Source organism: Niallia sp. FSL W8-0951 (assembly GCF_038006525.1).
GTDB classification, from domain to species: Bacteria; Bacillota; Bacilli; order Bacillales; family Cytobacillaceae; genus Niallia; species Niallia circulans.
In genome coordinates this window covers 2534418-2592088 of sequence record NZ_JBBOVK010000001.1, presented here as the reverse complement: position 1 = coordinate 2592088, position 57671 = coordinate 2534418, and the positions used below count along the sequence as shown (strand labels likewise).

Below are 57671 nucleotides of genomic sequence, written 5' to 3'. Positions count from 1 at the left end.
GAAGACTCCATCTTTTCAGAGCAGGAGTTAAACGAGTTTGCATTGCCTAAAAATTTAATTTCTAATATTGATAGTATTCATCTGTTTCAAACACATATGGATAAAATACCTAAATATGAGATAATAAAAAGTTACAGCTTTCATAATCACAAGCAATAGAAACATGTAATATAGGGGGGAAAAGCTTGGCGCAGTTAATCAAATTACAAGATTACGTTTCGCGATATGAGCAGAACATCGTCTTGTATCCATCACGTTTCGTTCGTTTAAAAAAGCAACAGTGGACAGGGCTAAAGAGAGCTTTTGATACAAAAGACAGAAGTCTCTTTTACATAGAGAACCCAATAGAAGACAACTGGTTAATGGAAAAACCGACTTTGCTGGAAAGAGTAAAGAAAACTATCTTAAATCGCAATAAGTTGGAAGAAACAGAAGTGGCAAAAATAAATGATAGCCAAAAAAAGGAAGAAGATGAAGAAGAACTAGACTTCGATTACGATGCCAAAAAATATAAACATCCACAATCAATCGATGAGTTAAAACAGCAATTTCTAAATCAATTATTTGAATTTCAGCTAAAATGGGCCAGTTCTACGCTCACAGAAATGTCAGAAGTAAAAAAAACACTTTATTATGATGATTTATTAAAATATTTCTTGCAAAGATTCCCAGATACATTTTTGGTTCTCTATCAACCGCTGTTCCAATTGAAGAATGCTCCGGTTGAATTGGACACCATTATAGTTACACCAACAGAAGTTTGGTGTATACATGTTCTAGAAGCGGAGAACTCAGCAGTATTTGTTGGTTCGAATGATAAATTTTGGCTTAAAAAAAAGGGGGATAAGGAGAAAAAGATTCTTAGTCCTGTCATATCTATAAACAGAACAGAGAAAATTGTAAAGGGTATTCTAGAAAAGTATGACATCACTTTACCTGTACAAAAAGTAATTCTTACTCGAAATGGCTATGTTGATTTTCCAGCACCACCATATGATTTGAAAATTATCGAAAAAAGAAACTATGAAGATTGGTTTTATAAAATGAGAAATAACCATTCGCCAATTAAAGCAATTCAATTAAAAGCAGCAGAAAGTCTTTTACATTATGGTTTGACGAATTCAAAAAGAAGGTATGAATGGGATACAGAGGAATCATAAGCAATAATGGGGAAGTTGAGAATAGATGGATTTTCATGAGAAAAGGGAGTTGAGGGATTTGTTATCGATAAGAAGGAGTTTCTTTGCCTATTTAGATGAAATGTCATTAATAACTGTTCTACTTCCCTATTCGTATTTTCATGGGGAATCAACATCATTTATATTAAGAGGGGATAAACAAGCTACTAATCTTGTGATTGAATCCAAAGAAAAAATGCAGCATTTCGTCAAGTACAAATGCCGTGCGCATGATAAGATACAAATCGGACAAAAATATGAAGTTGAAGATGGAAATAAAGGTGTGACAGATTTACAGATAGGTGCGGTTATCAGAACACCTTTATTTGATAAGCAATTTTATTATGATGGACCACTAGGTGTTCATTATGCTTCCGATCAGAGCACTTTCTATCTGTGGGCTCCCACTGCCCAACAAGTGAAATTAGTGCTGCAATCCCCAGATTCATCTAGTAAGGAAAGACGAATCGTAGAGATGGAAAGACAAGAAAAAGGCGTTTGGAAAACAACCTATTTAGCAGATTTGGAAGGTTATTATTACAGCTATCTAGTCCTTATTAACTTGGAATGGAAAGAAGCGATTGATCCATATGCTGTCGCTGTTTCTGTAAATGGGGAAACAGGAGTAATCGTTGACTTAAATAAAACCAAAAGGCAGAAACCAGTCTTGCCGCCGTTAGAACAGAGTGTAGATAGTATCATCTACGAAGCGCATATTCGCGATTTAACGATACATCCTGACAGTGGAATTCAGCAAAAGGGCAAATATGTTGGAGTGGCAGAATTAAATACGCGTACGCCCCGAAACAATCTGTCAGGACTAACCTATATTAAAAACTTAGGTGTTACCCATATAGAGTTTCTCCCAGTACATGACTTTGAAGAAATTGATGAGTTAGAGGTACTAAAAAAATATAATTGGGGCTATAACCCTTCCCATTATAATGTTCCAGAGGGCAGTTACTCAACAAACCCAATGGATCCTTATGTAAGAATTAATGAATTGAAAGAAATGATTCATGCTGTACAGGAACAAGGCATTCGTGTCATTTTGGATGTTGTGTATAATCATGTCTATAAAAAGGAAGATTCCTCTTTTGAAAAAATCGTTCCAGGTTATTACTTCCGCTATGATAAGCATGGTATGCCAGCAAATGGAACTGGAGTAGGGAATGACATTGCTTCTGAACGATCGATGGTAAGGAGATTCATTGTGGATTCCGTTCGTTTTTGGATAGAAGAGTATCAAATAGATGGATTACGGTTCGATTTGATGGGGATACTTGATTGCCAAACTATGAATGAAGTCCGGTCAATTTGTGATAATATTGATAAGAGCATCATAATTATTGGAGAAGGCTGGGATCTTGCAACTCCTATCAACCATGATGAGAAAGCCATTATTGCTAATCAACAGTCGCTGCCTGGTATTGGCCAGTTTAATGATCAATTTAGAGATAAAATAAAGGGGAGCACCTTTGATCAATATGATCGAGGGTACGCGCTTGGAAATAAGCAATATAAAGGAGAAATTGCTGAATTATTAGCTGGAAGCGTTGGAATCTATAAAGAGGGTGGCATGTTTCTTGAACCAGGGCAATCTGTAAACTATGTGGAATCACATGATAATCATACATTATGGGATAAAATTGATATTTGTTTTCCAGAGGCATCAGATGAAGAGAAAAGGAGAAAACATCGACTGGCAACTTCTCTCGTTCTTATAAGTCAGGGAATCCCTTTCTTGCATTCAGGACAGGAATTTTTCCGCACAAAATTTGGTGTGGAAAATAGTTATCAATCGCCTGATGAGATTAATCAGTTAGATTGGAATAGAAAAGACCAATTCTTAATGAATGTTGACTATATAAAAGGATTAATTTCCCTAAGAAAAAATAATCGTGCTTTTCGCTTACGATCTGTGCAGGAAATCCAAAAACATGTAACCATAAATCAGCAAGCAAATAACATTATCCAGTATTGTTTAGATGATTTGCAGCAACTTGGAGAATGGGAAACTATCATCGTATTGATAAATGGTAATGATTCTGCCGAGGAAGGCTTTTGTCCGGAAGATGAATGGAAGATACTTGTGGAAGACGGAATCGTATATGAAGACGACTATCCAACAATACATGGAGATAGCCTAATAGTTAACCCAAGCAGTGTAACGATACTTGCCAAATAGTATGCTATTTGGCAAGTGAGATTATCTATTGCTTGAATAGTGGGAATTTAACAAGAGATGTTCTTAATAGGAGAATCCGATATTTTTTTAATAGAAATATTTATTTTAACTGGAGATTCACTTGACTAAAAAATGAAATAAGAGATAATATTTAAATGAGAAACTTTCAATTAAAAATAAGTATTTAAGTAAAATTTAATATAAAATGATTGGAAATATTGGATACATAGTATAATTGTATGGATACTATGTCCTTTTTCTTTTTTATCTCATTAAATTTTAGGCACATATGTGCTAGTTAAAGATTGATAGCTGTACGATGAGTATAATTTACTATAATTGATGAATAGCTAATAACCATTTTTGTTTGTTCTTCCTACAAATTTAGGACAAAAAAGACTCAAACAGGAATTTCTCATCTTTTTTTTGGAGCATAATATATAGTAGGTGAACAATTTTGGAACATTTATTAGGGCAAGATTGGGAAATAACTCCTGCAGGTGGAGAAACAGGCGAAGCCTTTTTTGCACAAAATAATGGACAGAAGCTTTTTTTAAAACGAAATTCGTCTCCATTTTTAGCTGTGCTGTCAGCAGAAGGAATTGTCCCAAAACTTGTTTGGACAAAAAGATTTGAAAACGGAGATGTTTTTACTGCCCAGCAATGGCTGATTGGTAGAGAATTTGGTCATTCGGATATGACGGATGAAAGAGTAACCATGTTACTCAAAAAAATTCATACCTCTAAGCCTTTATTAGAGATGCTCAAAAGACTAGGTAAAACATCTTTTCATCCTGAAATGATTTTGTCAGTCATAAAAGCAGAAATAGACGATGAATTAAAAGATAACGAAGATATCACTCGTTATATCCAATTTTTAGAGGAGAATCTTCCATTTATCAAAACAACAGAGCATGTCGTTTGTCATTGTGATGTAAATCATAACAACTGGCTGCTTTCTGAAGACAACCAGTTGTATTTAATTGACTGGGATGGTGCAATGATTGCAGATCCAGCAATTGATTTAGGCATGTTACTTTATTGGTATATTCCAAAAGAAGATTGGAAAAATTGGTTACATACTTACGGGTATGAACTAACCGATCATTTATCCTTAAGAATGAAATGGTATGTTATTGCTCAAACGATTAATTCCATACGTTGGTATAAGAAAAAAGGCCGATATAGCGAAATGCAAAAATGGATGCAATTTTTACATGACATTGATTAATCGGCCATTTACCTTTTTAAGATAAATTGTTAATTCCATCTACCCATTGCGATAATTGGTCTTGGTGTGAATGAATATGATTGTCTAAATTGGAGGCATTGACACCTTGCTTGCTGTAAAGATGTACTTCCTCTAAAATCGGAAGGATATTTTGATCAATTTGATCATTGGTTCTTAAAGAAGTAATCAATCTCTCGATCTGCTCGCATTCCGCTACAGATCCACAGCAGTCTGTTTGTTGATTACTAAGAATATCGGCTAATAATGCTAATTGATGCTCGTGGTTTATAGGCATACTTAGAACACCCTTTCTATAGGTTCTAGTATGAAAAGAGTAAAATCATTCTTTTCAAATACCAGTTAAGGAATTCACTTATAGGTTGTGAATTCTTTTTTTCTTTATTCAAATGTTCCTAATGTAAATTTATCCTTCAAAAATAATCAATTGCCAAGAAAAGAGTATTGCATCGATGTATAATGCATGATATTGTTTGAAACGATAGTTATTAATAAGGAGTGTCCACATGCGATTAAGACATAAACCATGGGCGAAAGATAAATTAAGCGCATATCCGCAATATGTTATCCAAACCCCGGAAGATTGGAAAGGTAAATGGGATCAGGCATTTAGTCAAAAAGGGCCGATCCATATTGAGATTGGAACTGGAAAAGGTAGATTTATCACAGAAATGGCAAAAGCAAATCCTTCCATTAATTATATCGGCGTAGAACTTCAGGAAAGTGTCATAGTTTCTGCGTTAGATCGATTAATTGAAGCAGAAGTACCAAACTTGAAGTTAATGAATATAAATGCAGAAAAGCTTAAGGATTATTTTGAAAAAGGAGAAATTGCCCGAGTTTATTTGAATTTTTCAGATCCTTGGCCAAAAACAAGACACGAAAAACGGAGACTAACGTATAAAACGTTCTTGGATTCTTATCAATCAGTCCTAATTGATAAAGGAGAAGTGCATTTTAAAACAGATAACCAAGGGCTGTTTGAATACTCTCTTAAGAGTTTTTCTGAATATGGAATGCTTTTAAAATATGTAAGCCTTGATTTGCATAACAGCGATTATGAGGGCAATATCATGACTGAATATGAAGAGAAATTTTCCAATAGAGGCAATAGAATTTATCGTTGTGAAGTGCAATTTAAATAAGGGGAAAAGAGGTTGGAGAGTAAGCTTTCCAGCCGAGATATACCCAACCAATGATGCGGAATTCCAAAAACATTTCGTATCGTTGGTTGGGTTTTATATTTGTTAAAAGCCATTTATTATCGCTAAAATAAAAGTTAAGATAATTGATTAACATCAAGAATTCTGCCTGTCTCACTATCTGAAATGAATTCATATACTTCTTGGGTATCACCATTCAAGCGCGTGATACCACCTCTATAAACAGTAAGGGAAGATTCGCGCGTATGAAGTATTTCTTTCTCCATATTTATCCAAGATCCATTAATCGGTCCCTTTTCTTTAAAAGCTGTTTTAGCTAAAGATAAGACCTGGTCACCCGAAAGACTACTATTTTTAGCAATGACTTCTTTTACGATATAGCTTGCGGCTAGTCCTGCCACAACACCGCCTATGATATGTTTCCAATTCATAATAGAACTCCTTATTTTTTGTGTCGTATTTTCTTGTATTAGGCTAAGTACTTCAAACTACAAAAAAGTAGATATTGTTATTATAACTAATTTATATCATAGAAGAAATGATTAGCCGACTTCTTCCTGAAAACTGGTTCTAAGTTTTAAATTGGATAATTTCTAATTGGGTAGAGGAAAGTAGTGGTATGCAGTTAGATATTTCGGTACAATAAATATATTATTAAAATACATAGTTATTAAAGGGGTTTAACTAGAATGGAACAACAAACATTAGATATGTTCCGAACATTAACGGAACTTCCGGGAGTAGCTGGAAATGAACATCAAGTTCGAAAATTTATGAAAGAACAATTAAGTCTTTATACAAATGAAATCGTGCAAGATAACCTTGGCAGTATCTTTGGGGTAAAAAGAGGAACGGAAAATGGACCAACAGTTATGGTTGCCGGACATATGGATGAGGTTGGTTTTATGGTTACAGCAATCACGGATAACGGAATGATTCGTTTTCAGCCTATCGGTGGCTGGTGGAGTCAAGTCCTTTTAGCACAAAGAGTACAGATTATAACTAATAAAGGACCTGTTATTGGGGTAATCGGTTCGATTCCTCCACATCTATTGGACGAAGCCTTAAGAAGTAAACCAATGGATATAAAAAATATGCTGATCGATATCGGAGCGGATGATAAGGAAGATGCATTGAAAATTGGGATTAAGCCTGGTCAAATGATTGTGCCAATTTGTCCATTTACGCCAATGGCTAATGAAAAGAAAATTATGGCAAAAGCATGGGATAATCGTTATGGTTGTGGTTTAGCGATTGAATTGTTAAAGAATCTTCAAGAAGAGGAGATTCCAAATATCTTATATTCTGGGGCTACTGTGCAAGAGGAAGTAGGTCTTAGAGGAGCTAGAACTGCAGCTAATATGATTAAGCCAGATGTATTTTATGCTTTAGACGCAAGTCCTGCAAATGATGCATCAGGTGATAAAAACCAATTTGGTCAGCTTGGAAAAGGAGCATTGTTACGCATTTATGATGCAACGATGGTTATGCATAAAGGGATGAGAGAATTTATTTTAGATACAGCGGAATCTAATAATATTGCCTATCAGTACTTTATTTCACCAGGCGGAACGGATGCGGGACAGGTTCATATTTCAAATAATGGTGTACCTAGTGCTGTTATTGGCATATGCTCACGTTATATTCATACAAGTGCTTCTATTATCCACATCGATGATTATGCGGCTGCAAAAGAACTGTTAACTAAATTAGTAAAAACGACGGATCATACAACCATTGAAACACTACGTGCAAATCAATAAAAAACAAAACTATTTTATAGATAATTCATCTTAAAAAATTTAATTAAAGGTATCTCCAATACGATTGGTATATGTGAGATACCTTTTTTATAAACTGTTTGGTCATTATATTAGGAGTGAAGCAAAGTGAAAGTTTGTATTGGCACCAATAATAAAGCAAAAGTAAAAGCAGTAAAAAACTGTTTAGAAAAAGATATGACTATAGAGTTTGCTACATTTAATGTGAGCTCTGGGGTAAGCGAACAGCCATTTTCAGATGAGGAAACGATCAAAGGAGCCATTAACCGAGCGAAGGCTGCATTGCAGGAAGGAGCCGGCGAGATAGGGATTGGCTTAGAAGGAGGCGTCCACCGAACAAATGGTATTCTCTTTTTAACTAATTGGGGAGCGCTTGTTGGGAGGGATGGAACCACCTATATAGCTAGTGGAGCAAGAATTCCACTACCAAAGGAAATTGAAACAAAACTAGTTGCAGGAAGAGAACTAGGTCCGGTTATGGATGAATATGCCCAAAAGGAAAATGTTCGCTCAACAGAAGGTGCTATAGGAATATTCACAAACGGCAGAATTAATAGGACTGCTATGTTTGAACATGTTGTTGAATTGCTTCTAGGTCAACTGGAATATCAAGGAAAATAAGAGCTAGAGGAACTTTGGAAATTAGCTGAATTTAAATAGAAAAAGCTTTCCTATTAAGTGATAAAAATGTAGCAATAGGAAAGCATATTAGTAGTGAGGAACCTATAATTCTGATACTATTTATGAAAGGGTACATATTATGAAGGGGGCATTTACATTGAAACATTTACAATCAGCAGACGAATTTGCAGAGCTTAAAAATAGTCCAGAGAAACATATATTTCTTTTTTCAGCAGAATGGTGTGGAGACTGTCGATTTATCGAACCATTTATGTCAGAAGTAGAAGCGAAATTTGATCAATATACATTTATACATGTTGATCGCGATAAATTTATTGATACTTGTATAGAACTAGATGTATTTGGTATTCCAAGCTTTATCGCTTTTGAGGGCGGGAAAGAACTTGGCAGATTTGTAAGCAAGGATCGAAAAACACAGGAAGAAATTGAAAAGTTCATTGAATCTTTATAGGGAAAACAATAGGCGATAGAATGATTTATCCTATTCTCAACACAAGTAAGGATAGTCAAGGCTTATTTAGTCAGTAGAGAATTTTTTTCTTTATTTTGCTGTAATATGTAAAAATAAACGTTTATCTTATAGAAGGTTGTCTCCTATATAAAATGTAGCTTGGAAAGGGACGTAGTTCCCTGCTATATTTTAAGTGGAGATAACCTTTTTCCATTGATTACAAGAAAAACTGCCTATTAAAAAGATGATTATCGATTCATTTAGAGTATAATAAATAGGAAGAAATTGAAGAGGACGGAAGTGAAACAAGAATGAAAATGACAAGTAAAAAAATGAAGGATATGCTCATGCAGCGAATAAGTAACGAGGATCGAACTTTTACATTTGATAGTAAAAAAGATCAAGTACGTATAGAAAGTAAAGCAACGGGAAAGGGAGTTACCGTTTCCTTGCCTGAAATAATTGCAAAATGGGAAACAAAAAAAGAAAAAGCAGTCGATGAGATTGTTTATTATATTGAACATGGCTTAGGAGCAATTGAAAAAGATGAAGAAATAGAAGGAAAAGAGAAAAAAATATTTCCTGTGATTCGTTCTACTTCTTTTCCTCAACAATCAAATGAGGAAATTCCCTTTATAACAGAAGAGCATACGGCAGAAACCAGAGTATATTATGCTTTGGATATGGGGAATACCTATCGTCTTATTGATGAGAGATTGATGGAAAAAGAAAATTGGTCTTCCGCTTCGATTAAGGAAATGGCTCTTTTTAATGTAAGATCTTTATCCACAAATGTAAAAGCAGATAGTGTTGCTGGTAATGTTTTTTATTTTATAAACAGCAATGATGGCTATGATGCAAGTCGAATATTAAATGATGCCTTTTTAAAGGATATGTATGATCAGTGTGAAGGCACAATGACGGTAGCTGTTCCTCATCAAGATGTACTTATTATAGGTGATATTCGGAATGAAACAGGATACGATATCCTCGCTCAAATGACGATGAGTTTCTTTGCGAGCGGAAGAGTTCCAATTACAGCACTATCTTTCCTGTATGAGGGTGGCGAATTAGAGCCTATATTTATTTTAGGTAAAAATAAAAAAAGAGGAAAAGAATAGGGACAATGTAATCAAATCGATTTATAATTTACTTTTGAATGACATCTAATTGAAATATTTTTATACTAAAATAACAATTATGTAGATTGAAAAGCTAGAATGTTTCTATAAGTTCCCTGTTTTAACCTGAAAAAAAGAGAGACTTAATGAAAGAGGCAATTAGGATATACAAACTTTCAAAAAGTGTCTCTTTTTTAATTGCTATATATAAATGTATCTAGTTATAGAACCAGAGTTGTTGGAGCGTTGGCAATTTAAAAAAACAAAGAGGGAATTTATCTTTGTTTAACCTTCTGCTAAAGAGGGAAAGGGAGAGTTGTTAAAAAATAGTGCTCGAAATTCTGAACATAACTGTTAAAATAGTAATGAGATTGGAAAGAAAGAGTGATTACGTGTGAATTGGTTCAAAAAAGTATTTAAACAGTTTGCTAGTGAAGAAGAGGAGCTGAACCAAGTTGAAGAATCGGTTGAAGCAGAACAGCAACCGAAAATGGAGTCTACGGCATGGAAGAAAGAGATAGATTCAAAGATTATTTATCAATATCCGAAAGGGAACTTTCGCTTTCCACTAATTCCTGATGAAGAGATAGATGATAAGAAAGAGATGGATAGAAGGAAAAGAAGGGAACCTAGGCAAGCCTTCCAAGAGAATAGACGTGAAAACGATCAACCATTTAAACGACCATATGCAGAACAGACGAAAAGCGATCAGAAGGAAGAAAAAGTATCGAATACATATAGTACTAATCGTCCTTTCAAACCTACAGAAGTTGTTTCTCCGATATATGGATATAACCGTCCAGAAAGGAAAGCGATAAGGACTACGGAATCACGACCAATAATAGAAAAAAAAGTTGAAATTTCGAAAGAAGCGAGGATTAACCAGAAAGAACAGAACAAAACAAGAGGCAATGAAGAACTACTAACATTTGTTGGAATGAATGATGAGGTGGTTGAATCACAAGAAGTTCGACAGAATGTGGAGATAGCTGAATCACAAAAAGCAGAGAGGAATGTAGAAGCAGCAGAACCGCAAGAAGAGGAAAGAAATGTAGAATCATCTGAACTACAAGAAGCGGAAAAGAATGTGGAAGTAGCAGAACTTCAAGAAGCGGAACGTAACATAGAGTCAGCAGAAACGCAAGAAGCTGGACAACAACATGGCGAAATTCATGTGGAGACAGTTGAACTGCATAAAGCTGAGACAGCTGTTGCGCAAGAAACGGTAACAGTGGACAGGATAATGGAGCAAGATACATCTTTTTCTATAAAAGCTGAGGAATATTTCGCTGAAGAAATAACTTCTAGAGCTGATAGTGCATTAGAGATAGAGAATGTTGCTTCTCTAAGCGTTTTTGCCAGGGAAGCAGAAAAGGAAGTAAATGAGCAGGTAGAAAGTTTAATAGAAGACCAAGAACTTGATAATAATCAATCATTGTTAAAGTTTGAAGAAGCGGAAGTAGTAGAAGAAGTTTATCAGGAAAATGATGAAGAATTAGTAGTAGAAAAAAAGGAAGAAGCCTCCCAGGCGAAAATAGAGGAGAAGAAGACAATTTCTCGTAAAGGTCCTTTACCTTTTAATGTGTTGATGCTGAATAAAGACAGAAAACGATTGGCAAATCAACAAGTCGAGAAAAAAATATGTGAGGAGCCAAAGCCACAGTCGCAGGCAGAAGTAGTAGTTCCCTCTATGATAGAAAAAGAAGATGAGGAACAAAATGACTTACCTTATTACGTTTTTCCCGAAGAAAATTTATTGAATCCACCCATTTTGCAAATAGAAAAGGATGGTTGGATTGAAGAGCAGACTATGCTCTTAAACGATACATTTACCAATTTCAATGTTCATGCAAAGGTGGTAAATGTTACACAAGGACCTTCTGTAACACGTTATGAGGTACAACCAGAACCAGGAGTTAAGGTTAGCAAAATTACCAATCTTTCTGATGACTTAAAATTAAGTTTGGCTGCAAAAGATATCAGAATTGAGGCGCCAATTCCTGGAAAGCATACAGTAGGAATTGAAGTCCCAAACCAAAAAAGTCGACCTGTACTTATAAGAGAGATTTTGGAAAGTGAAGAATTTAAAAGTTCAGCCTCTCCCTTAACGGTAGCAATGGGATTGGATATTTCAGGAAAACCAATCGTTACAGATTTACGCAAAATGCCACATGGATTAATAGCTGGAGCGACTGGATCTGGAAAAAGTGTGTGTATTAATACAATGCTTGTGAGCTTACTATACAAAGCAAAACCAGAGGAATTGAAGCTCTTATTAGTAGATCCTAAAATGGTTGAATTAGCTCCATATAATTATGTTCCCCATTTAGCAAGTCCTGTTATTACAGATGTAAAGACGGCAACTGCTGCACTAAAATGGGCTGTCGAAGAGATGGAAAGAAGATATGAGCTATTAGCACATGCTGGTGTTAGAGATATTACAAAATATAATCAATTAGCAGAAGAGCATAAAAGGTATAGTGAGAAATTGCCATATTTAGTGATCGTAATTGATGAGTTAGCAGATTTAATGATGATGGCACCTGCGGATGTAGAAGAAGCGATTAGTAGAATAGCTCAAAAGGCAAGGGCGTGCGGGATTCACCTATTAATTGCTACACAAAGACCATCAGTTGATGTTATTACAGGATTAATTAAGGCAAATGTTCCAACACGAATTGCGTTTTCTGTTTCCTCTCAAATTGATTCACGTACCGTCATCGATATTAGTGGTGCCGAGAAGCTTTTGGGTAAAGGGGATATGCTATTTTTAGAAAATGGAACATCAAAGCCCGTTCGATTGCAAGGTACATTTGTATCAGATGAAGAAATTGATCAGGTAGTGGCACATGTTAGGAAAGAAAGAAAACCAGAATATTTATTTGAACAAGAAGACCTGTTAAAAAAAGTTCAAATGTCTGAAGAAGAAGATGAATTATTTTACGAAGCTTGTGAATTTATTATTGAACAGGGTGGAGCGTCTACATCTAGTCTGCAAAGGAAATTCAAAATAGGATATAATCGAGCAGCGAGATTAATTGATATGATGGAAAAGCAGGGATTTATATCAGAAGCTAGAGGAACAAAGCCTAGAGACGTATTAATAACAGAAAGTGAATTGCTGTTATTACAGGAAAACGAATAATCGGAGAAAGGATTACTTCGTAAAATGCTTCCATAGATTGGAATTATATTGTTCCGTAGTTTTTCATCATGAAAGATGGTATAATGTATAAATGTGAAATAAAAAAAGGAAAAAAAAGTTAATGTATTGTAGAAACATGAATAATTAATGGAATGAGAAAAATAAAGTGAACAAAGTTGCATACATAAATGCAATGAGCAAATTGAATGAGGATATCATATACTGTTAAAAGATATGCGTAGTTGGAGGTTCTTTATATGACTATTTACCACTTCGTAGGTATAAAAGGGTCGGGTATGAGTGCGTTAGCACAAATTTTACATGATATGGGTTTTGAGGTACAAGGCTCTGATGTGGATAAAAGATTTTTCACTCAGATTGCTTTAGAACAAGCTGGAATAAAAATTCTTCCTTTTCAACGTGAAAATGTTCAACCAGGAATGAATGTTATTGTAGGAAATGCATTTCCGGATACACATGAGGAAGTAGAAGAAGCAGTAAAGCTGGGTCTTCCAGTGATTCGATACCATCGTTTCCTTGGAGATTTTATGAAGCAATTTACAAGTATAGCTGTAACTGGAGCACATGGAAAGACATCTACAACTGGTTTGCTTTCCCATGTAATGAAGGGGGCAAAGCCTACAGCATATTTAATTGGTGATGGTACGGGGAAAGGGGTAACTGGAGCAGAATATTTTGCTTTTGAAGCATGTGAATATCGCAGACATTTCTTATCCTATTTCCCTGATTATGCATTGATGACCAATATTGATTTTGATCATCCAGATTATTTTGCCAATGTGGAAGATGTTTTTTCTGCCTTTCAAGAGATGGCATGGCAAGTTAAAAAAGGAATTTTTGCTTGCGGGGATGACGAACATTTACAAAAGATTCAAGCAAAAGTGCCAGTTGTATTTTATGGTTTTGGAGATGAGAATGATTTCCAAGCGAGGAATGTGGAAAAAACAACTGAAGGTACAACTTTTGAAGTTTATGTACGTAATACGTATTACAACACCTTCTCCATTCCGACATTTGGGGACCATAATATCTTAAATGCTTTAGCTGTTATTACGCTTAGTCATTATGAGGAACTAGATGCAGAAATCGTTAAAGAACGCTTAATGACATTTGAAGGAGTAAAACGAAGATTTACAGAAAAGACAATTGGTACACAGGTTATTATCGATGATTATGCTCACCATCCGACCGAAATAAAAGCAACGGTGGAGGCTGCTCGTCAAAAGTATCCTGATAGAGAAATTGTTGCTGTATTCCAGCCACATACATTCTCTCGTACTCAAGCATTTCTTCAAGAATTTGCAGATAGCTTAAATTTAGCTGATTCTACTTATCTATGTGATATATTTGGTTCTGCACGTGAGAATCACGGAAAGCTAAGTATTACAGATTTAGCTGATAAGGTACCTGGAAGCAAAATTATTTCAGAAGAGACAGTTTCTTCTCTGAAAAAACATGATAATAGTGTAATCTTGTTTATGGGTGCAGGAGATATTCAAAAATATCAAAGTGCTTATGAAAAAACATTAGGGTAATAAAAAGGGATCAGAATTTACATTCAGATTCCTTCAGACTGTAGACAAACTCTTTTAAATTTGAGGTTTTGTCTATGGTCTTTTTTTGTGACTCCTTCTAATAGGGATGTTGACTTCCGCTACAGGGGTTCGCTATCCATGAGTGCCGAGCCGCTTTGTTGCATACGCTCGGACTTTCTCGTATCTCCCATAGGAGTCTCGCCCCTTCGGCTCCGATCAACCTGGTTTCATCATGTTAGTCTAGAATTTTAACTGCTCTTGGTTTTAAAATGTAGATAGATATTTTTTAGAGGTGAAATTATGCTTTCCAAACAGTTATTCAAAGAGACCAATTAGAAATGATTGCTTTAGATCAACTTGTTCCTGATGCAAAAGAAAAGCATGGCATACGATGGACACCTTTAAAGGGACATAAAAAATTATCTATGCAGACCTTGTTTACTTGTGGATCCGTGAACTTAAAGAAAATGGCCAACTGACTTGGATGAGTCTGGTAACAGCTTGAGAAGAGCATAAAGAATAGATCAAAACAAATCATAAATTGAAAAAGGAGATCAGAATGAAAATATTCTGATCTCCTTTTTCTAGTTTACTTTAAATTTTCTGGATTTAATACTTCTAATTCTGGAATAACAAATTTACCATCTTTTCTTATGAGTACATCATCAAAGTAGATTTCCCCACCACCATAATCAGGGCGTTGAATATTTACCATATCCCAGTGGATATTGGAATCATTGCCGTTATAAGCATCATCATAGGCTTGACCCGGTGTAAAGTGGAAACTTCCATCGATTTTTTCATCGAATAAGATATCTTGCATTGGATGTAGAATATACGGATTTACTCCAATAGCGAATTCGCCAATATAACGAGCACCTTCATCTGTATCTAAAATTTTATTTAATCTTTCGGAGTCATTAGATGTTGCTTCGACAATTTTTCCGTTTTCAAACTTCAGGCTGACATTTTCAAAAGTGAATCCTTGATAAGGCGAAGGTGTATTATAGGTTAGTACACCATTAATAGAATCACGTACAGGTGCAGTATAAACCTCGCCGTCAGGAATATTCATTTGACCAGAGCATTTGATTGCCGGAATATCTTTAATAGAGAAAGTTAGGTCAGTGCCAGGACCAGTTAAGCGAACTTTGTCCGTGCGATTCATTAATTCTACTAGATTATCCATTGCTTTATCCATTTTTCCATAATCTAGGTTACACACGTTGAAATAAAAATCTTCAAATGCATCGGTGCTCATTCTCGCAAGCTGGGCCATGGATGGGCTTGGATAACGAAGAACTACCCATTTTGTGTTTGGTACACGAATTTCTCTATGTACCTTTTTGCCAATGGTTGCACCTTCAATTTTCATTTGTTCTGCAGGAACGTCTGCAAGCTCATTAATGTTATCACCAGCTCGAAGCCCAATGTACGCGTCCATATTACTCATGACATTTGCTTCGAATTGGGCCATCATTTCATATTGTTCTGTTTGAGCGCCTAAAAGCAAGGAGCGATTAATATCATTATCTTTCAGTGAAACAAAAGGATAACCACCAGCTGCATATGCTTCACGCACAAGCGCTTTTACAAGTTCCTTTTGAAGTCCAAAGTTTTCAATAAGAACTTTTTCGCCTTTTTGTAAGCGAATGGAATAATTAATTAAATTTTTTGCTAGTTGATCAATTCGTGGATCCTTCATATGTACCTCCAAAATTTAAAAAAATGTGATAACTCTCTTATTGTACCCGAAAATATTTTTTCCTTAAATAAAAAAACTCAAAATAGAAAAATAGGGAGAAGAAATTACTTGCTTCGAATGTAGGTTTACTCTTGCTAAAGAATCATTTGTTTCTGAAAGTTTTTCCAATTATAATAAAACTAAGGTTTTAGCAAACGCGAATCTGGGAAAAGACCAATAAAGTGGAGGTGCGATAAATATGGTAAATCTTTTATACTTAAGTGTAGCTTTAATAGCTATTGCGTTTACGATTCTTGTCATTTATGTTGCGAGAACATTGAAGTCATTACATACTACACTGGATAGTGTTTCTAAAACACTTGTCGGGTTAGAAAGGCAACTGGATGGTGTCACAAGAGAAACAACTATTTTATTGCAAAAAACGAATGATTTAGCTGCAGATATTCAACAGAAATCTGAAAGTTTAAATTCTGTGGTTGATGCAGTAAAAGATGTTGGTACGAGTGTACAAGGGTTTAATCAATCGGTTCAAGCGATTACAAATAATGTGGAAAACACCCTTGTAAAAAATCAAGATAAAATAGCTCAAATTGTTCAATATAGCAAGGTGTTTATGAATATTAGAGATCAATGGAGAGCTAAGAAGGCTGAACAAAGCCGAACACGAGTAAGAAGTAATTAAAGGAGGATGTTACGATGAAGCGAGAACAAGAAATAATCCATGCAAATGAAAGCTCAAGTTCAAAGGATTTTCTATTAGGTGCTATAGTAGGTGGGGTTGTCGGTGCGGCAACTGCTTTATTTCTTGCACCAAAGCCTGGAAGAGAACTGCTTCATGATTTAAACGGACAAGCTGGCATGCTCAAGGAAAAAGGAATTGAGTTAACTGATACGGTAAAAGAAAAAGGATCAGAGTTTATTTCTATTGCTAAAGACAAAACAGGCAAAATTAGTAATACTGTTACTAAAACGTCTGCTGAAATTATGGATAAAGTAAAAAATACAAAAGGGCAAGAGAATATGTCAGCCCGTTTTGATGAGCTGAAAGAAGAAGCATCTGATTTAAGTTCAAGCTTAAAAAACGCTGAGTTTGATGAAATTCAGCAAAAGTTAGAAGAAACCAAACGTGCATTTGATGAAACAGAAAGTAAGTATAACCATTAATCATTATTTTGTATAAAAGTGAGATAAAGTATCCAGTCTATATACACATTGCTTTCTGCGTTCAATGAGAGCCAAGTCTTTTAGAACAATGCAAGAAGGAAACGGTATATAGACTGTTTTTTATATGTTTATGATAAATAAATAGATAAAGGATGATTTTTTAAGAATGGAAAAAATAGAAACTATCGAAAAGTTCGAAGAGTTAGTTCAGAATAAAGATGCTTTTTGGCTGGTTAAACATAGTGTAACATGTCCAATTAGTGCAAGTGCTTTCGATGAATATAAGCAATATGAAGGGAAAAATAATGCTGTTGATACTTATTATTTAACTGTGCAAGATGCAAGAGATGTATCTAATTATATTGCTGAAAAATATGAAGTAAGACATGAATCACCACAAGCATTGCTTTTTGTTCATAATAATATTGTTTGGCATGCATCTCACGGGCAGATTACCGCAGCTTCTTTACAACAAGTTAGTGAAGAAAATAAGTTATAAACATTCGATAAAAAAGGAATTCAGAAGGAGTATATTCTGAATTCCTTTTTTATGTAAAATATTAATTATTTATAGAAGAGCTTTTCGTTTTAGCTGGCCAAACAATCGATAATTTATCCCCTTTTTCTATAGGGGTTAAGAATGTAGCTTGTTCACCATTACGCAATAGTTGAAAAGTTCCTCCGCCGCTTTGTGGCATATTGATATCAACAAATGCAAATAAGTCCTGAAATAAAAAGCCTTCAAATGGTTTCTGTTCTATACGAATATCATCCCCGCTGAATAAAAGATCTTCCATTTGGAGGATTTGTCCTCTTCTTTGTATTTGTGCTAGCTGCTTTGTAAGTGTAATCTTTTTGTCATTAAAATAAACTGGAAGCACTTGATACATTAAAATTTGTTTTCTTTCGGCTAATTCTTGAACAGTTGGTGTTTTTCTTTTTTCCAGGATAACTTCATCTTTGTGACTAAGCAATTGGTTTAATCGGCAAGGAAGTCCATTTTTTACAATCTTCCCAGAGAAAGCAGGAAGGATCGTCTCTTTACCGTTAATCAACAGATGGAAAGGTCTTAACTCCTCCATTAAATTCGTTAAATGAAGCGACTCAAGAGCTTCTTGAATAGTAGTGTCTGCTCGGTATTCAATAATATCTTTGTCAGCAATCGGATGTTCAGCAGAAACAGGGTTCCCATTGCAAAGAATTTTGGTATGAAGCGTGTAGCTTTTATTATTGATCTTTATTTCTTTGTCAGGTTCCGCATCTAGTAAGTCCTTTATTTGAACTTTGGCTTGTTCTCCATCTTTCCCACGATAAACCGTTAATGTTTCGCCATCTTCTACTGTATCTTCTAAAGAGCATGGGACATCTTTTCTAAAAATAGTGGGTCCCTCACCATGACTTCCGGGTATGGTAATTTTTTGATTATTGAGTGTAACAATCATTGCATTACCTGGCTTTCCGTATAATTGGTTCATTCGAATGCCAGAGGCTAAAATACAATCCCCGACGGTCAATTTATTTACTTCAAATAGTCTTACTGGCTGCTCATTTATATAAACCGTTTTATATTGGACTGGTGATTTTTCAGCAGCGATAGCAATTCCAACAGGTGTAACAAGCTCCGGCCCTAAATGGAAATTTTCCTCAAAGGTAAGATGAGTAATTGCATCAATGCCTCTGATGGCAACCCGGTTAGAAGGCAGATTAAGCATTTCTGCCATTTTTTGTTGTAAAGCTGGCGTTTGGCTTCCGCCACCAACAAGCATTACAGCTTTAGGCGATTTATGATTGTTTAGTAAAAGAATCTCCCGGCAAATCGTATCTGCTAATTTATCTAAAGCAGGTTCAATTTCCTTAATTACTTCTTCCTTATGCAATTCCGTTGTAAAGCCAAGAATATCAGAAATAGAAATCTGATCTTTTTGAGATAATTCTCTTTTGGCTTGTTCGGCTAATGGAAAGTCTAATAAATATGCATCGCTGATTGCTTCTGTTATTTCATCTCCAGCGACAGGTACCATCCCGTAGGCAATAACGGTCCCCGTATCGGTTATGGCTATATCTGATGTTCCTGCTCCAATGTCTACTAAAGCTACATTTAATCTTCTCATAGATGGAGGAATTAGGACATTAATGGCAGCAATTGGCTCTAACGTCAATGCCTGCATTTCTAAATTTGCTCGATGCAAGGCAGCGATTAATGATTCAACAACTACTTTAGGCAAAAAAGTTGCGATAATTTCTACCTTCGCTATTGATCCTTGCTGATCAATTAAGCTACCCATAGCTTGATCATCTAAAGAGTATTGAAGTACGGAATAGCCCACACAATAATAAAATTGGCTTTTATCTCGCTCGTTTTTTTCTGCGACAGAGCTTTGTGCCTGCTGTACAGCTGTTAACTCCATATGTAAAATATCTTCTTTTGTAATGAGCGGCTTTCTTTCTATATTCATTTCATAAGAAGCCCGTTCTGTTTTTAAGGCTCTTCCAGCAGCCGCGACACTCACTTTTTCTAAAGGTCCATGTTTGATTTCTAACTGATCTTTTATTTCTTTGATAATTTTGGAAACAGCTAACACATCATGTATTTGACCATCTAACATAGCTCTTTCTGTATGTTCGATGGATAATAAATCAGCTACATGATAACTTTCCTCTTTTTTTTCCAAGATAATTCCGACAACTGATCGAGTACCAATATCTAATGCAAATAGTTTTTCATGTTTTTGCATAGAAAACACCTTCTTTTTATTTAAAGATTGTTTATAAAAAAATAAAATAGATTATAGGAAACAATTATCTAACTTCTTAACAAAAATTAACGCTTTAACACTTAAAAGCGTTTAAGCATTAAATAAAATTAGTGACAATGGGATAAATATGATTTATAATTAACCCAATTAAGAGAAATGTAACATATTTTTGCATTTGTATAAAGAATCTAAGCAAATAGTGTAAAGGAAATTACATGGATTTGTGCTTTTAATGAAGGGATGAGATGATTGTGAGTAATAAGGAATTAGAAGAATTACGTAATCGAGTGGATGAATTAAATTTAGAAATTTTAGAAAAAATTAATGAGCGGGCAAGCCTTGTGCAAAAAATAGCCCAAACAAAAGTTACCCACGGTGCACATCGATATGATCCTGTTCGCGAGAGAAAAATGCTCGATCATATTTTAAATAAAAATGATGGACCATTTGATAATGGGACAATTTCACATTTGTTTAAGCAAATTTTCAAAATGGGCTTACAATTACAACAAGAAGATGACAGTAAAGCGTTATTAGTATCTCGTAAGAAAAAAGCAGAGGATACTATTGTTGATATAAAAGGAACAAAAATTGGTGACGGTACACCTAAATTTGTGTTTGGGCCATGCTCAGTAGAATCATATGAACAAGTTGCTCAAGTGGCAGCGTCCGTACAAGCTAAAGGGTTAAAGCTTCTTCGTGGTGGCGCGTTTAAGCCAAGAACATCTCCATATGATTTCCAAGGACTTGGTGTAGAAGGCTTGAAAATCTTAAAAAGAGTGGCAGATGAATACGATTTAGCAGTAATTAGTGAAATTGTTAGTACGGAACACATTGAAACGGCGTTAGATTATATTGATGTTATTCAAATTGGTGCTCGTAATATGCAGAACTTTGAGCTGTTAAAAGCTGCAGGAAGTGTAAAAAAACCGATTCTATTAAAACGTGGTTTAGCGGCAACCATTGAAGAATTTATCAATGCCGCAGAATATATAATGTCACAAGGAAACGATCAGATTATCCTCTGTGAACGTGGTATTCGTACGTATGAACGGGCAACAAGAAACACATTGGATATTTCTGCTGTTCCAATTTTAAAACAAGAAACACATCTTCCTGTCTTTGTTGATGTAACACATTCAACTGGAAGAAAGGATTTATTATTACCTTGTGCGAAAGCAGCTTTAGCAATTGGGGCAGATGGAGTAATGGCAGAAGTTCATCCAGATCCTGCTGTCGCATTATCTGATTCAGCACAGCAAATGGATATTGAGCAATTCGATGAATTTTACCGTGCGTTACAAGCTACACCATATGTAAATGCATAAAAATATGATAAATGCCTCGTAAGTGTTTAGAAACACTTACGAGTTTTTTTATAGAAATACTTTTTTTAATAAGAATTTGATAGTATGACAAATTCATTTATATTTTTCATCATTTTATGGTAAACTGAATGGAAGAATGTTTAATAAAAAATTTTTTTTGCTAAAAAAGCGAAAAAAAGTCGTTTTTTTTGAAAAAAAATGAAAGCTTGTCATTGCGGGTTTTCCTGCTATATCGTATCATTAGTACATAATTAGACAAGATTAGCTAAATTGGGAATCTTTTATGATTAAGAAAGTAGCTTCTTGCCATAAAATAATAGAAAGAAATAGTTCGACTAAAAGGAGTGCAAAAATCACAATGAATATCACAATATATGATGTCGCAAGAGAAGCTAGTGTTTCTATGGCAACCGTTTCCCGTGTTGTTAATGGAAATCCAAACGTTAAGCCAACAACAAGAAAAAAGGTATTAGAAGTTATTGATCGATTAGGATATCGTCCAAATGCTGTAGCAAGAGGGCTAGCAAGTAAGAAAACCACTACAGTTGGAGTAATTATCCCTGATATCTCAAGCACATTCTTTGCGGAATTAGCAAGAGGAATTGAGGATATTGCTACAATGTATAAATATAATATTATTTTAAGTAACTCTGATCAAAATAAAGATAAAGAGCTGCACTTATTAAATACCATGTTAGGCAAACAAGTGGATGGTATTGTATTTATGGGTGGCAATATAACTGAGGAACATGTTACTGAATTTGAAAAGTCTCCTGTACCAATTGTGCTTGCGGCTAGTATCGAAGAAAGCAAAAAGATTTCTTCTGTTAACATTGATTATGCGCAAGCTACGTATGATGTAGTAACTAGCTTTGTTGAAAAGGGCCATAAGTCTATTGGAATTGTCCTTGGATCCTTAGAAGAACCAATCAACAAAAATGAGAAATTAGGCGGTTATAAAAAGGCATTAGAAGCAGCTGGAATCGAATTTAATGAGTCTTTAGTTGTTGAAGGAGATTATAGCTATGAATCTGGTATGGAAGCTTTCGATAAATTAATCGAAGGTGATAATAAACCAACGGCAATCTTTGTTGGCTCAGATGAAATGGCGCTAGGTGTCATTCATGGAGCAGAAGACAAAGGCTATAAAGTTCCTGAGGATTTTGAAATTGTTACCTCTGATAATACAAAATTAACATTAATGGTTCGCCCGCAACTAACAACTGTTGTACAACCATTGTATGATATCGGTGCTGTGGCTATGAGATTGCTTACTAAATATATGAATAAAGAAACAGTAGAAGATCATATTGTTACACTTCCACACCGTATAGAATCTCGAAAATCTACAAAATAAGTTCAGATACGGAAAAGACCAAAACTGGATTGTACATCCAGTTTTGGTCTTTTTTGTTGAAGAAAAAAAGGAAACGAGGAAAGTGGCTGGAATAAAATATTTAATGGATAAAGAATTTAGTGGCGAAACCAAGTCATTCTATTACAGACACTCGATGCGCCGGGGAACAAGCTTTAGCGTGTGGAGGCTAAAGCTTGTTCTGGCTTCCCGCAGGAACTAACGAAGCAAGGAGGCTTAGCGCTCATCTTATGGATAGCGAAATGTATTTTAGTCTGCGGGGTATTACCACAAACCTTCTTTCTTAAAATAAATAAAAACCTCAAACAATTATACAAATACTTTTTAGTGTGTACGTATAATTGTTTGAGGTTATATTTGATTGAAATACTTATGTTCTAACCTTATTGGAGTTAATTATTTTCTGTCTTTTTATCAGGCTTTTCTGTTTGTTCTTTATTGTTTTGCTGGTTATTTTCTGTTGGCTTGTCGTCTTTGGGTTTGTCATTATTTGGCTTGTTCGCTGTTTGCTCTTTAGTGCTCGTCTTTTTTTCTTGATTTTCCTGTTTAGATTGATCCTTTTGTTTTTCTTGATTTTCCTGTTTAGATTGATCCTTTTGTTTTTCTTGCGAATTGCCAATTACCACTTCATTTGATGCCTTTGATTCTTTACCAGCAATATCAACTGCTTTAACGATATATTTTCCATTACCACCTTTAAAGCTTAACGTATTTGCTGTTTTTAAACTCTTTACTTTTTTGCCATTTTTATAGACCCGGTAACCAATTACATCTTTTTCGCTATGCTTGCTCCATGTAATAGTGTCACCTTTAAGATTGATTTTTAGTGGACTAGGAGTCTTCCCATTCTCTTCAATTTTATTGCTTGGAATGATAAGATTTTTAAGCTTTTGATTGTTCTCGCTCAGAATACTTGGATCGCTGATACGAATACCAAATAGCTTTTCGATATAGTCTGGATTTAGCATTAATCCTGGTTCAGCGAATTCACTTGGAGTAGAATCTAAAGCCATGTATTTCTTATCACCGATTTTTACATATTTACCTGCAACTAAACTGTCGTCCCTCTTAGATGGAACCGTTCCTGACTTGAATAAATCAGTTGTCACTAATCCGGCTTTTGAGCACCCTTCAGAAGGCAGTAGTCCAGAAATAGAACATACAGATTGTCTTACGATTCCACCAGGCATCTTGAAGCTTTTGGACGGGGCTACAAGATCAGGTGCAACGTCATATGCAGCATTTAGTAAATCTGCCCACAAGTAGTTATTACGTTTACTGTATGATAAACCAGATGTTTCTAAAGATTTTGGTGTATCATAACCTGTCCAAACTCCAAAAGTTACATTTGGATTTGTCGCAACTAACCAAGAATCTGTAAAGTTTTGGGCTGTTCCGGTCTTACCTGCCCAGTCAGAATTAAATTTTAGGCGGCTGTTTACGGCAGCGGCTGTTCCGCGATTCATCACATCTCTCATCATGTCTAATGTTAAGTATGCGGTTTGTGGGCTAAATACATCGACAGGTTTTACATCATGCTGATAAATAACATTGCCATCTTTATCTTCAATCTTGTCAATCATATAAGCATCGATAAATTTCCCACTATTAGCAAAGGTAGAAAAGGCATTGGTATTTTCTTCAACAGTAATACCATCCTCCAGTCCGCCGATAGCAGTAGCCCTGTTTGAAGCGTCAGCAGGAGTTAATGACGAAACGCCCATTTTTTCTAAGAATTTAATTGGTTTCTGTGGCAATATATCAATATATGCTTTTACTGCTGGAACATTGTATGATTGCTGTAGTGCATATCTTGCTGTTACTAAACCATGAAATCGCGAGTCATAGTTGTTTGGCCAAATACTCCCTGGTTTACTAGGATTTAATCTTAATGGAACGTCTGGTAAAACACTTCCAGGCGATAATGTTCCCAGTTCAATTGCTGGACCATAAACTAAAAGTGGTTTCATGGTTGAACCATTTGGTCTGACACTGCGTGTGGCATGATTTGTTGCTTCTCGATTATAATCACGCCCTCCAACAAAGCTTATGATAGCCCCCGTTTTGTTTTCAATTAGAATGGCTCCAGTTTCTACAGGTTCCATAATAGTAACTTTTTCTTTTGTTTCTGGATCAATCACTTGTTGTTTTTTATCTGGTCCAAAAAGAGAGAAGTTTTTGACTGTCTTTTGTTGAATATCATAGATTTTCTTATTAATAGTACTATGAATTTTGTATCCATTTTGGTGGATTTGACGGTCAGCAAGTGTAGTATATTGTTCTGCTAATACATCGTCTTCTTGTAAGTCTTCTTTTGTATATCCATCTTCTTTTGCTAACAATTCGGCAATAATTTCTATGCTTCTTTGTTGGATTTCAATCATTACCGCCGGATAATCTTCAATTGGATTTTTTTGCGGTCCGATAAAATCCTTTGTTATGTCGTACTTCATGGCAGTATCATATTCTTGTTTAGAGATTTTCTTTTGGTCATACATTCGGTTTAAAACTGTTTTCATTCGATTTAAACCTGGTTCTAAATTCTTTTTTAATTTTCCTTCTTGTGTAAAAGGAGTGTAACCAAATGGACTTTGTGGAAGCCCTGCGATAAATGCAGCTTGAGGCAAAGTTAAATCCTTTGCATCTACACCAAATATACCATTTGCTGCAGACTGTACACCTGCAATGTTTCTGCCAGATGAATTTCTTCCTAAGGTTGAAACATTTAAGTAAGCTTCTAATATTTCATCCTTCTCAAAGAATTTCTCTAGCCTCAGTGCTAGGAGAATTTCTTTTGCTTTTCGTTCAAAAGAGACTTCGTTAGTTAAAATTTGATTCTTTATTAACTGTTGTGTTAACGTACTTCCACCAGATTGCGTAGAAGAGTTAGCTACTTCTTGAAATAATGCACGGAAGATTGCTTTTGGAACTACTCCGTTATGAGTGTAGAAATTTTCATCTTCAGTAGCGATAACAGCATCTTTTAAATAGGGAGAAACATCTTTAATTTTTACTTCCTCCCTCTCAAGGTCTGTAGGCACTTTTCCTAAATACTCATTGTTAGCAAAGAATAGCTCTGAAGTTTCTTCGTAATTATAAATATCTTTCTGCATAGTTGTGTAAGGACGGATTGGCTCATCCTTAACAAGTGATGCAAAGTATCCTGCACCAATTCCGAGCCCAAATGCACCCCCTACCACAGTAATGATGATAAAGAGCAAAGTCACATTCCATGTTACTTCATAAGTTAAACGGGCTCCTTTCAGTGTTCGTTTATTGGTGAAGAAGTTTTTAAAATGGTTTAAAGCATTTTTCCACTTCGGCCTTTCGTTCATGGTATCATTCCCCCTAAAATCACATACATTATAGCATAAAGGAGAGGGGAATATAGACAGAGTTCGATATTTTTCCTGTTTCTTCGAATAATTGTTTGACATTAACAGCTTTTATGTGATAAAAATAAACTAACTATATATTGATTCGTTATTGCTTTGAAGGGAAGAAGTAGTTCTTTTATCACTATAAACAGAGAGCCATTGGTCGGTGCAAAATGGCATAAATAAAAGAATGAATTACCTCCTGGAGCTTTCACTGGGAAAGTTATTTTAAATTAGTAGCAGTGAACGGCGTGGACCGTTATTCTAATGAAGTGGAGAATCTATTTTCTCAAGTTATGGGTGGTACCGCGCTGATTTGGCGTCCCTGCATATTAGATGCAGGGACTTTTTGTGTTATTTAATCAATAACGAAAAATAGGACAAGGATATTTTACTTTAAAATGGAGGAATATACATGAATTTACTAGAAGATCTTCAATGGAGAGGTATTACTTACCAACAGACAGATGAAGCAGGCTTGAAAGAACAATTAGAAAAAGAAATGACTAGTTTATACTGTGGAGTAGACCCTACTGCTGATAGCATGCATATTGGACATCTATTACCGTTTTTAACGTTAAGACGTTTTCAAAACGCAGGACATCGTCCTATTGTATTAGTAGGTGGCGCAACAGGTTTAATTGGGGATCCGAGTGGAAAAAGCGAAGAAAGAAAGCTGCAAACATTAGATGTTATTGGCTATAATGTGAAATGCTTGCAAGGACAATTGGAAAGAATCTTTGATTTTGAGGGAACAAATGCTGCAATTATGGTCAATAACTATGATTGGGCAGGGAAAATGGATATTGTTACATTCTTACGTGATTATGGAAAACACATTGGAATAAATTATATGTTAGCAAAAGATACCATTGCTAATCGTTTAGAAACAGGAATTTCCTTTACTGAATTCACGTATACAATTTTACAAGCATTAGACTTTTTACATTTATATGAACATCATGATTGTAAATTGCAAATTGGCGGAAGCGACCAATGGGGAAATATTACCACAGGATTAGAATTAATTAGAAAGAACATGTCAGAAGGGGCTAAGGCGTTTGGTTTAACCATTCCGCTTGTGACAAAGGCAGATGGTACAAAGTTTGGTAAAACGGAAAGTGGTGCTATTTGGTTAGATCCTGAAAAAACCACTCCTTATGAATTTTATCAATTTTGGATTAACACAGCAGATGCTGATGTGATTAAGTATCTAAAATTCTTTACTTTCCTTTCTAAAGAGGAAATTGAGGAATTAGAAAAATCTGTGCAAGAAGAGGCTCATCTCCGCAAAGCACAAAAAACATTAGCGGAAGAGATGACGAAATTAATTCATGGAGAAGCTGCACTAGAACAGGCACAAAAAATAACGGCAGCGCTTTTTAGTGGAGACATAAAAAATTTAACGGCAGAAGAAATCAAACAAGGCTTTAAAGATGTGCCAACATATGAACATACAGAAGGAGAAGCTCTGCTTGTTGATATACTAGTGGCTGCTGGTATTGTATCCTCAAAAAGACAAGCGCGCGAAGATATAACAAATGGTGCTGTCTATATTAATGGAGAGCGCAAACAGGAACTAGATTATGCACTTACAGAAGAAGATCGAATTGAAGGACAGTTTACCGTGATTCGACGAGGCAAGAAAAAATATTATTTAATTAAGTTTTAATGGCAACCATCCTAAAAGGTAACTTTTAGGATGGTTTTTTGGAAAAGAAATAATGGTGTTTAATGAAATGAGGAATTATTTTTCATTATCCTGCATTTTTAATGGCAACATTTTGTTACAATATATTGTCTAAAATGTGAAAAAGATATATTTTTTTCCATTTCTAATCTGTTTATCCAATAAATTGTTTTATACTTAAAATAAACAATTGTTGAAGGAGGGAGAAACGGGAAGATGTAATAGACTTACTTTTCCTGTGTAATCGATGAAACTAAACAGTGAAGTCTTAAATGTACCGTCTCCTTTTTTAGAGTATGTTGTAATGCGAATGTTTATGATGAAGTATTATGAAAAGGATCATTATTCCATCGCTTTTCAATACCCTTTAAGTCGTTTTGAGAGCAGCTATGTGATTCCGGAATTTCAAATGCTTTTTGATAAAGTGAAGTGGAAAAATAATGTTGTTACTTTAATTAATTTACGCCAGGATATATATGAACAAATCCTCATGCAAGTGAATCAATGTGATAGTCGGTCATCCTATATGGCGATAATAGATTATTTAAATCAACAAACAAAAGTAGAAGATCGAATGGACTGCTTTCCGACAATTCTAACAGGAGATCTTGTTTCCCCCGAATGGAGTGTGGATTTCCAAAAAGACGGTATAATAGAACTATTTAAGAATCAAGAGATATTAGGTGATAAAATAAGTCTTACTAGCAGGGAAGAAAAGAAGAAGGAAAAATGGGGATTTCAGCAAATAATAAACCAGGTTGTCCATGAATATTGGCTTGTATATCAACAAAAAAGAGAAAAGACTGTTATTCAAATTAGCCTGCCGAATATTAAATATTCAAGGGATATAGAAATGAGAATAAAAGATTTATTCTTTCCTTTTTTTCACCAAGTGCAAGTAGCGACATTTTTTTATGAAGAGGGATTATATATAAACAATATTTTAGTGAAAAGACCAAAATTGAAAGAGAAGACTAATTGGGGAGAACTACTTTTTCCTTTGGGAGGAAAAAACAATTGTGACTAGAAAAAGAAATATATCATAAAAAAAGCCCTGTTTCCAAAAGGAAAAAGGGACTTTTTTTAGCAATTCTATTAACGAGAATAGAACTCAACGATAAGAGCTTCGTTAATTTCAGCTGGTAATTCAGAACGTTCTGGTAAACGAGTGAATGTACCTTCTAATTTATCTGCATCAAAAGTTAAGAAATCAGGTACGAAGTTATTTACTTCTACTGCTTCTTTAACAACTTCAAGGTTGCGAGATTTTTCACGTAAAGTGATAGTTTGACCAGCCTTAACGCGGTATGATGGGATATCAAGACGTTTGCCATCTACTAAGATATGACCATGGTTAACTAATTGACGTGCTTGACGACGAGTACGAGCTAAACCTAAACGGTAAACAACGTTATCTAGGCGAGTTTCTAATAAGATCATGAAGTTTTCACCATGCTTACCAGCCATTTTACCTGCGATATCAAAAAGATTACGGAACTGACGTTCGTTCACACCATACATGTGACGAAGTTTTTGTTTTTCTTGTAATTGTAAACCGTATTCTGATAATTTTTTACGTTGGTTTGGACCGTGTTGTCCTGGAGCGTAAGGGCGTTTATCTAACTCCTTACCTGTTCCACTTAAAGAAATACCAAGACGACGAGAAAGTTTCCAGCTTGGACCTGTATAACGAGCCATAATTGACTCCTCCTTCATGTTTTTATTTGGTAAAATAAAAACAGATGTAACATTTCTTTTTGATTATTTTGTCTTCCTGTACCTTCGCCCTAGCAGCCAAGGGTTACCCAATACACCATCAAATTAATATTTGAGGAACAAAATAAGACAAAAAGTGTTTACATATGCTGCGCTATTTTACACAAAGAATATTATATGTTTTTTATAGGTGAAAAGTCAAGTAGTATTTGCTGATAGGTTACTATCAGGAAAAATTTTAGAATATCACTTATATTTTTTTCTACCTATTTATTGCCAATATGATATAATTAGTATAATTTAACTAGATTTATACATTTAGGTGATATTTCCCAGAAATCACTTGTTCATATACATATTTTCATGAAAAGCCTATTGTGTTGTAATGCTTTGAAGGCTTTTATGAGTAATATTCCTCCTGTTTGAATAGGTATATATTATAAGTAATTAGAACTGTTTTTGTTTTTAGCATTATTAGTTTACGTCCTCAAAGAAATTATTTCCCTGTTTTTAATTATGTGGTTTGTTTCTCAGAAATTTGTTTACGATTGAATTCCAAAACTATATTTATTATTGAATAACTAAAATGGATGGAATTTATTTACGACGAGATGGAATATATTGGTTTATTTTGTCTAGCTAAAAATAGGAATAAATAATCAAAGAAAGAATAGTTAGGTGAATTAGGTGATAAATACATGGACTTCCTTGGCCACCAAAAAATAATAATGTTAAAAAGTCGTTTTTTTGATTTATATAGTATGAAAGTGATAAATGAAAACATCGGCATCATCATGCAAGCAGCACTTGAAGCAATCCAAGAAGTACTTGGTGCCGTTGAAGTAACTTTATATTCTATCGAAGAATGGAATGCGAATTGGACGATTGTGTCTTCAACTGTAATAAAGAATTCTAAGGAGCAGGCTGTTTATCTGAATGAAGACATATCTTTTCTATGTGAATATAAATTCTCTCGAACTTCTATAAAAGATGATTCGGTACATGATTATATGTTGTTAGCACTTAAGAACAAGGAAAAAGAACAAGTTGATTATATTTTAGCAATTAAAATGAAGAAGGAACTATTGGATGACCCCCATGGAGAGAGTCTTTTGTTTGATATGGCAGGTAAAGAAGTTGGAATCTTTTTTACAAACATGCAGAATATTGTGGATACAATGAAAGAAAAAAAGAAATACAAGCAGTTATTTAAAGTGACGGAGAAGTTTCATTCATCCATGATGATGGAAGACGTATTAAGAGAAGTTATCTTCACTTTAAAGGAAGTTTACCCATTCTATCATTATTTTCTTTTGCTTTCCCATGATAACAATAGTCCAACAGATTTACCAGTTAAGGACTTAGAATACAATGGCGAAAATATGGCTGCAATGGAGGCTTATGTTACAGCTGAATTACAATTCGAAAACTTGAAAAGGGAAAAAAGTTCGGTTATCTATGCACCTTTGAAAGGAAAACAAGGTGTATATGGCGTTTTGCAAATTATTGTTCCGAATGCAATCTCCTTTCCGAAAAACGAAGTGGAATTTATTTCTTTATTAGCTAATACAGCAGGAGGGGCTTTGGAAAATGCTCAGTTATATCAACAATCTAAAAAATTAGTTACTGATTTGCAACTAATTAATGAGGCTTCTCATCAATTAAATTCCAATTTACGTTTAAATGAAATGATGAACTATATTTGTGAAAGAATATCTGCTAGTTTTGATGCAAAAGAAGTAGGATTTATCTTATTTTCACTTGAAAACAATTCTACAAAAGTGCTGTCCAGGAGCTCCTCTTTCTTTTTTAATCAAGAATCACAGCAATATATTAAATATGTTAAAGAAAAAATTCAGATCGAGAAAGATTCTCTGTTTCTAGGAGATTTTAGTATGCAGCTTGAGGGAGCACGATATAAATCCATTATGGCTGTGCCAATGATGCAGACAGGTGTATTAAAGGGGGTTGCGATTGTCATGCATCCTTCTGCCTATCATTTTTCTTTTGATACATTTAAACTATTACAATCATTGATTCATCATTCTACCCTTGCCTTAACCAATTCTTTGTTAAGAGAAGAATTAGAAAAAATGGTTGTTACAGATCATTTAACAAAATTATATTCAAGAAATTATTTGGATGAAAAAATCCAAATGTCTTTACTGGAAGATAAAGAAGGAACGTTTATTTTAATCGATATTGATGATTTTAAATTGATAAATGACACATATGGTCATCAAATTGGCGATGATATTATTATTCAGGTAGCGAATATTATAAAAGATAATATTCGAAGTTCTGATATTGGCTCTAGATGGGGGGGAGAGGAATTAGCTATTTACCTCCCTAGAGTTCCTCTCTCTTTAGGTGTAACTATTGCAGAAAGATTAGTAAAAAAGGTAAGGAGAAATTCTAAACCAGCAGTAACCATTTCATGCGGGGTTGCTTATTGGAATAAACAAAGTAATGATACGTATCATACTCTTTTTAAGCGTGCTGATAAAGCCTTGTATACGGCAAAAGAAACAGGAAAAGATAAGGTTATCATTCAAAATACTCTTCTTATTTAGAGAATAAAAGGGTGTTTTACCTTTCTCCAGAGGAAAGATAAAACACCTTTTTTGCAAGCTGACAATAACAAAATTATTCCTATTATTATAAATACTTAACTAAAGTAGAAGCGAATAATTCTAAGTATTTTTGATCCAATTCATCAAATCGATTCTTTTCTGGGGAATCGATATCAAGCACTCCAATTAATGTGCCATCTTCTTTTACTAATGGGATTACAATTTCGGATTGAGAAGCGGCATCACACGCAATATGGCCAGGGAATTGATGGACATCTTCAACTCTTACTGTTTCTTTATTGTGAGCGGCTGTACCACAAACCCCTCTCCCAAATGGAATTCGAACACAAGCAGGTAATCCTTGGAATGGTCCAAGAACTAGTTCATTTTCTTCCACTAGATAAAAACCCACCCAATTGATGTTTTGCAAAAATTGATTCAATAATGCGGATGCATTAGAAAGATTCGCAATAGCATTATGTTCTCCCTCTAATAAAGCACGTAATTGCTTTTCAACTAATTGATACTGTTGTTCACGGTTACCATTATATGTTTCGACACTAAACATGTATATCACCAATCTTTCTCGTTTTAAATGTGTTTTTTTGACGATAAATACAGAAGAATCCAGCACTTTGTCGGAAGGTTTTTAAAGGATTCTTTCCGCTGATAAAGAAATTGTAATTAAATAGAAAACGATTGTCTTCATAAAAACAGTCTTTCTCAATTATATAGAAGTTTTTATTATTCAACCATACTTTTTAATGATTCGCAACAGAAAAGAGGTAGACTAGATGAAAGAAATTTCAACAAGGGATGCCATTGTAGAAGCAGCCATTTCTTTATTTAATCAAAAAGGCTATCATGGTACTTCTATACGTGATATTGCTGGATTAGCAAATGTAAATATTGCCAATATATCGTATTATTTCAATGGGAAACAAGGATTATTAGAGTATTGCTATATGAACTTTTTTGAAACGTATTTAGAACTGCTTGAAGAAGTATTTCTTCAGTCTGATAGTCCAACAGAGAAATTAAAAAAAATGGTGGATTGCATTATTTCCTATCAATGTAAAAATCCACAGCTGACAAGATTTGTTTTACGAGAGGTATCCATCGATTCCCAAGTTGTAAGAGAAATAATGTCCACCTATTATGTGAAAGAAAGATATATTTTTACGCAAATCCTTGAAAAGGGGATCGAGAGCAAAGAATTTAGAAAACAATCTATTTCTTATAGTATCATTCAATTAAAAGGACTACTCTCGATGCCCTTTATACACTCTTATTATGTGACCGAGGTTCTTCATATTTTTCTAAATGAGGACTACTTTAAAAGAAAGTATATAGAAGAGATCCACCGATGGATTCGCGATGTTGTTTGTTTGAACGAAAAAGAATTATTGATTATTCCATAACATAACGTCCCAGCCTTGCCCTAAATCTTTTGCCTGATGAGCATCAGATCCATATACTAAAGGGATTTGACGGTTTATCGCTTCCTTGACAATCCACTTAGGAGGATATGGTTCTTTGCAATATGGCTTATTTACGCCTGCCCCATTATAATCCAGTTCATATCCATGGCTTTTCACTTCATCTAAAATGGTGAAAATAATGGTTTGAAAGTTCTGCTCCTGGGGATAAAGCTGCTGGAATTTATGTATAAGGGTGATATGGCCTAGTCGTTTTGGCTTGGCTGGGCCTAGATCTGCTTTAATCGATTTAAGAAGTGTTTGATAGTAGCAGTCATATAGTCTTGAAACTCCTCCATACTGTTTCACCATATGTCCAAAATACTCAGGACTATAATCCACACAATCATAGCGATTAGATAATGGATCTTTCAAAAAGTGAACACTTAGGATACTGTCGTCCAAAAAATGTCCCCATTCAGCTAGAAAATCTTTTATTTCTAGTTCGAATCCTTCTATATAATCAATCTCGAGTCCTATATTGATCTTTATTCTTTCTTCATATTCTTTCTTGATATGCTGAACTTCCTTTAAGTAGAATGGCAGTGCTTCCAGCGTTATACTACTATCCTGTGTTGGTGTGGTATCGATAAAACCTTTTGGTAATGGCGCATGCTCTGTAAAAGTCATTTCCGTAAAACCGAGCATAATTGCTTGTTCAACGTATTGTCTAAGAGAATCCTTCGTTCCATGGGGGCAAAATGGTGTATGAATATGTCCGTCCTTCTTCAACGTAATTACCATCCTTTCTATTCCTTCTATATTCAATATATACTTAATTTAACAGCAAGGTAAATAAAGAAGTTTTCCTGCGTGTTTTTTTGAATTAATCCTTATATAATTAAGATAACTATCGAACTTTGAAAAAAGAATACAAAATTATGAAAAAAACGTAAAATAATAGTCAAAAATTGTCGTTTACATGTTATCATAAATACAAAGAATTTTACTTGCTTATAGGGAGACATCTCTTAATTTTTTTTCTTATTTTGTTATCGTACAGATTTGTTGAACCTATTTAGTTTTTTAGGGCATTTAATCCATTGTTGTTACTTACGGATTACTGCTGCTTAATTTTGATAAAAAATAGTGAAAATAGATACGGAATTATGGCCGGTGTATGAACAGGGGGCTTCAAATGAATTACATAATTGGAGGAATAGGGATAGTTATTTGCCTATTCGTAGCGGGATATTTTATTAAAAGAAAGTATTATAACGGAGTCGATGAATTAGAAAACTGGAAAATAAATATCATGAATCGTCCAGTACTGGAAGAACTCGCGAAGGTTAAACAATTGAATATGATTGGACAAACTGAAGAGTTATTTGAAAGATGGAGACAAGAATGGGACGATATCGTTACGGCTGAATTACCTGAAATTGAAGAGCTGCTTTTTGATACAGAGAGTTATATTGATAAATATAATTTTCCAAGAGCGAAGAAGACACAAGATATAATTCGGATGAAAATGGAAAGTGTGGATAAAAGAATTGATACACTATTAGAAGAGCTTAATAACCTTGTCGGTAGTGAAGAAAAAAACCGCACAGAAATGGAAGAACTAAAAGAATCCTATCGTGTCAGTAAAAAAAATCTTTTAGCCCATCGCCATACTTTTGGTGATACAGAGAAAAAGATTGAAACAATGATTCAAGAAATAGCGGAATTATTTATTACTTATGAGGAGAAAACGAATAATGGAGATTATTTAGAAGCAAGAGAAATAGTCTATAAAATCCAAGATCGCTTATCTACTATTACTTATTTGATTGAAAAAATTCCTCCATTATTAATTGAATGTCAAACGAAGCTGCCTGAACAACTTGATGAGTTAAAAGATGGCTATGCAGATATGCTGGAGCAAGGATACATTTTAGAACATTTGCAGATGGATGAAGAAATAGCAAGTTTAACTAATGAACTTGCTTCCACAGAAACAGATTTAAAGGAAGGAAATGTGGAGGCCGTAGAGAAGGTTGTTTCTGAAATTCAGGATAAGCTAGATTTACTTTATGACTTATTAGAAAAAGAAGTGCTGGCAAAAAATTATTGCCATATCAATATGAATGCAACAAAAGAAATCTTAGCAGATGTGCAGCAAGGAAATGCGCAGCTTCAAGTCGAGGTTGGCTTGTTACAAAAGAACTATAATTTAGATAATGAAGATATTGAGCTTCAATTTAAGTTGGAGAAGAAATTAAATTTTCTATTCAAGCAATATGAAGTATTAGAGCATAAATTACTGACCGAATCTGCAGCACATACACTTTTGGGAGAAGAGTTAAAAGATATAAAGGAACAGTTAGAAAGTGCCTCTTTAGAACAAAAAGCACTATTTGAAAAGCTGCATGCTCTTCGTAAAGACGAAGTTTCTGCCCATAATCGCTTAAGAGAATTAAGTAAACAAGTGGCAGATGCGGTAAGAAGCGTGACAAATAGCAATTTGCCAGGTGTCACAGAGGAATACAATCAACTAATGCAAGAAGCAAAAGAGAGTATTGATCAAGCAAAAAGAATGCTAGAACATACGCCATTAAATATGGTTGAAGTGAAAAAGATAATTGATGTGACCGAAGAAAAAGTGACAATGCTAGTAAATGTAACAATTGAATTGGTTGAAACAGTTTATTTAGCAGAGAAAATTATTCAATATGGAAACAGGTATCGTCGTAAATATCAAAAAGTCCATCAAGGTTTATTAGAAGCAGAAGCTCATTTTAGACACTATCGCTATAAAGAAGCATTGCAATATGCAGCAGCCACCATCGAAGAAATAGAGCCAGGCAGTATGAATAAAATCGAAGCTTGGTCAAATGAATGGAAAGAAAATCAACATTAGAAAGCTAATGCAATATGTGCAAAAAAGTCTGAGGAAATAAACTCAGACTTTTTTTATGTAATGAAGAAATCATAGTAGCTTATCCGTGTATTTGCAAAAGTTTTAACATATGGTAGCATTATAAAGTAAAACTTTCATGGTGGGGCTTATTACCTAAATGTAATGGGCATCTGTTGTGAAGTGTTCGACTTATCGGATATCCTGTCAAAGAACATAAAAAAGCAGTTGCAGTTTTCAATCGATAAATACTCTTTTAAAAGGCAACTACCTTCTAGAAAAGATTTTGTTTTTATGATGTGATACAGCAAAATGGCTGTTAATAAATATATCCATTTAACTAAGTAAAGTTAACTTTTTTAAGGAAAGGAACTCCCGATGTAATGATCTATATAGATAATAGTGCTACAACTAAACCTTTTTCAGAAGTTCTTGATGCATATACTACTGTATCTCAAAAGTATTTTGGGAATCCATCCTCGATCCATGGGATAGGAATGAAAGCGGAGAAATTACTAATACAGGCAAGGGAACAAATTGCTGAGCTCTTAGAAGTAAAAAGTAATGAAATATTTTTTACTTCAGGAGGAACGGAAGGGAATAATACTGTTTTAAAAGGGATAGCGCGTACGTTTAAAGGAAAAGGAAATCATATAATAACGACAACTATTGAACATGATTCTATTCACAAGGTAATGGAACAATTAGAAGATGATGGATTTACTATTACGTATGTACCAGTTAATGAATATGGACAAGTTTCTGCAGAGGATATAATCAAACAGATTCGTAAAGAAACCATCCTTGTCTCGGTGATGCATGTTAATAATGAGGTAGGTTCAATTCAGCCGATTGAAGAAATAGGCAGGTTTTTATCTAATTATCCGCATGTTTTTTTTCATGTGGATGGCGTTCAAGGAATTGGAAAGCAGCCAATTTCTTTAAAGAAAGCAAATATAGACGCTTATACGATTTCAGCTCATAAATTTCATGGACTTAAAGGAAATGGCGTTCTATATATAAAAGAAGGTAAAAGGATTCAACCGCTATTAGCAGGTGGTGGTCAAGAAAATGCTTTTAGAAGTGGAACCGAGAATGTAGCTGGGGCAGTAGCAACTGCCAAGGCATTACGAATGCAGCTACAAAATCAAAAAAAGAAAATGTCTGTCCTAACACAGATAAATCTTTATTTGCGTGAACAGCTAGCTAGAATAGATGGTGTCTCTATCCATTCGCCAGCTCTAGGAAAAAGTGTGCCCCATATTCTTAATTTCTCTATTGAAGGGATAAAAGCAGAGGTATTTGTTCATGCGATAGAAGAACGTGATATTTATATTTCTACAACGAGTGCATGTTCCTCCAAAACTAATAAAGTTAGTAAGACATTATTAGGTATGGGTGTATCCGAACAAATTGCTGAAAGCTCTTTTCGAATTAGTTTATCGTATGCAAACACAATGGAAGAAATGGAAAAAGTAGTGGCTGCTATACAAGATATCAAAGAATGGTTGAGAGGTGTAATGAAATGAAATATGATCGTATTTTAATACGCTATGGGGAACTATCAACAAAGGGAAGAAATAGAAAACAATTTGTAGATAAATTAAGACGGACAATCGCCAAGGCTTTAGAGGCGTTTCCAGCTGTGTCTATTGAAGCAAAAAGAGAAAGAATGTATGTATTATTAAATGGGGAAGATGTGGAGGAGATTTCCAAAGTTCTTAAAAATATCTTTGGCATTCAATCTTTTAGTCCTGCAATAAAGCTAGAAAGAGATATCGAAATAATCAAAGCGGCTGCTTTAGATATTGTTACTTCTTTATATGAGGAAGGATCTACTTTTAAAATAAGTGCTCGACGTGCAGACAAAGGGTTTGAACTTGATACTAATGAAATAAATCAGGCGATTGGTGGTCATTTATTAAAAAATATCCTTGGTTTAAAAGTAGATGTTAAAAACCCTGATATAAATGTCCAAATTGAAGTCAGAACAGAAGCGATCTATCTTTCCTGTGAAAATATAGCAGGAGCAGGAGGATTACCTTCAGGAACAAGTGGAAAAGCGATGTTGATGTTATCTGGAGGATTGGATAGTCCGGTAGCTGGATACTTGTCCATGAAAAGGGGATTAGAAGTAGAGGGAGTACATTTCTTTAGTCCGCCATTTACTAGTGAAAGAGCAAAACAAAAGGTAATTGATATTTCGGAGAAACTGGCCCGTTTTAACGGACATTTTGTCTTGCATATTGTTCCATTTACGACAATCCAGCAGTTGATTCATAAACAAATTCCAGAGAACTATACGATGACTGCAACACGAAGAATTATGTTAAGAATCACAGACGAAATTCGGAAAAGACAAGAAGCACTAGCTATCATTACGGGTGAGAGCTTAGGTCAAGTGGCGAGCCAAACGTTAGAAAGTATGTATGCAATCAATGACGTGACAAATACTCCTATTTTAAGACCTTTAATAACAACAGATAAAACGGAAATTATTGAATGGGCAAAGAAAATTGATACCCATGATATCTCCATTCGTCCATATGAGGATTGTTGTACAGTATTTGTACCTTCTTCTCCAAAAACAAAACCGAAAAAGGAAAAAATACAGTATTACGAAAGCTTTACTGATTTTGAGCCTTTGATTGAAGAAGCAGTCAAAAATGTGGAAACGATAATCCTGAAAAGAGAAGAAAATAAAATAAACACAGAAATGGATTCCCTTTTCTAAGTGGAGCATCATAACTTTTGCTAACAAAAATCCCCAATATTTTTGTGAAGAATTACCAGTAATTAAAACGAATGAATGCCATGTGTATTACACATTCTATTATCACAAGGAGGTGATACACATGGCAAGCAGCAACAATTCAAATCAATTATTAGTACCTGGAGTTTCTCAAGCTCTAGATCAAATGAAATATGAAATCGCTACTGAGTTTGGTGTAAACTTAGGTGCTGAAACAACTTCTCGCGCTAACGGTTCAGTTGGTGGTGAAATCACTAAACGTTTAGTTCAAATGGCTGAGCAACAATTAGGCGGCGGTTTCTCTAAATAATTGAATAAAATGGCTACAAAGAGCAAGGTGTTATGCCTTGCTCTTTTCTTTACGATATTTTTATAAAAAGAAACACTTTATCATTTTGCAGAGTGAGTTTCTATTGAACTTTCATGTAGATTTTAGAGTAATTCTTTGAAAAACTATCAATTTCCTAGTGCTTTGAAATTTAAATAATTTAAAAAATACAAATGGGGTAGTATAATGGGTTAAGTATTTACAATTAGAATCAGGAGGAATAGGTTATGAAGACGGAAGATTTAATAGCTCCCAAACAATATAATTTTGTTTCGGAGATTGAGAAATTTGCCCAGAATCCAGATAGGCTAGCATTGAAATGGGAGAACGAAGAAGGCGAAACAAAAGAAGTTACATATTCCTCTTTAATGAAAGCAGCAAATAGAATAGGAAATGTATTTAAGGATGAAGGGTTACAAAAAGGAGATGTCGTGCTTGTTATTGTTCCACGAATAATAGAAGCATATCAAGTATATTTAGCAGCTTTAAAACTAGGGTTAACGATTTTACCAAGTTCTGAAATGCTGCGGGCCAAAGATTTGCAATACCGGATCAAGCATGGAGACGTAAAAGCAGTTGTTAGTTATTATCCTTTCATAGGCGAATTAGAACTAGTAGAAGATATACATATGATTAAACGCTTTGTGCTGGGAGAAGGAAAAGAAGGCTGGATGCATTTAGATGCAAGAGCAGAAGATGTTTCTGACGAGCTGCAGTTAGCTCCTACATTGAAAACAGATACGGCTTTTATTTCCTATACTTCAGGAACAACGGGGAATCCAAAAGGTGTTGTACATACGCATGGATGGGCATATGCTCATCTAAGAACAGCTGCTCCAAATTGGCTCTGTATTGAAGAAGGAGATTTAGTGTGGGCAACAGCAGGACCTGGATGGCAAAAATGGGTATGGAGTCCTTTATTATCAGTATTAGGATCTGGAGCAATTGGACTTGTTTATCATGGACGATTTAATCCAGAAAAATATTTACAACTTTTGGAGAAATATGAAGTGAATGTTTTCTGTTGTACACCAACAGAGTATCGTCTAATGGCGAAAGTGGAGGATATTCATAAGTATCAATTAAACCAATTACGAAGTGCTGTTTCTGCTGGCGAACCATTAAACAGGGAAGTAATTGATGTATTTAAAGAACATTTCCACTTAGATGTACGAGATGGATATGGACAAACAGAAAATACATTATTAGTCGGGATAACAAAAGGAGTCGAATTAAGACCTGGCTCCATGGGAAAACCAACACCAGGAAATTTGGTGGAAATCATCAATGAAGATGGTGAAATTTGTTCAGTTGGTGAAGTTGGAGATATAGCAGTTCACAAAGATACACCAGCGTTGTTTAAGGAATATTTAAAAGAACCAGAAAGAACTCAAAATCAATTTCGCGGGGAGTATTACGTCACAGGGGATCGTGCGAGAAAAGATGAAGATGGTTATTATTGGTTCGAAGGTAGAAGAGATGATATTATTATCAGTTCTGGCTATACGATTGGACCATTTGAAGTGGAAGATGCTCTTGTTAAACATAAAGCGGTGAAAGAATGTGCGGTCGTAGCAAGTCCAGATCCAATAAGAGGGAATGTTGTGAAGGCATTTGTCGTTCTTAGAGATGGAATGGAAGGAAACGAGGAATTAACGAAAGAGCTGCAATCCCATGTCAAGAAATTAACGGCTCCTTATAAATATCCTCGTAAAATAGAATTTATGAATGAGCTGCCAAAAACAACTTCAGGTAAAATTAGACGAGTTGAATTAAGAGAGAGTGAAAAAAATAGTAAGTACTAAAATAGTATATTGAATTTAAGCAGGGAGACAAAAAGGGCACTTTTAAGAGTGTCCTTTTTGTAAAAAGAAAAGTGAAAATGGGGAGGGATTGACGTGAGAAAACTTATTTATGGTGGGAAAATATATACACTTAAAGAAGAAGGAGATCTGGTAGAAGCTATTTTAACAGATGGACAATATATAGTAGACTATGGTGATAAGGAATATTTGTTAGAAAAACATGGAGAAAGCATAGAGGAAGAAATAGACTTAAAAGGTGATGTGCTTCTACCAGGTTTTGTTGATAGTCATATGCATTTAATTGGTCACGGAGAAAAACTTTTAAGACTAAATTTATCAGCTTGCACCTCTAAAGAGGAAGCTTTACAAATGCTAGCTAGTTATGCAAGGGATATTAAAGAAGGCGAATGGGTTATCGGAGATGGTTGGAACGAAAACATGTGGCCTGAACAGAAAGTCCTAACAGCTAAGGACATTGATCAACATGTTCCCAATCATCCCGTTCTCCTTAACCGAATATGCAAGCATGCGATTGCGGTGAATTCATATGCTTTGAAGATTGCCAATATTACAAATGATACACCAGTTCCATTTGGTGGAGTTATCGAGAAGGATGAATTAGGCAACCTTAATGGCGTATTTAAAGATCAAGCTCAAGAATTAATCACAAGTGTTCTACCAAAAGTAACAGACGAATATGTGGAGAATGCATTACGAGCAGGAATTAAAGATGCTTACCGATTAGGCCTTACTGGAGCTCATACAGAAGACTTAAATTACTATCATGGATATAAAGGAACATATCAGTCCTTTAAAAAAGTAATCGAAGAAGAGGGCAATCTATTTAGAGCTCATCTGCTTGTGCACCATGAAGTGTTTGAAGAGATGAAAGAAGATGGTGGGAAATACTTAGGTGGTTCCGAATGGGTAGAGTTTGGTAGCATGAAAATATTTGCAGATGGCGCTTTCGGAGGAAGAACCGCCTTTTTAAGTAGACCGTATCATGATGATCCTTCGACAAATGGAGTAAGTATTTTTACCCAAGAAACGTTAGATGACCTAGTAGCAAAGGCAAGAGAAAAAGAAAATCCGATTGCTGTACATGCCATTGGGGATGCTGCCTTTGAGATGGTGTTGAATGCTATTGAAAAGTATCCCTTGCAAGGGTCTGGGAGAGATCGTCTTATCCATGCAACCATGCTGCGCAAGGATTTAATCGAACGTATGAAGGGATTACCTTTAATATTAGATATCCAGCCTAGCTTTGTAGCTTCCGATTTCCCGTGGGTTATCGATAGACTGGGAGAGGAAAATTTAGCATACTGTTATGCTTGGAAAACATTATTAGAAGAAGGATTACATTGTGCAGGTGGTTCAGATGCTCCAATTGAAAATGTGAATCCTTTAGTAGGAATTCAAGCAGCAGTGACAAGATCTAACCAAGAGGATAAACAAGGAAAAGGATATATTCCCGGAGAGGCTTTGACGATTTATGAAGCAGTTTGCCTGTATACAAAAGGGAGTGCCTATGCTATTTGTCATGAAGAGGATCGGGGGAAGATTGAGAAAGGGTATGTAGCGGATTTTACGATTTTAAATAAGGATATATTTCACGTGAACTCACATGAAATAGAGCAAATCGAAGTAACGAAAACTATTGTTGGAAATGAAATAATGTACGCACGTATTTAACAGAGGAAGTTAATCCATTACAAAGATTTCTAAAAAAGATTGATTGTCAGCCTCCAAAAAAAATGTATATAATATGGAATATTTCGATTATAGAAAGAAGCGATGAAAAATGGAGAAAAATAATGTTCGGATTGGGGTCATCTATGCGGGGATTTCCTATTTAATATGGGGGCTGTTTCCGATATATTGGAAACATCTGCAAGGAGTAGGAGCAGATGAAATTCTTGCAAATAGAATATTTTGGTCGTTTATTTTTATGTGTATTTTACTTACTATTACACGGAAATGGACATTGTTTTTTCAAACACTACGATCATTTAAGTATCAAAAAAAACAGGCGATTATGCTATTTATAGCTTCTGTGCTAGTTAGTTGTAACTGGTTTATCTATATTTGGGCGGTAAATGCCAACAAAATAATCGAAACGAGTCTTGGGTATTATATAAATCCATTAGTAAGTGTATTATTAGGCATTTTTGTGATGAAAGAAAAATTATCGAAGATCCAGTATGTATCCGTACTATTAGCTGCAATCGGAGTTTGTATTATTACATTCGCCCATGGAGCCTTTCCTTGGATAGCAATTTCTTTAGCAATGACATTTGGTTTATATGGCTTGGCAAAAAAATTAATCAAAGTTGATTCCGATGTAGGATTAACATTGGAAACCATGTTTATTACCCCATTTGCGCTCCTTTATATCGGTTATTTATTTGCAAAAGGGAATCATGCCTTTTTGGCTGTTTCAACCAGTTTAGACTTTTTGTTAATTATATCAGGCGTGTTGACAGCTGTTCCGTTATTATTTTTCGCTAAGGGAGCGCAGCGGATTCCTTTATCCATGCTAGGATTCATACAATACTTAACACCTACATTAACATTAATTCTTGGTGTATTTGTCTATCACGAACCATTTACAACGGCACACTTATTAGCATTTATATTTATTTGGTCTGCATTAACGATTTATTCTCTTTCGCGAACAAAGCTATTTTCTTCAGCAAAAAAGAAAGAAGAAGCTAAAGGAATAGCATAAGAGAAAAATAATAAAATACTATAGTTGGAATTATGCATTTTTCTGAAACATTTTTCTTGGTAGAACGTAAAGGAAAGAGAACGAATATTAGGGGGTTTTGAGTGAATGAATGGAAAACGTTGGGCAGCTTTAGGCATAGCAGGTGTTATTTTTGCCTTCTCCATTATTACTAGTTTGGTATCAATAGCATTTACAACCGATGTGGAAGAGTTATTTGGACAATTTCTAGGTGAAGGTAAAGCGCCTTATGTAGAAGAATACATAGAGGATGGAAATATCGCTAATAAAATAGCAGTTTTAGAAGTGTCTGGAACGATACAGGATACTGGTGATGCTGATTCTCTTTTTTCAGCAGCTGGATATAACCATACTTCCTTTATGGAAAAGCTGGATTATATAAAAGAAGATCCAAGTGTAAAAGGGGTTATTTTGAAAGTGAACTCTCCAGGTGGAGGAGTAGTGGAAAGTGCACAGATTCACGATAAAATAGTGGAAATTCAAAAGGAAGCTAAAATACCTGTTTATGTCTCAATGGGATCAATGGCAGCTTCTGGAGGTTATTATATTTCAGCCCCTGCTGATAAAATTTTTGCAAGTCCTGAAACATTAACTGGTTCGCTTGGTGTTATTATGAGTGGATATAATTTTGAAGGTCTAGCTGAAAAGTATGGTGTTGAATTTGTTACAATTAAAAGTGGTAAATACAAGGATATCATGAGTTCTACTAGAGAAATGACAGAGGAAGAAAGAGACATTTTACAACGATTAATTGATAATTCATATGCTGGTTTCGTTAAAGTCATCGCAGATGGACGAGGTATGAAAGAGGCAGAAGTGAAGAAAATCGCAGATGGTCGTATCTATGATGGAAGACAAGCGAAGGAATTAAATTTAATTGATGATTTTGGTTATTTTGATGATGTGGTAGAAAAGATGAAAGCAGACTATCAATTAAATGATGCTGCGGTTGTTAAGTATACGGACAATACTGGCTTTGGTTCCTTGTTTGGCGTGACTGCGAAAAAATTAATTACAAGTGAGGATAAAGAATTAGCAAATATATTAAAAATCGTCACAAATGCTAACTCACCTCGACTAATGTATTTATATGCAGAATAGGAGGGGAACTAATTGAGTAATGAACATGAAAAGTTGGAAACTGAAACTTCTTTAAAGGGAGAAACAGTGTCAGAATCTACTATTCCATATAAGGAAACAGTAGATAGGGATGAGCAGACACCAAATGTACCAAAAGAAAAGAAGTTGCCATTGGGGGAAGCTCCTTATGTGTATGCAGGATTCTGGATGCGTTTTTGGGCATATCTAGCAGATTTAATTATTGTTTCAAGTGTCAATCGAATTCTAATCTATCCGATTTTACGAATAGCCGATATCCCGTTATACGAATCAGGGATTTTCTCAACAGTAAACATTTGTACAGCTATTACGTTTTATTTATATTTTGTGTTAATGACAAAGTTTTTGAAACAAACATTAGGGAAAATGATTTTTGGATTAAAAGTTGTACCGATAAACAAAGAAAAACTAACATGGGATACTATTCTTTTCCGTGAGTGGATAGGTCGATTTATCTCTAGCAGCTTTTTCATTTTATATGCATTAGTTGCCTTCTTACCAAAGAAACAAGGACTTCATGATATATTTGCTGATACGGCAGTAGTACATGACCGATAACAAAAATGAGACTAGAATTGCAGTATTTTAACGAATATAGACCCGAACAATTATACGGAAATGGTAATTTTCGTATAATCGTTCGGGTTTTTTTATTGATTTTGTGAAACACGCTTTCTGGTAATTAACTGCAGACATAGCATGTTTAATTTTGGCTGCTTTATCCAATAATAATAAGCTGAAGGGAAGTGTTGCCAAAATGAAAGTTCTTATCATTCTAGCTATTATTATTGGTGCTTTTTTATTACTTCTACTATTTTTATGTTTTTTTAAATTAACGATACATATCCGCTATTATCATAAGAAAGATAACGATGATTTAAAAATAGAAGTTCGTGCGTTATTTGGAATTATTCGGTATAAGAAGACGATACCACTAATCAAAATAGATGAGGACTCTCCGTCATTAGTAATAGAAGAAGAAACAGAAATAACAGGCAAAAAAGAGACAATGGAGGATACGAAACAATTTTCTGGCTCAGATTTATTAAATTTTTTATCAAATTCCCAAGAGTTATTAAATCATGTTGTTCATTTTCACCGCATAGTAAGAGCGTTTTTAGCAAAACTAACAATAAAGAATATAGAATGGAGCTCCATTGTGGGCCTAGGAGATGCGGCGCATACAGGGATGGTTTCGGGTGCAATTTGGGCAGTAAAAGGCAGTATCATCGGAATGATGAGTAATTATATGAAGCTGCGTGATATGCCGAAAATAAATATCTATCCTCAATTTCAGGGAGTTGCCTCTGAAACATTATTTTCTTGTATGATTCAATTTCGGTTAGGGCATGCTATGATGGCAGGAATTAAACTGGTGAAATATTGGAAAGATGGTTTCCCTAATTTTAAAACAAATGAAACGTCTATCCAAAGTAAACAATAGACAATGGAGGAATAGGAAAATGTCAGATCATCCGATTCAAGGCTTAATGACAACTGCGATGGAAAATTTAAAAGAAATGATTGATGTCAATACGATTATTGGCGATCCTGTCGAAACACCAGATGGCAGCGTAATTTTAACTGTTTCTAAAGTTGGATTTGGATTTGCGGCCGGAGGGAGCGAATTTACGTTAGAGAATCATTCATTAAATGATTCTTTAACAAAGCATCCTTTTGGTGGAGGTAGCGGTGGTGGAGTTAGTATTACACCAATTGCATTTTTGATTGTAAATGCTCAAGGAGTAAAAATGGTCCACTTAGATGAAAGTACCCATCTTTATGAAAAAATCTTGGATATTGCTCCACAAGCTGTTGATAAAATTCAGCAAATGTTTGCCAAGAAAGATTCATCTTCTAATTCCAACAGTAGTGAAGGACAATCACAGCAACAAAAAGAAGATATTGAATTTTAATGTTCAGCAAACTGCGAATTTAATTGTTAGCAAAACGAGTTCACAAGAATCGGTGAGCTCGTTTCACTTTGCCTGTAAATAACCTTAAACAGTTCGTATTTTTTGCAAATAGTAGCAACTATCGATATGATGATAGTAATTACATATGAATATGGAGGAGAGACAAATGGCAAATGTAACATTTAAACATAATCCAGTCACACTGATTGGGAACGAAATTAAAGTTGGAGACAAAGCTCCCGAATTTACTGTATTAGCGAATGATATGTCAGAAGTGACTTTAGCTAGCTCAAAAGGAAAGATTCGTCTTTTTAGTGTAGTTCCTTCTGTTGATACAGGTGTGTGCGATGCGCAAACAAGAAAATTTAATGAGGAAGCTTCCAAGCTTGAAAATGTGGAAGTAATAACAGTAAGTGTCGATTTACCTTTTGCGCAAAGAAGATGGTGTGCAGCAAGTGGGTTGGAAAATGTTATTACTGTATCAGACCATAGAGACTTGTCTTTCGGGGAAGCATATGGTGTTGTGATGAAAGAATTGCGATTATTAGCACGTGCTGTTTTCGTAGTAGATGCTAATGATACGGTAACATACGTAGAATATGTAAGTGAAGGAAGCAATCATCCAAATTACGAGGCAGCAATCGCAGCAGTAAAAGAAGCTAATTAATTTGCCGAACGGCAGATAATACAATCGATTATCTGGTTAATTTCTTAACCGTATGATAAGCTAGAGTTTGGCCTTTTAAAAGGGACAGACTCTTTTTATTTGGTTTATTTTATAAGAAATCTATAATAATTAGGTGATAACATGAACATTTCTCCAGTAGAAGAATTATTTACAGTTTTTAATGAAACAGCATTGATTATACAAGAAGAACTAGAATATACGTATTTAGAATCTTTAGCTTTAACAGGAGAGAATATTTTTCAAGAAGCGATTTTACAGGAAGAATTAAGTGAATTAAGTAAAAAAAGATTAAAAAAATCATATGAAACGATTCACTTGGCTAAATATTCAAAAGAGGAAATTCGTAAAGCATTTCAATTAGTCATTTTAAAAGGAATGAAAGAAAATACACAGCCTAATCATCAAATGACACCAGATTCAATTGGAATTCTCTTTGGTTATTTAGTACAAAAGTTTTATACGAGTGAAGAGCTTCGGTTATTAGATTTGGCAGTTGGGACAGGCAATCTATTAACAACTGTGATGAACCATCAAGTCGGTAAGAATATTGCTGCCTACGGTGTTGATATTGATGACTTGCTTTTACAGTTAGCATTAGTAAATGCGAATCTTCAGGAACAACCGATTGAATTTTTTAACCAAGATAGCTTAGAGCATTTGTTTATTGATCCAGTCGACGTTGTCGTAAGTGATTTACCAGTAGGGTATTATCCGAACGATATTCGTGCGAATGAATTTAAAGTGAAAGCGAAAGATGGGCATACATATGCACATCATTTGTTCATCGAACAAAGTATAAATTATGTTAAGCCTGGGGGCTATGCTTTCTTTGTTATTCCTAATAATTTATTTGAGTCAGAGCAAGCGGCTAAACTTCATGACTATATAAAAGAAGAAGTACACATACAAGCAATAATGCAATTGCCAGAAACGCTTTTCAAAAATAAACAGTCCGCAAAAAGTATATTGATTCTACAGAAAAAGGGGAATAATATAGTAGCACCAAAGCAAGTTTTACTTGCAAAAGTTCCAAGCTTCTCTAATATGCGTGCAATGGAACAAGTTTTAAGTGAATTGGACACATGGATACAAGCAAATAAGTAAGGATAATAACTTAAATTACGTTAAGTGTTATAAGACAGTTTCCTTGTATTATATAGAAGATAATCGGCGCAAATTTGTCTTTTTTTCGAAAAATCGACGAAAATCTAAAAAAAAATGAATAACTGGGCATAATGTGCTTGAAATGTTTCTAGTAGAATGTTTTAATGAAAAACTGAAAGAAGTAAATCTTGTCTGTTGTATGATTCGATCTGTTCAATGTCAGGCAAAGTAAATAAAAAGTTGTTATACAAAAGGGGAGTAAATCATTTTATGGCAAAAATAATTGCGATTAATGCTGGTAGTTCTTCACTAAAGTTTCAATTGTTCGAAATGCCAAGTGAAGAAGTAATTACAAAAGGTTTAATAGAGCGCATTGGATTAACTGATGCTGTATTTAATATCTCTGTCAACGGAGAAAAAATCAAGGAAGTTACAGAAATTCCTGATCATGATGTCGCTGTTAAGATTCTTTTAGGCAAATTAACAGAATTAGGCATTATCGCATCTTTAGATGAAATCGAAGGAATTGGTCATCGTGTTGTTCACGGCGGAGAAGAATTTGCTGATTCTGCAGTAATTACAGATGATGTAATTGGTAAAATTGATACTTTATCTGAATTAGCACCTTTACACAATCCAGCTAACTTAACTGGTATTCGTGCATTCCAACATGTATTGCCAAATGTTCCGGCTGTAGCAGTATTTGATACAGCATTCCATCAAACAATGCCGGAAAAATCTTATTTATACAGCCTTCCATATGAATATTATGAGCAATATGGAATTCGTAAATATGGTTTCCATGGTACAAGCCATAAATACGTGTCTCAACGTGCTGCTGAATTATTAGGCCGTCCTATTGACCAATTACGCTTAATTTCATGTCACCTAGGAAATGGTGCTAGTATTGCAGCTATTGAAGGTGGAAAGTCTGTTGATACTTCAATGGGATTCACTCCTCTTGCAGGTGTTACAATGGGAACTCGTTCTGGTAATATTGACCCTGCGTTAATTCCGTTTATCATGGAAAAAACAGATCAATCTGCTGATGAAGTATTACAAGTATTAAATAAGAAGAGTGGTCTTTTAGGAATCTCTGGTTTCTCCAGTGATTTACGTGATATTACAGAGCAAGCAAAAGAAGGCAACGATCGTGCGGAACTTGCATTGAGAATTTTTGCAGATAACATCCATAAATACATTGGATCATATGCATCTGGAATGAACGGTGTAGACGCAATTATTTTTACTGCTGGTATTGGTGAGAACAGTGAAATTGTTCGTGCTAGAGTTCTTCAAGGGCTTGAATTTATGGGAGTTTATTGGGATCCAACATTGAATAAAATCTCTGGTGAAGAGTCATTCATTAACTATCCACATTCTCCAGTAAAAGTAATGGTAATCCCAACAAATGAAGAAGTAATGATTGCAAGAGACGTTTGTAGATTAGCTGGTATTTAAGTTAAGCGTACAAAGGTCTAGGATGAAAAATTAGAAGACAATCTTTTTCGTAGCATAATGTACGAGAAAGATTGTCTTTTTCCTATAAAAAAAGGAATACTACTTGAATGGATAAATATATTGTCTTTTATTGGCTTCTTTTAGTAAAATAAGGAATGATTCTTATTATTTAGGGGGGGATTAAATGCTTACAAAAGCTGAAGCTTATTATTTGGATAAATTAGAGCAATGGGAAAATGAACGGAAAAGTGAACGATCCATCAAAATTTTCCATCTTTATTCTGATTACATAGATACTGGCTTATCCTATTTACCTGAATGGCAAAAACAAAAAATTGTACGATCATTTAATAATATCTTATTCCATCTTCATGCCATCTTAATTAATTCCACATTTCAACGAAACACCGCCCAAAAAATTATGCAGCAGGCAAGAGTACATAATGAATCCATCTTCACTTTAAGAGATATGACAAAATTGAGTATAGACCAATTACAATCCATTGCAGAAAAACAAATGGCTCATTACAGGATGCTTGCCTCGGTCCAAGGGGCTTTGGCTTCGAAGCATACTGGTTTTTTCATGGGCGATTTTCTCTCAATGCTTATTATTAATCTTCGATCCGTTCAGGTTCTTGCTTCGCTATATGGAAGACCAGCTGATAGTCCCAATGAAATCATGACGGCATTGAAAGTTTTCTGTGCAGGATGTTTGCCGCATGAGCAGCGAAAAGAAGCATGGAATGAGCTAATGGATGAATTAGAGCAAGAACAGCAAGGTTTCTTTTATGATGGAAAGGATGAAATAGTTCAGGAAAAGATGCTGCATTCTTTATTAAATGAGCTGATAAAGCTTTCATTTATCTTATTTTTTAAAAGGAAATCGAGTATGGCTGGTACCATAATAGGAGCAGCGGCGAATTACCATTTTACGAAAGAGATGACGGAATTGGCACATCATTTTTATCAAAAAAGCTATTTACTAAGTAAACGAGATGGAATTTATCCGTCTTTAAGATAAGTGTAGCAACCGGGACCAAAAAGGTGCGGATGGAAATTTTCTTATAAATGGAGAAAGGGGAAACTATGGAAGACTTTTCATTAGACGAATGGGAACAGGAAAGGGAAAGACTTGAATATACGAAAAATTATATGAATATTGTTTTGCATGAGGCGCAGATCAATCAAGGGACATTACAGGAAAATGTGCGAGAATCCATAAGCAATGAAGAGGCGCTTGACAGTAGTTTGAGTTATATCAACTATTTAACGAATAGTAAGTTTTTACAGCTTGCAACAACCGAGTTAAGTATTTTAAAACGTATTTTAGATACTCCCTATTTTGCGCGGATTGATTATCAAATGAAAGGGAAATCCCAAAAGAATGTCTATTATTTAGGAAAAACTTCGCTTTTTGAAAAGGACACACAAAAACCAATAATTGTAGACTGGCGTTCACCAATTGCAAATGTCTATTACGATGGACGATTGGGCGAAGTTTCATACGAAGTGAATGAAGAAACGATTGAAGGGCATTTATCATTAAAAAGACAATTTAAAATTGAAAAAGGAGAGCTCCTTCATTATCAGGATATTGATTTAACTACAACAGATGAATTATTGCAGCAATCTCTTGCTGGAAAAGCAGACCAGCGACTAACAGAGATCATTTCAACTATTCAAGCTGAACAAAATGAAATAATTCGAGCAGATTTAAATCGGCCAATCATTGTCCAAGGAGCGGCCGGAAGTGGAAAGACCACTATTGCTTTACACCGAATATCCTATTTTATCTATAACTATGCAAAATATTTTCAGCCTGAGCAATTAATGATTATTGCGCCAAATAATATGTTTATCGGTTATATTGCACAAGCGCTGCCTGATTTGGGAGTAGAGAAGATTCGTCAAACGACATTCCTAGATTATGTTTTACTATGCATTGGAAAGAAAATGAAAGTAATTCAGTCAAATAAGAAATTACTAACATTTATAAATCATAAGAACAAACAAGAAGAACTGGTTAAGTGGCTTTCCCGTTATAAAGGATCTTTAGAATATAAAAAGGTAATGGATAAATATTTAGTGGATATATGTAATGAAATGAGTCCAAAAGAAGATTTTCGGGTAGAAAAATTCCCGTTATATGGAGCAAAGAAACTGGAGCGTTTATTTAAGAAGGAATACGATTATCTTCCCTTAATCAAACGGAAGGAGAAAATAAAGGGAATCTTACAAGCTGATTTAAAACGGAAAAAGAAAATAATTTTAAGTAAGTTGGAAGATAAGTATGAAGATGCATTAGATCGTGCCTTAAAGATAAAAGAAGATTCAAAGCGGAAAGAGAAAGTTGTCTATTTTCTAGACACGAAGGCAGAAAGAATAGCAACTGTAAAGAAAGAAGCTTCAACTGCTGTTAGAAGATATATGAAGACAATGGAGACAACCGATTTATATGAGTATTATTCCAGATTATTTGCGGATAAGGAGCTCCTTAGAAAATATACGGAAGATTCGCTAACAGAAAAGCAATTAGATTATTTGATTGCCTTCCAGCGAAAGATATTAAAACAAAAGAAAGTGGAAATCGAGGACTTAGGGGCATTATTTTATTTGCAGTATAAAATATTTGGCATAGATAAAGAATATCGAGCGAAGAATATTGTCATTGATGAAGTGCAGGATTATAGCGAATTTCAGCTATATGCCTTAAAAGCAGGACTAGAAACAGATATGTTTACCCTTGTTGGAGATTTAGCACAAGGGATTCACTCCTATCGGGGATTACAGAACTGGCAGACATTACAGCAAACTATTTTTCCGCGCGCGAATTATATGACCTTGCAAAAAAGCTACCGGACTACGATTGAAATTATGTTTTTGGCAAATGAAATTTTGCATTTAGTCAATGAAGATTTGCCCAAAGTGAAACCAGTTGTCCGCCATGGAGAAAAACCGACTGTTCATTTATATGAGCAAAAACAAGAATTGATTGACAGAATGATTCAAGTAGCAGATCGACTGCATAATGACGGTTATCACTCCATTGCTATTATTGGTAAAACAGAGGAAGAATGTAGAGCAATATTGAAAGAGATGCAAAAAAGAAAAGTGCCTAATGTCCAATTTCTTCAAGAAAATGAAGAGCTTGAAAAGAAATATTTAATTATAGTACCAAGCTACCTTTCCAAGGGACTGGAATTTGACGCAGTTCTTCTTTTTACGTTAAATGAGTCTTTTTCCCAAGAAGAAATAGATTTAAAGCTTTTATATGTTGCAATGACAAGACCAATGCATCGCCTTCATTTATTTACACGCGACAAAGCCTCGTTATTATTGGATAAGGCACATAAAGCATATTTTACAGTGGAGAAAGAAAACGAGCGAAAGAGTGGGGAATATGAATAAACAAATCCATACGAAGCATCAATACTTACAGGTTGGCTGTAAAGTGATAACCGTTAGTGATACAAGATCTGAGGAAAATGATAAAAGCGGTAAATTGATGATTGATCTGTTAGAACAGGAAAACCATTCTATACAAAAGTATGTCATCGTAAGGGATGAGAAAGAACAAATTGTACACGAAATAATGACGGGGGTACAATCAGCTGAAATTAATTGTATTCTCTTAAATGGAGGGACAGGAATTTCACCCAGGGATATTACCATCGAAGCCATTAAACCTCTCCTAACAAAAGAATTAGATGGATTTGGAGAACTGTTTCGAATGTTAAGCTATACAGAAGATATAGGCTCTAGTGCTATATTATCAAGAGCGATTGCTGGAACGATTAATAATACGGTCATTTTTTGTACTCCAGGATCTACAGGTGCTGTACGGCTTGCGATGAACAAATTAATCCTTCCTGAATTAAGTCATGGCGTCAGCGAATTGCATAAATAATAATAAAAAGGTCAATAACTTTTCAAGTAAAGAAAAGGGTTGACCTATTTTTATATATAAAAATAGAATTTATCTACTAATGAAATGTATAAAATAATGCATAAAAGATTAAGTTTATTTTTATAGATACAAATAGTTAGTTTATTAATAAGATGTATACTGAGACTTCCTATCTTTTTGTGTGTATAAAAATAAAATTATTTAAATTTTTATAAAAATTCTATTGAAATTATTAGGGAAAGTTGTTAAAGTGATACATATAGTTTTTGAATAAAAATATAAATAAATGAATATTTATTCGCATATAGGAGGAATTAGGTAATGGCAAATCCAAAAGTAGTCTTAGCATATTCAGGAGGATTAGATACATCTGTAGCAATAAAATGGTTACAGGATCAAGGTTATGATGTAGTAGCTTGCTGCTTAGATGTTGGTGAAGGAAAGGATTTGAACTTTATACAACAAAAAGCACTTTCGGTTGGTGCAGTTCAATCTTATGTCATCGATGCAAAAGAAGAATTCGCACAGGATTTTGCACTTACTGCTATGCAGGCACATACCCTTTATGAAGGAAAGTATCCCCTTGTTTCTGCATTATCAAGACCTTTAATTTCCAAAAAATTAGTAGAAGTTGCAGAAAAAGAAAATGCTGTTGCGGTCGCACATGGATGTACGGGAAAAGGAAATGACCAAGTGCGTTTTGAAGTATCTATCCAAGCATTAAATCCTAATTTAAAAGTATTAGCACCAGTCCGTGAGTGGGGATGGTCTCGTGAAGAAGAAATTGCTTATGCAAAAGAAAAAAATATTCCCATCCCGGTTAACTTGGATAGTCCATTTTCTATAGACCAAAATCTATGGGGAAGAAGCAATGAATGTGGAATTTTAGAAGATCCTTGGGCTGCCCCTCCAGAAGAAGCGTATGACTTAACGGTAAGTCTCGAAAATGCTCCTGATCAAGCAGATATTATTGAAATTGAATTTAAGGAAGGTGTCCCTGTCAGCATAGATGGTATTACTTATTCTTTATCTGCGCTAATTCTTGAGTTAAATAAGATCGCTGGAAAACATGGTGTGGGTAGAATCGATCATGTAGAAAATAGATTAGTAGGAATTAAATCAAGAGAAGTGTATGAATGTCCAGGTGCTTTAACATTGATGAAAGCACATAAAGAATTAGAAGATATTACGCTTGTAAAAGAAGTAGCTCATTTTAAACCAGTTATCGAAAAGAAAATCACAGAAGTTATTTATGAGGGACTTTGGTTCTCTCCAATTACAAAAGCATTGCAAGCTTTCTTGCAAGAAACCCAGAAAAACGTGACAGGAACGGTTCGCGTGAAACTATTTAAAGGGCATGCGATTGTAGAAGGAAGAAAATCACCGTATTCTTTATATGATGAAAAACTTGCTACGTATACTTCCGACGATGAGTTTGATCATGCAGCAGCGGTTGGCTTCATTAAACTTTGGGGACTTCCTACAAAGGTTCAAAGCATTGTGGAAAACGACAAGAAGGTGTCTGTGTGAAGAAGTTATGGGGAGGCAGATTTACAAAATCTGCCGAGGAATGGGTAGATGAATTTGGGGCGTCCATTTCCTTTGATCAAGAACTAGTGTTAGAAGATATAGAAGGGAGCATTGCCCATGTGGAAATGCTCTCTAAGACAGGGATATTGTCAGTAGCAGAGGCAGAGAAAATCAAAAATGGATTACTTACTCTAAAAAAGCAAGCAGAAAAGGATGAATTATCTTTTTCTGTAAAACTAGAAGATATCCATCTTAATTTAGAAAGTAAATTAACGGATTTAATTGGTCCTGTAGGTGGGAAGCTCCATACTGGTAGAAGTAGAAATGATCAGGTTGCAACAGATATGCATCTTTACCTGCGAAAACAAGTGAAACAAATTATCCAATTATTGAATGAGCTGCAAAGCTCGTTGCTGGAAAAGGCAGAGCATCATATTGAAACAGTAATGCCTGGTTATACACATCTTCAGCGTGCCCAGCCTATCTCTTTTGCGCATCATTTAATGGCGTATTTCTGGATGTTTGAAAGAGACAAACAGCGATATCAGGAAAATGTAACGAGAATTAATGTATCACCACTAGGTGCAGGTGCTTTAGCAGGAACAACCTTTCCTATTGATCGTTCCTATAGTGCTGACTTACTTGGCTTTGATTCCATTTATGAAAATAGTATGGATGCAGTAAGCGATCGTGACTTTATTCTAGAATTTCTATCGACTAGTTCTATTTTAATGATGCATCTATCGCGCTTTAGTGAAGAAATTATTCTTTGGTCTTCTCAAGAATTTAAATTTATTGAATTAGACGATAGTTTTTCCACGGGAAGCAGCATTATGCCCCAAAAGAAAAATCCAGATATGGCTGAATTAATCCGAGGAAAAACCGGACGGGTTTATGGAAATTTAATGGGCTTGTTAACTGTATTGAAAGGTTTGCCTTTAGCATACAATAAAGATATGCAGGAAGATAAAGAAGGGATGTTTGATACCGTAAAAACGGTGGTTGGCTCTTTGCGCATTTTTGCTGGTATGATTCAAACAATGAAGGTTAATGAGCAAGGAATGGAAAATGCCACGAAAAATGACTTTTCTAATGCTACAGAATTAGCTGATTATTTATCAGAAAAAGGGATGCCATTCAGAGAGGCACATGAAGTAGTAGGGAAATTGGTTCTATACTGTGTGAATAAAAAATGTTATTTGCAGGATTTAAGTATTACAGAACTACAAGCGGCGAGCAGCTTATTTGAACAGGATATCTACCATGTATTGAATCCCAGAACGGCAGTTGAAAGACGAAATAGTGCTGGCGGAACTGGATTTACCCAAATAAAGCAGGCGATTGAAAAAGCAAAGCTTTGCGTTTGGGAAAAAGAAGAAGTGAAGTAAAAGAAGAAAATTCTATTATTTGATTGCAAACACTGCTTTCAATAATAGAACTTTCTTCTTTTTATTTCTATTGATCACTGCTTCTAACAATTAAAACATCACAAGGAGCATTTCTGGTAATTCCTTCAGAGACACTGCCGATAATAAATCTCTCAACGGCATTTAAACCTGTCGCTCCACACACAATTAAATCAGCTTTGTACTTTGTCGCAATTTCTCGAGGAACTACTGCTCTTGGAGAACCGAATTCAATTGCCTTTACAACATTCGCAACTCCTGCTGCAGTTGCTTGAACAATATATTTATCTAAGAGCTCATTAGCGAATTCATCTGATTTAGCTGCAATGGATTGATCGTACGCAGCTACTGTTGCAAAAGATCTCGTATCAATAACATGGGCAATGACAAGCCTAGCATTATTTTCTTTTGCGATTGAAATCGCTTTCTTTATA

Annotated in this window: 49 protein-coding genes and 1 other annotated feature (2 of these 50 cut by a window edge); of the genes, 40 read left to right on the top strand and 9 right to left on the bottom strand. The window is 34.8% G+C overall.

Annotation, left to right across the window (positions count from 1 at the left end):
• The 4 genes from thpR to NSS71_RS12870 all read left to right on the top strand — a co-directional run.
• A protein-coding gene (thpR, locus tag NSS71_RS12885) for an RNA 2',3'-cyclic phosphodiesterase (RefSeq protein ID WP_061798763.1) crosses the window boundary here: on the top strand, positions 1-159 show its end. It extends 414 nt beyond the left edge of the window; the window shows 159 of its 573 coding nt (coding positions 415-573); the start codon falls outside the window, past its left edge; the stop codon is at positions 157-159.
• Between the two features lie 26 nt (positions 160-185).
• Positions 186-1160 (top strand): nuclease-related domain-containing protein, encoded by a 975-nt coding sequence (locus NSS71_RS12880; protein ID WP_061798760.1) that lies wholly within the window; start codon positions 186-188, stop codon positions 1158-1160.
• Between the two features lie 58 nt (positions 1161-1218).
• Entirely contained in the window at positions 1219-3366 is a 2148-nt protein-coding gene (gene pulA, locus NSS71_RS12875) for a type I pullulanase (RefSeq protein WP_061798798.1), read from the top strand.
• 457 nt (positions 3367-3823) lie between these two features.
• Complete coding sequence (locus NSS71_RS12870) at positions 3824-4597, top strand: phosphotransferase family protein (protein ID WP_047944504.1); 774 nt, start codon at positions 3824-3826, stop codon at positions 4595-4597.
• A 16-nt stretch (positions 4598-4613) separates the two neighbouring features.
• On the opposite strand, the gene NSS71_RS12865 is transcribed toward NSS71_RS12870, so the two are convergent.
• On the bottom strand, positions 4614-4892 hold the full coding sequence (locus NSS71_RS12865; RefSeq protein WP_047944503.1) for a YtzH-like family protein: 279 nt from the start codon (positions 4890-4892) through the stop codon (positions 4614-4616).
• Between the two features lie 229 nt (positions 4893-5121).
• Here NSS71_RS12865 and trmB point away from each other — a divergent pair, with 229 nt between their 5' ends.
• A complete protein-coding gene (trmB, locus tag NSS71_RS12860) occupies positions 5122-5760 on the top strand; it encodes a tRNA (guanosine(46)-N7)-methyltransferase TrmB (RefSeq protein WP_047944502.1) in 639 nt (212 codons plus the stop codon).
• Between the two features lie 134 nt (positions 5761-5894).
• Here trmB and NSS71_RS12855 read toward each other — a convergent pair whose 3' ends face one another.
• The gene (locus tag NSS71_RS12855; RefSeq protein WP_047944501.1) at positions 5895-6209 is read right to left on the bottom strand and encodes a PepSY domain-containing protein; all 315 of its coding nucleotides are present in this window, start codon (positions 6207-6209) and stop codon (positions 5895-5897) included.
• A 258-nt stretch (positions 6210-6467) separates the two neighbouring features.
• Here NSS71_RS12855 and NSS71_RS12850 point away from each other — a divergent pair, with 258 nt between their 5' ends.
• From NSS71_RS12850 to NSS71_RS25710, 7 genes are all read left to right on the top strand, one after another.
• On the top strand, positions 6468-7541 hold the full coding sequence (locus tag NSS71_RS12850; protein ID WP_047944500.1) for a M42 family metallopeptidase: 1074 nt from the start codon (positions 6468-6470) through the stop codon (positions 7539-7541).
• 126 nt (positions 7542-7667) lie between these two features.
• The gene (locus NSS71_RS12845) at positions 7668-8180 is read left to right on the top strand and encodes a DUF84 family protein (protein WP_047944499.1); all 513 of its coding nucleotides are present in this window, start codon (positions 7668-7670) and stop codon (positions 8178-8180) included.
• Between the two features lie 157 nt (positions 8181-8337).
• Entirely contained in the window at positions 8338-8652 is a 315-nt protein-coding gene (locus NSS71_RS12840; RefSeq protein ID WP_047944498.1) for a thioredoxin family protein, read from the top strand.
• Between the two features lie 317 nt (positions 8653-8969).
• Positions 8970-9773, top strand: a complete 804-nt coding sequence (locus tag NSS71_RS12835) for a DUF1444 domain-containing protein (RefSeq protein WP_047944527.1) — start codon at positions 8970-8972, stop codon at positions 9771-9773.
• A gap of 394 nt (positions 9774-10167) precedes the next feature.
• Positions 10168-12918, top strand: coding sequence for a DNA translocase FtsK (locus tag NSS71_RS12830; RefSeq protein WP_061798758.1), 2751 nt, complete (start codon positions 10168-10170; stop codon positions 12916-12918).
• 257 nt (positions 12919-13175) lie between these two features.
• Complete coding sequence (gene murC / locus NSS71_RS12825) at positions 13176-14474, top strand: UDP-N-acetylmuramate--L-alanine ligase (protein ID WP_047944496.1); 1299 nt, start codon at positions 13176-13178, stop codon at positions 14472-14474.
• Positions 14475-14812: 338 nt separating this feature from the next.
• A complete protein-coding gene (locus tag NSS71_RS25710; RefSeq protein ID WP_082138437.1) occupies positions 14813-14953 on the top strand; it encodes a transposase in 141 nt (46 codons plus the stop codon).
• A gap of 110 nt (positions 14954-15063) precedes the next feature.
• Here the strand turns inward: NSS71_RS25710 and NSS71_RS12820 are convergent, their stop codons facing one another.
• Complete coding sequence (locus tag NSS71_RS12820) at positions 15064-16179, bottom strand: aminopeptidase (protein WP_047944495.1); 1116 nt, start codon at positions 16177-16179, stop codon at positions 15064-15066.
• A 238-nt stretch (positions 16180-16417) separates the two neighbouring features.
• Between NSS71_RS12820 and NSS71_RS12815 the strand changes: the two genes are divergently transcribed.
• The 3 genes from NSS71_RS12815 (at position 16418) to ytxJ (ending at position 17842) form a co-directional block, all read left to right on the top strand.
• Entirely contained in the window at positions 16418-16861 is a 444-nt protein-coding gene (locus NSS71_RS12815) for a DUF948 domain-containing protein (RefSeq protein ID WP_047944494.1), read from the top strand.
• Between the two features lie 14 nt (positions 16862-16875).
• Positions 16876-17343 carry a YtxH domain-containing protein gene (locus NSS71_RS12810; RefSeq protein ID WP_047944493.1) on the top strand — a complete coding sequence of 156 codons (468 nt, stop codon included), beginning with the start codon at positions 16876-16878 and terminating at the stop codon, positions 17341-17343.
• Positions 17344-17509: 166 nt separating this feature from the next.
• Positions 17510-17842: a bacillithiol system redox-active protein YtxJ gene (gene ytxJ / locus NSS71_RS12805; protein ID WP_047944492.1), complete on the top strand. Its 333-nt coding sequence runs from the start codon at positions 17510-17512 to the stop codon at positions 17840-17842.
• Positions 17843-17903: 61 nt separating this feature from the next.
• On the opposite strand, the gene pilM is transcribed toward ytxJ, so the two are convergent.
• Positions 17904-20078 carry a cell division protein FtsA gene (gene pilM / locus NSS71_RS12800; protein WP_047944491.1) on the bottom strand — a complete coding sequence of 725 codons (2175 nt, stop codon included), beginning with the start codon at positions 20076-20078 and terminating at the stop codon, positions 17904-17906.
• A gap of 272 nt (positions 20079-20350) precedes the next feature.
• Between pilM and NSS71_RS12795 the strand changes: the two genes are divergently transcribed.
• Together NSS71_RS12795 and ccpA are read left to right on the top strand one after the other, a co-directional pair.
• Complete coding sequence (locus tag NSS71_RS12795; protein WP_047944526.1) at positions 20351-21427, top strand: bifunctional 3-deoxy-7-phosphoheptulonate synthase/chorismate mutase; 1077 nt, start codon at positions 20351-20353, stop codon at positions 21425-21427.
• Positions 21428-21785: 358 nt separating this feature from the next.
• The gene (ccpA, locus tag NSS71_RS12790) at positions 21786-22784 is read left to right on the top strand and encodes a catabolite control protein A (RefSeq protein WP_047944490.1); all 999 of its coding nucleotides are present in this window, start codon (positions 21786-21788) and stop codon (positions 22782-22784) included.
• A gap of 410 nt (positions 22785-23194) precedes the next feature.
• Here the strand turns inward: ccpA and NSS71_RS12785 are convergent, their stop codons facing one another.
• Positions 23195-26137 (bottom strand): transglycosylase domain-containing protein, encoded by a 2943-nt coding sequence (locus NSS71_RS12785; protein WP_047944489.1) that lies wholly within the window; start codon positions 26135-26137, stop codon positions 23195-23197.
• A 147-nt stretch (positions 26138-26284) separates the two neighbouring features.
• Positions 26285-26509: a binding site (T-box leader), on the top strand.
• An 85-nt stretch (positions 26510-26594) separates the two neighbouring features.
• On the opposite strand from NSS71_RS12785, the gene tyrS reads away from it, so the two are divergent.
• Both tyrS and NSS71_RS12775 read left to right on the top strand, forming a co-directional pair.
• On the top strand, positions 26595-27851 hold the full coding sequence (gene tyrS / locus NSS71_RS12780) for a tyrosine--tRNA ligase (protein ID WP_047944488.1): 1257 nt from the start codon (positions 26595-26597) through the stop codon (positions 27849-27851).
• Positions 27852-28173: 322 nt separating this feature from the next.
• A complete protein-coding gene (locus NSS71_RS12775) occupies positions 28174-28896 on the top strand; it encodes a hypothetical protein (protein ID WP_141232337.1) in 723 nt (240 codons plus the stop codon).
• 68 nt (positions 28897-28964) lie between these two features.
• Here the strand turns inward: NSS71_RS12775 and rpsD are convergent, their stop codons facing one another.
• On the bottom strand, positions 28965-29567 hold the full coding sequence (rpsD, locus tag NSS71_RS12770; RefSeq protein WP_047941829.1) for a 30S ribosomal protein S4: 603 nt from the start codon (positions 29565-29567) through the stop codon (positions 28965-28967).
• Between the two features lie 716 nt (positions 29568-30283).
• Between rpsD and NSS71_RS12765 the strand changes: the two genes are divergently transcribed.
• Positions 30284-32158, top strand: a complete 1875-nt coding sequence (locus NSS71_RS12765; RefSeq protein ID WP_341151749.1) for a sensor domain-containing diguanylate cyclase — start codon at positions 30284-30286, stop codon at positions 32156-32158.
• A gap of 85 nt (positions 32159-32243) precedes the next feature.
• Here the strand turns inward: NSS71_RS12765 and NSS71_RS12760 are convergent, their stop codons facing one another.
• Positions 32244-32726 (bottom strand): GAF domain-containing protein, encoded by a 483-nt coding sequence (locus tag NSS71_RS12760; protein WP_047941831.1) that lies wholly within the window; start codon positions 32724-32726, stop codon positions 32244-32246.
• A 226-nt stretch (positions 32727-32952) separates the two neighbouring features.
• On the opposite strand from NSS71_RS12760, the gene refZ reads away from it, so the two are divergent.
• Entirely contained in the window at positions 32953-33579 is a 627-nt protein-coding gene (refZ, locus tag NSS71_RS12755; RefSeq protein WP_047941832.1) for a forespore capture DNA-binding protein RefZ, read from the top strand.
• On the opposite strand, the gene hisJ is transcribed toward refZ, so the two are convergent.
• On the bottom strand, positions 33562-34368 hold the full coding sequence (hisJ, locus tag NSS71_RS12750) for a histidinol-phosphatase HisJ (RefSeq protein WP_047942138.1): 807 nt from the start codon (positions 34366-34368) through the stop codon (positions 33562-33564). The genes refZ and hisJ overlap by 18 nt on opposite strands.
• Before the next feature lie 406 nt (positions 34369-34774).
• On the opposite strand from hisJ, the gene ezrA reads away from it, so the two are divergent.
• The 19 genes from ezrA to argH all read left to right on the top strand — a co-directional run bounded on the left by ezrA (position 34775) and on the right by argH (position 57219).
• Positions 34775-36478, top strand: a complete 1704-nt coding sequence (ezrA, locus tag NSS71_RS12745) for a septation ring formation regulator EzrA (protein ID WP_341151748.1) — start codon at positions 34775-34777, stop codon at positions 36476-36478.
• A gap of 380 nt (positions 36479-36858) precedes the next feature.
• On the top strand, positions 36859-38004 hold the full coding sequence (locus tag NSS71_RS12740; protein ID WP_341151747.1) for a cysteine desulfurase family protein: 1146 nt from the start codon (positions 36859-36861) through the stop codon (positions 38002-38004).
• Positions 38001-39209 (top strand): tRNA uracil 4-sulfurtransferase ThiI, encoded by a 1209-nt coding sequence (gene thiI, locus NSS71_RS12735; protein ID WP_047941835.1) that lies wholly within the window; start codon positions 38001-38003, stop codon positions 39207-39209. The genes NSS71_RS12740 and thiI overlap by 4 nt, the downstream gene beginning before the upstream one ends.
• A 121-nt stretch (positions 39210-39330) precedes the next feature.
• Positions 39331-39537 (top strand): alpha/beta-type small acid-soluble spore protein, encoded by a 207-nt coding sequence (locus NSS71_RS12730; protein ID WP_031534962.1) that lies wholly within the window; start codon positions 39331-39333, stop codon positions 39535-39537.
• Positions 39538-39782: 245 nt separating this feature from the next.
• Complete coding sequence (mbcS, locus tag NSS71_RS12725; RefSeq protein WP_328283679.1) at positions 39783-41360, top strand: acyl-CoA synthetase MbcS; 1578 nt, start codon at positions 39783-39785, stop codon at positions 41358-41360.
• Positions 41361-41453: 93 nt separating this feature from the next.
• A complete protein-coding gene (locus NSS71_RS12720) occupies positions 41454-43052 on the top strand; it encodes an amidohydrolase (protein WP_328283680.1) in 1599 nt (532 codons plus the stop codon).
• A gap of 109 nt (positions 43053-43161) precedes the next feature.
• The gene (gene rarD / locus NSS71_RS12715) at positions 43162-44088 is read left to right on the top strand and encodes an EamA family transporter RarD (RefSeq protein WP_341151746.1); all 927 of its coding nucleotides are present in this window, start codon (positions 43162-43164) and stop codon (positions 44086-44088) included.
• A 105-nt stretch (positions 44089-44193) separates the two neighbouring features.
• The gene (sppA, locus tag NSS71_RS12710) at positions 44194-45207 is read left to right on the top strand and encodes a signal peptide peptidase SppA (protein ID WP_047941839.1); all 1014 of its coding nucleotides are present in this window, start codon (positions 44194-44196) and stop codon (positions 45205-45207) included.
• 12 nt (positions 45208-45219) lie between these two features.
• Positions 45220-45783 (top strand): RDD family protein, encoded by a 564-nt coding sequence (locus NSS71_RS12705; protein WP_445668934.1) that lies wholly within the window; start codon positions 45220-45222, stop codon positions 45781-45783.
• Positions 45784-45982: 199 nt separating this feature from the next.
• The gene (locus tag NSS71_RS12700; protein WP_172866156.1) at positions 45983-46669 is read left to right on the top strand and encodes a DUF2953 domain-containing protein; all 687 of its coding nucleotides are present in this window, start codon (positions 45983-45985) and stop codon (positions 46667-46669) included.
• 19 nt (positions 46670-46688) lie between these two features.
• The gene (gene ytfJ, locus NSS71_RS12695) at positions 46689-47141 is read left to right on the top strand and encodes a GerW family sporulation protein (protein ID WP_095258036.1); all 453 of its coding nucleotides are present in this window, start codon (positions 46689-46691) and stop codon (positions 47139-47141) included.
• A 166-nt stretch (positions 47142-47307) separates the two neighbouring features.
• A complete protein-coding gene (tpx, locus tag NSS71_RS12690; protein WP_047941843.1) occupies positions 47308-47808 on the top strand; it encodes a thiol peroxidase in 501 nt (166 codons plus the stop codon).
• Between the two features lie 141 nt (positions 47809-47949).
• The gene (locus NSS71_RS12685; protein ID WP_341151745.1) at positions 47950-48933 is read left to right on the top strand and encodes a class I SAM-dependent methyltransferase; all 984 of its coding nucleotides are present in this window, start codon (positions 47950-47952) and stop codon (positions 48931-48933) included.
• Positions 48934-49203: 270 nt separating this feature from the next.
• The gene (locus NSS71_RS12680) at positions 49204-50394 is read left to right on the top strand and encodes an acetate kinase (protein ID WP_047941845.1); all 1191 of its coding nucleotides are present in this window, start codon (positions 49204-49206) and stop codon (positions 50392-50394) included.
• A 184-nt stretch (positions 50395-50578) separates the two neighbouring features.
• Positions 50579-51415, top strand: coding sequence for an EcsC family protein (locus tag NSS71_RS12675; RefSeq protein ID WP_341151744.1), 837 nt, complete (start codon positions 50579-50581; stop codon positions 51413-51415).
• A 65-nt stretch (positions 51416-51480) separates the two neighbouring features.
• Positions 51481-53802: an RNA polymerase recycling motor HelD gene (gene helD / locus NSS71_RS12670; RefSeq protein ID WP_341151743.1), complete on the top strand. Its 2322-nt coding sequence runs from the start codon at positions 51481-51483 to the stop codon at positions 53800-53802.
• Positions 53795-54301 carry a MogA/MoaB family molybdenum cofactor biosynthesis protein gene (locus NSS71_RS12665; RefSeq protein WP_341151742.1) on the top strand — a complete coding sequence of 169 codons (507 nt, stop codon included), beginning with the start codon at positions 53795-53797 and terminating at the stop codon, positions 54299-54301. Before helD ends, NSS71_RS12665 begins: the two co-directional genes overlap by 8 nt.
• 321 nt (positions 54302-54622) lie before the next feature.
• Complete coding sequence (locus tag NSS71_RS12660) at positions 54623-55831, top strand: argininosuccinate synthase (protein WP_047941848.1); 1209 nt, start codon at positions 54623-54625, stop codon at positions 55829-55831.
• Positions 55828-57219, top strand: a complete 1392-nt coding sequence (gene argH / locus NSS71_RS12655) for an argininosuccinate lyase (RefSeq protein WP_047941849.1) — start codon at positions 55828-55830, stop codon at positions 57217-57219. Before NSS71_RS12660 ends, argH begins: the two co-directional genes overlap by 4 nt.
• A gap of 67 nt (positions 57220-57286) precedes the next feature.
• Here argH and NSS71_RS12650 read toward each other — a convergent pair whose 3' ends face one another.
• A protein-coding gene (locus NSS71_RS12650; protein ID WP_341151741.1) for a universal stress protein crosses the window boundary here: on the bottom strand, positions 57287-57671 show its 3' portion. It continues 62 nt past the right edge of the window; 385 of the gene's 447 nt are visible here — the last part of the coding sequence; the start codon falls outside the window, past its right edge — the gene reads right to left on this strand; it ends in the stop codon at positions 57287-57289.

Coding starts and splice junctions, on each gene's coding strand:
- NSS71_RS12785 (WP_047944489.1), bottom strand. CDS start 26,137: ATGAACGAAAGGCCGAAGTGGAAAAATGCTTTAAACCATTTTAAAAAC.
- NSS71_RS12775 (WP_141232337.1), top strand. CDS start 28,174: ATGCGAATGTTTATGATGAAGTATTATGAAAAGGATCATTATTCCATC.
- NSS71_RS12850 (WP_047944500.1), top strand. CDS start 6,468: ATGGAACAACAAACATTAGATATGTTCCGAACATTAACGGAACTTCCG.
- tyrS (WP_047944488.1), top strand. CDS start 26,595: ATGAATTTACTAGAAGATCTTCAATGGAGAGGTATTACTTACCAACAG.
- NSS71_RS12820 (WP_047944495.1), bottom strand. CDS start 16,179: ATGAAGGATCCACGAATTGATCAACTAGCAAAAAATTTAATTAATTAT.
- helD (WP_341151743.1), top strand. CDS start 51,481: ATGGAAGACTTTTCATTAGACGAATGGGAACAGGAAAGGGAAAGACTT.
- NSS71_RS12835 (WP_047944527.1), top strand. CDS start 8,970: ATGACAAGTAAAAAAATGAAGGATATGCTCATGCAGCGAATAAGTAAC.
- NSS71_RS12765 (WP_341151749.1), top strand. CDS start 30,284: ATGGACTTCCTTGGCCACCAAAAAATAATAATGTTAAAAAGTCGTTTT.
- rpsD (WP_047941829.1), bottom strand. CDS start 29,567: ATGGCTCGTTATACAGGTCCAAGCTGGAAACTTTCTCGTCGTCTTGGT.
- NSS71_RS12675 (WP_341151744.1), top strand. CDS start 50,579: ATGCTTACAAAAGCTGAAGCTTATTATTTGGATAAATTAGAGCAATGG.
- NSS71_RS12760 (WP_047941831.1), bottom strand. CDS start 32,726: ATGTTTAGTGTCGAAACATATAATGGTAACCGTGAACAACAGTATCAA.
- NSS71_RS12665 (WP_341151742.1), top strand. CDS start 53,795: ATGAATAAACAAATCCATACGAAGCATCAATACTTACAGGTTGGCTGT.
- murC (WP_047944496.1), top strand. CDS start 13,176: ATGACTATTTACCACTTCGTAGGTATAAAAGGGTCGGGTATGAGTGCG.
- sppA (WP_047941839.1), top strand. CDS start 44,194: ATGAATGGAAAACGTTGGGCAGCTTTAGGCATAGCAGGTGTTATTTTT.
- NSS71_RS25710 (WP_082138437.1), top strand. CDS start 14,813: ATGATTGCTTTAGATCAACTTGTTCCTGATGCAAAAGAAAAGCATGGC.
- ccpA (WP_047944490.1), top strand. CDS start 21,786: ATGAATATCACAATATATGATGTCGCAAGAGAAGCTAGTGTTTCTATG.
- refZ (WP_047941832.1), top strand. CDS start 32,953: ATGAAAGAAATTTCAACAAGGGATGCCATTGTAGAAGCAGCCATTTCT.
- NSS71_RS12685 (WP_341151745.1), top strand. CDS start 47,950: ATGAACATTTCTCCAGTAGAAGAATTATTTACAGTTTTTAATGAAACA.
- ytxJ (WP_047944492.1), top strand. CDS start 17,510: ATGGAAAAAATAGAAACTATCGAAAAGTTCGAAGAGTTAGTTCAGAAT.
- NSS71_RS12660 (WP_047941848.1), top strand. CDS start 54,623: ATGGCAAATCCAAAAGTAGTCTTAGCATATTCAGGAGGATTAGATACA.
- pilM (WP_047944491.1), bottom strand. CDS start 20,078: ATGCAAAAACATGAAAAACTATTTGCATTAGATATTGGTACTCGATCA.
- NSS71_RS12815 (WP_047944494.1), top strand. CDS start 16,418: ATGGTAAATCTTTTATACTTAAGTGTAGCTTTAATAGCTATTGCGTTT.
- trmB (WP_047944502.1), top strand. CDS start 5,122: ATGCGATTAAGACATAAACCATGGGCGAAAGATAAATTAAGCGCATAT.
- NSS71_RS12680 (WP_047941845.1), top strand. CDS start 49,204: ATGGCAAAAATAATTGCGATTAATGCTGGTAGTTCTTCACTAAAGTTT.
- tpx (WP_047941843.1), top strand. CDS start 47,308: ATGGCAAATGTAACATTTAAACATAATCCAGTCACACTGATTGGGAAC.
- NSS71_RS12810 (WP_047944493.1), top strand. CDS start 16,876: ATGAAGCGAGAACAAGAAATAATCCATGCAAATGAAAGCTCAAGTTCA.
- mbcS (WP_328283679.1), top strand. CDS start 39,783: ATGAAGACGGAAGATTTAATAGCTCCCAAACAATATAATTTTGTTTCG.
- rarD (WP_341151746.1), top strand. CDS start 43,162: ATGGAGAAAAATAATGTTCGGATTGGGGTCATCTATGCGGGGATTTCC.
- NSS71_RS12740 (WP_341151747.1), top strand. CDS start 36,859: ATGATCTATATAGATAATAGTGCTACAACTAAACCTTTTTCAGAAGTT.
- ytfJ (WP_095258036.1), top strand. CDS start 46,689: ATGTCAGATCATCCGATTCAAGGCTTAATGACAACTGCGATGGAAAAT.
- thiI (WP_047941835.1), top strand. CDS start 38,001: ATGAAATATGATCGTATTTTAATACGCTATGGGGAACTATCAACAAAG.
- NSS71_RS12855 (WP_047944501.1), bottom strand. CDS start 6,209: ATGAATTGGAAACATATCATAGGCGGTGTTGTGGCAGGACTAGCCGCA.
- NSS71_RS12700 (WP_172866156.1), top strand. CDS start 45,983: ATGAAAGTTCTTATCATTCTAGCTATTATTATTGGTGCTTTTTTATTA.
- NSS71_RS12730 (WP_031534962.1), top strand. CDS start 39,331: ATGGCAAGCAGCAACAATTCAAATCAATTATTAGTACCTGGAGTTTCT.
- ezrA (WP_341151748.1), top strand. CDS start 34,775: ATGAATTACATAATTGGAGGAATAGGGATAGTTATTTGCCTATTCGTA.
- NSS71_RS12865 (WP_047944503.1), bottom strand. CDS start 4,892: ATGCCTATAAACCACGAGCATCAATTAGCATTATTAGCCGATATTCTT.